Annotated in this window: 49 protein-coding genes, 4 tRNA genes and 1 pseudogene (1 of these 54 running past the window's edge); 20 read left to right on the top strand and 34 right to left on the bottom strand. The window is 55.3% G+C overall.

Features of this window, described 5'->3' with window-relative positions:
• The 8 genes from fliG to KO499_RS15585 form a co-directional block, all read right to left on the bottom strand.
• Positions 1 to 479, bottom strand: the 5' end (the start) of a protein-coding gene (fliG, locus tag KO499_RS15620) for a flagellar motor switch protein FliG (RefSeq protein ID WP_215984695.1). It extends 565 nt beyond the left edge of the window; 479 of the gene's 1,044 nt are visible here — the first part of the coding sequence; the start codon lies at positions 477 to 479; the stop codon falls past the left edge of the window.
• Complete coding sequence (fliF, locus tag KO499_RS15615; protein ID WP_215984694.1) at positions 472 to 2,175, bottom strand: flagellar basal-body MS-ring/collar protein FliF; 1,704 nt, start codon at positions 2,173 to 2,175, stop codon at positions 472 to 474. Before fliF ends, fliG begins: the two co-directional genes overlap by 8 nt.
• Positions 2,176 to 2,190: 15 nt before the next feature.
• Complete coding sequence (gene fliE, locus KO499_RS15610) at positions 2,191 to 2,559, bottom strand: flagellar hook-basal body complex protein FliE (protein ID WP_215984693.1); 369 nt, start codon at positions 2,557 to 2,559, stop codon at positions 2,191 to 2,193.
• Positions 2,560 to 2,810: 251 nt separating this feature from the next.
• On the bottom strand, positions 2,811 to 4,274 hold the full coding sequence (locus tag KO499_RS15605; protein ID WP_215984692.1) for a sigma-54-dependent transcriptional regulator: 1,464 nt from the start codon (positions 4,272 to 4,274) through the stop codon (positions 2,811 to 2,813).
• Between the two features lie 12 nt (positions 4,275 to 4,286).
• Positions 4,287 to 5,516, bottom strand: coding sequence for a sensor histidine kinase (locus KO499_RS15600; RefSeq protein WP_215984691.1), 1,230 nt, complete (start codon positions 5,514 to 5,516; stop codon positions 4,287 to 4,289).
• Between the two features lie 229 nt (positions 5,517 to 5,745).
• Complete coding sequence (locus KO499_RS15595; RefSeq protein ID WP_215984690.1) at positions 5,746 to 7,197, bottom strand: sigma-54 dependent transcriptional regulator; 1,452 nt, start codon at positions 7,195 to 7,197, stop codon at positions 5,746 to 5,748.
• A 70-nt stretch (positions 7,198 to 7,267) separates the two neighbouring features.
• Positions 7,268 to 7,597, bottom strand: a complete 330-nt coding sequence (locus KO499_RS15590) for an SOS cell division inhibitor (protein ID WP_215984689.1) — start codon at positions 7,595 to 7,597, stop codon at positions 7,268 to 7,270.
• A 17-nt stretch (positions 7,598 to 7,614) separates the two neighbouring features.
• Positions 7,615 to 8,973: a DUF1329 domain-containing protein gene (locus tag KO499_RS15585; RefSeq protein WP_215984688.1), complete on the bottom strand. Its 1,359-nt coding sequence runs from the start codon at positions 8,971 to 8,973 to the stop codon at positions 7,615 to 7,617.
• A 226-nt stretch (positions 8,974 to 9,199) separates the two neighbouring features.
• Here KO499_RS15585 and KO499_RS15580 point away from each other — a divergent pair, with 226 nt between their 5' ends.
• Together KO499_RS15580 and KO499_RS15575 are read left to right on the top strand one after the other, a co-directional pair.
• Positions 9,200 to 9,712, top strand: a complete 513-nt coding sequence (locus KO499_RS15580; protein WP_215984687.1) for a DUF6586 family protein — start codon at positions 9,200 to 9,202, stop codon at positions 9,710 to 9,712.
• A gap of 51 nt (positions 9,713 to 9,763) precedes the next feature.
• Positions 9,764 to 10,024 (top strand): hypothetical protein, encoded by a 261-nt coding sequence (locus KO499_RS15575; RefSeq protein ID WP_215984686.1) that lies wholly within the window; start codon positions 9,764 to 9,766, stop codon positions 10,022 to 10,024.
• A gap of 4 nt (positions 10,025 to 10,028) precedes the next feature.
• On the opposite strand, the gene KO499_RS15570 is transcribed toward KO499_RS15575, so the two are convergent.
• Positions 10,029 to 10,520 carry a cell division inhibitor SulA gene (locus KO499_RS15570; RefSeq protein WP_215984685.1) on the bottom strand — a complete coding sequence of 164 codons (492 nt, stop codon included), beginning with the start codon at positions 10,518 to 10,520 and terminating at the stop codon, positions 10,029 to 10,031.
• Between the two features lie 41 nt (positions 10,521 to 10,561).
• Positions 10,562 to 11,173, bottom strand: coding sequence for a transcriptional repressor LexA (gene lexA, locus KO499_RS15565; RefSeq protein ID WP_215984684.1), 612 nt, complete (start codon positions 11,171 to 11,173; stop codon positions 10,562 to 10,564).
• Between the two features lie 209 nt (positions 11,174 to 11,382).
• Here lexA and KO499_RS15560 point away from each other — a divergent pair, with 209 nt between their 5' ends.
• The 3 genes from KO499_RS15560 to KO499_RS15550 are packed head-to-tail and all read left to right on the top strand — an operon-like array spanning position 11,383 to position 13,828.
• The gene (locus KO499_RS15560; RefSeq protein WP_215984683.1) at positions 11,383 to 12,384 is read left to right on the top strand and encodes an amidoligase family protein; all 1,002 of its coding nucleotides are present in this window, start codon (positions 11,383 to 11,385) and stop codon (positions 12,382 to 12,384) included.
• Complete coding sequence (locus tag KO499_RS15555; RefSeq protein WP_215984682.1) at positions 12,377 to 13,111, top strand: gamma-glutamyl-gamma-aminobutyrate hydrolase family protein; 735 nt, start codon at positions 12,377 to 12,379, stop codon at positions 13,109 to 13,111. Before KO499_RS15560 ends, KO499_RS15555 begins: the two co-directional genes overlap by 8 nt.
• Before the next feature lie 30 nt (positions 13,112 to 13,141).
• The gene (locus KO499_RS15550) at positions 13,142 to 13,828 is read left to right on the top strand and encodes an SIMPL domain-containing protein (RefSeq protein ID WP_215984681.1); all 687 of its coding nucleotides are present in this window, start codon (positions 13,142 to 13,144) and stop codon (positions 13,826 to 13,828) included.
• Positions 13,829 to 13,830: 2 nt separating this feature from the next.
• Here the strand turns inward: KO499_RS15550 and KO499_RS15545 are convergent, their stop codons facing one another.
• Together KO499_RS15545 and KO499_RS15540 are read right to left on the bottom strand one after the other, a co-directional pair.
• Entirely contained in the window at positions 13,831 to 17,592 is a 3,762-nt protein-coding gene (locus KO499_RS15545) for a translocation/assembly module TamB domain-containing protein (RefSeq protein WP_228340013.1), read from the bottom strand.
• Positions 17,589 to 19,238 carry an autotransporter assembly complex protein TamA gene (locus KO499_RS15540; protein ID WP_228340012.1) on the bottom strand — a complete coding sequence of 550 codons (1,650 nt, stop codon included), beginning with the start codon at positions 19,236 to 19,238 and terminating at the stop codon, positions 17,589 to 17,591. The genes KO499_RS15545 and KO499_RS15540 overlap by 4 nt, the downstream gene beginning before the upstream one ends.
• A gap of 291 nt (positions 19,239 to 19,529) precedes the next feature.
• On the opposite strand from KO499_RS15540, the gene KO499_RS15535 reads away from it, so the two are divergent.
• The 4 genes from KO499_RS15535 (at position 19,530) to KO499_RS15520 (ending at position 25,303) form a co-directional block, all read left to right on the top strand.
• The gene (locus KO499_RS15535) at positions 19,530 to 20,537 is read left to right on the top strand and encodes a hypothetical protein (protein WP_215984679.1); all 1,008 of its coding nucleotides are present in this window, start codon (positions 19,530 to 19,532) and stop codon (positions 20,535 to 20,537) included.
• A gap of 201 nt (positions 20,538 to 20,738) precedes the next feature.
• Positions 20,739 to 21,194 carry a hypothetical protein gene (locus KO499_RS15530; RefSeq protein ID WP_215984678.1) on the top strand — a complete coding sequence of 152 codons (456 nt, stop codon included), beginning with the start codon at positions 20,739 to 20,741 and terminating at the stop codon, positions 21,192 to 21,194.
• Positions 21,191 to 22,441 carry a hypothetical protein gene (locus KO499_RS15525; protein WP_215984677.1) on the top strand — a complete coding sequence of 417 codons (1,251 nt, stop codon included), beginning with the start codon at positions 21,191 to 21,193 and terminating at the stop codon, positions 22,439 to 22,441. The genes KO499_RS15530 and KO499_RS15525 overlap by 4 nt, the downstream gene beginning before the upstream one ends.
• Before the next feature lie 18 nt (positions 22,442 to 22,459).
• Positions 22,460 to 25,303: an EAL domain-containing protein gene (locus KO499_RS15520; RefSeq protein ID WP_215984676.1), complete on the top strand. Its 2,844-nt coding sequence runs from the start codon at positions 22,460 to 22,462 to the stop codon at positions 25,301 to 25,303.
• 110 nt (positions 25,304 to 25,413) lie between these two features.
• Here the strand turns inward: KO499_RS15520 and KO499_RS15515 are convergent.
• Together KO499_RS15515 and KO499_RS15510 are read right to left on the bottom strand one after the other, a co-directional pair.
• Positions 25,414 to 25,490: transfer RNA gene (locus tag KO499_RS15515), tRNA-Met, on the bottom strand.
• A 101-nt stretch (positions 25,491 to 25,591) separates the two neighbouring features.
• The gene (locus KO499_RS15510; protein WP_323133359.1) at positions 25,592 to 26,929 is read right to left on the bottom strand and encodes an acetyl-CoA C-acetyltransferase; all 1,338 of its coding nucleotides are present in this window, start codon (positions 26,927 to 26,929) and stop codon (positions 25,592 to 25,594) included.
• A 163-nt stretch (positions 26,930 to 27,092) separates the two neighbouring features.
• Between KO499_RS15510 and KO499_RS15505 the strand changes: the two genes are divergently transcribed.
• Positions 27,093 to 28,499 (top strand): 3-oxoacyl-ACP reductase, encoded by a 1,407-nt coding sequence (locus tag KO499_RS15505; RefSeq protein ID WP_215984675.1) that lies wholly within the window; start codon positions 27,093 to 27,095, stop codon positions 28,497 to 28,499.
• Between the two features lie 41 nt (positions 28,500 to 28,540).
• Here the strand turns inward: KO499_RS15505 and KO499_RS15500 are convergent.
• The 6 genes from KO499_RS15500 to KO499_RS15475 all read right to left on the bottom strand — a co-directional run bounded on the left by KO499_RS15500 (position 28,541) and on the right by KO499_RS15475 (position 31,294).
• Positions 28,541 to 28,616, bottom strand: a tRNA-Val gene (locus tag KO499_RS15500).
• A gap of 10 nt (positions 28,617 to 28,626) precedes the next feature.
• A tRNA-Asp gene (locus KO499_RS15495) sits at positions 28,627 to 28,703 on the bottom strand.
• A 67-nt stretch (positions 28,704 to 28,770) separates the two neighbouring features.
• A tRNA-Val gene (locus KO499_RS15490) sits at positions 28,771 to 28,846 on the bottom strand.
• Positions 28,847 to 29,006: 160 nt separating this feature from the next.
• Positions 29,007 to 29,264 carry a hypothetical protein gene (locus KO499_RS15485; RefSeq protein ID WP_215984674.1) on the bottom strand — a complete coding sequence of 86 codons (258 nt, stop codon included), beginning with the start codon at positions 29,262 to 29,264 and terminating at the stop codon, positions 29,007 to 29,009.
• A gap of 49 nt (positions 29,265 to 29,313) precedes the next feature.
• Positions 29,314 to 30,183 (bottom strand): DUF2846 domain-containing protein, encoded by an 870-nt coding sequence (locus tag KO499_RS15480; RefSeq protein ID WP_215984673.1) that lies wholly within the window; start codon positions 30,181 to 30,183, stop codon positions 29,314 to 29,316.
• Between the two features lie 139 nt (positions 30,184 to 30,322).
• Positions 30,323 to 31,294 (bottom strand): hypothetical protein, encoded by a 972-nt coding sequence (locus KO499_RS15475; protein ID WP_215984672.1) that lies wholly within the window; start codon positions 31,292 to 31,294, stop codon positions 30,323 to 30,325.
• Positions 31,295 to 31,500: 206 nt separating this feature from the next.
• On the opposite strand from KO499_RS15475, the gene purE reads away from it, so the two are divergent.
• The 6 genes from purE to KO499_RS15445 all read left to right on the top strand — a co-directional run bounded on the left by purE (position 31,501) and on the right by KO499_RS15445 (position 38,788).
• Positions 31,501 to 31,992, top strand: a complete 492-nt coding sequence (gene purE, locus KO499_RS15470; protein WP_215984671.1) for a 5-(carboxyamino)imidazole ribonucleotide mutase — start codon at positions 31,501 to 31,503, stop codon at positions 31,990 to 31,992.
• Between the two features lie 85 nt (positions 31,993 to 32,077).
• Positions 32,078 to 33,196: a 5-(carboxyamino)imidazole ribonucleotide synthase gene (locus tag KO499_RS15465; protein ID WP_215984670.1), complete on the top strand. Its 1,119-nt coding sequence runs from the start codon at positions 32,078 to 32,080 to the stop codon at positions 33,194 to 33,196.
• A 71-nt stretch (positions 33,197 to 33,267) separates the two neighbouring features.
• Complete coding sequence (gene sodB, locus KO499_RS15460) at positions 33,268 to 33,846, top strand: superoxide dismutase [Fe] (RefSeq protein ID WP_215984669.1); 579 nt, start codon at positions 33,268 to 33,270, stop codon at positions 33,844 to 33,846.
• Between the two features lie 325 nt (positions 33,847 to 34,171).
• Entirely contained in the window at positions 34,172 to 36,169 is a 1,998-nt protein-coding gene (locus KO499_RS15455; protein ID WP_323133357.1) for a putative bifunctional diguanylate cyclase/phosphodiesterase, read from the top strand.
• Between the two features lie 22 nt (positions 36,170 to 36,191).
• A complete protein-coding gene (locus KO499_RS15450; protein WP_215984667.1) occupies positions 36,192 to 36,779 on the top strand; it encodes a LemA family protein in 588 nt (195 codons plus the stop codon).
• 11 nt (positions 36,780 to 36,790) lie between these two features.
• Positions 36,791 to 38,788 carry a M48 family metallopeptidase gene (locus tag KO499_RS15445; protein WP_215984666.1) on the top strand — a complete coding sequence of 666 codons (1,998 nt, stop codon included), beginning with the start codon at positions 36,791 to 36,793 and terminating at the stop codon, positions 38,786 to 38,788.
• Positions 38,789 to 38,792: 4 nt separating this feature from the next.
• Here KO499_RS15445 and gspD read toward each other — a convergent pair whose 3' ends face one another.
• From gspD to KO499_RS15415, 6 genes are all read right to left on the bottom strand, one after another.
• Positions 38,793 to 40,745 (bottom strand): type II secretion system secretin GspD, encoded by a 1,953-nt coding sequence (gspD, locus tag KO499_RS15440; RefSeq protein ID WP_215984665.1) that lies wholly within the window; start codon positions 40,743 to 40,745, stop codon positions 38,793 to 38,795.
• 32 nt (positions 40,746 to 40,777) lie between these two features.
• Positions 40,778 to 41,629 (bottom strand): type II secretion system protein N, encoded by an 852-nt coding sequence (locus KO499_RS15435; RefSeq protein ID WP_215984664.1) that lies wholly within the window; start codon positions 41,627 to 41,629, stop codon positions 40,778 to 40,780.
• 1 nt (position 41,630) lies between these two features.
• On the bottom strand, positions 41,631 to 42,422 hold the full coding sequence (gene gspN, locus KO499_RS15430) for a type II secretion system protein N (protein WP_215984663.1): 792 nt from the start codon (positions 42,420 to 42,422) through the stop codon (positions 41,631 to 41,633).
• Positions 42,423 to 42,586: 164 nt separating this feature from the next.
• Positions 42,587 to 44,239 carry a chaperonin GroEL gene (groL, locus tag KO499_RS15425; RefSeq protein ID WP_215984662.1) on the bottom strand — a complete coding sequence of 551 codons (1,653 nt, stop codon included), beginning with the start codon at positions 44,237 to 44,239 and terminating at the stop codon, positions 42,587 to 42,589.
• A 78-nt stretch (positions 44,240 to 44,317) separates the two neighbouring features.
• The gene (groES, locus tag KO499_RS15420) at positions 44,318 to 44,605 is read right to left on the bottom strand and encodes a co-chaperone GroES (protein ID WP_215984661.1); all 288 of its coding nucleotides are present in this window, start codon (positions 44,603 to 44,605) and stop codon (positions 44,318 to 44,320) included.
• A gap of 193 nt (positions 44,606 to 44,798) precedes the next feature.
• Positions 44,799 to 45,347: an FxsA family protein gene (locus KO499_RS15415; RefSeq protein ID WP_215984660.1), complete on the bottom strand. Its 549-nt coding sequence runs from the start codon at positions 45,345 to 45,347 to the stop codon at positions 44,799 to 44,801.
• 168 nt (positions 45,348 to 45,515) lie between these two features.
• Between KO499_RS15415 and KO499_RS15410 the strand changes: the two genes are divergently transcribed.
• Positions 45,516 to 46,277: an SDR family oxidoreductase gene (locus tag KO499_RS15410; RefSeq protein ID WP_215984659.1), complete on the top strand. Its 762-nt coding sequence runs from the start codon at positions 45,516 to 45,518 to the stop codon at positions 46,275 to 46,277.
• Positions 46,278 to 46,317: 40 nt separating this feature from the next.
• Here the strand turns inward: KO499_RS15410 and KO499_RS15405 are convergent, their stop codons facing one another.
• The 3 genes from KO499_RS15405 to KO499_RS15395 are packed head-to-tail and all read right to left on the bottom strand — an operon-like array spanning position 46,318 to position 48,552.
• Positions 46,318 to 46,623 (bottom strand): MGMT family protein, encoded by a 306-nt coding sequence (locus KO499_RS15405; RefSeq protein WP_215984658.1) that lies wholly within the window; start codon positions 46,621 to 46,623, stop codon positions 46,318 to 46,320.
• Positions 46,624 to 46,653: 30 nt separating this feature from the next.
• Complete coding sequence (locus tag KO499_RS15400; RefSeq protein WP_416240399.1) at positions 46,654 to 48,027, bottom strand: AmpG family muropeptide MFS transporter; 1,374 nt, start codon at positions 48,025 to 48,027, stop codon at positions 46,654 to 46,656.
• Positions 48,028 to 48,069: 42 nt separating this feature from the next.
• Complete coding sequence (locus tag KO499_RS15395; RefSeq protein ID WP_215984656.1) at positions 48,070 to 48,552, bottom strand: YajQ family cyclic di-GMP-binding protein; 483 nt, start codon at positions 48,550 to 48,552, stop codon at positions 48,070 to 48,072.
• A 111-nt stretch (positions 48,553 to 48,663) separates the two neighbouring features.
• Here KO499_RS15395 and KO499_RS15390 point away from each other — a divergent pair, with 111 nt between their 5' ends.
• Together KO499_RS15390 and KO499_RS15385 are read left to right on the top strand one after the other, a co-directional pair.
• Positions 48,664 to 49,635, top strand: a complete 972-nt coding sequence (locus tag KO499_RS15390; protein ID WP_215984655.1) for a response regulator — start codon at positions 48,664 to 48,666, stop codon at positions 49,633 to 49,635.
• Positions 49,636 to 49,981: 346 nt separating this feature from the next.
• A complete protein-coding gene (locus KO499_RS15385; protein ID WP_215984654.1) occupies positions 49,982 to 51,007 on the top strand; it encodes an AraC family transcriptional regulator in 1,026 nt (341 codons plus the stop codon).
• Here KO499_RS15385 and KO499_RS15380 read toward each other — a convergent pair.
• The 5 genes from KO499_RS15380 to KO499_RS15360 all read right to left on the bottom strand — a co-directional run bounded on the left by KO499_RS15380 (position 51,004) and on the right by KO499_RS15360 (position 56,967).
• Entirely contained in the window at positions 51,004 to 52,215 is a 1,212-nt protein-coding gene (locus KO499_RS15380; RefSeq protein WP_215984653.1) for an argininosuccinate synthase, read from the bottom strand. The two genes, KO499_RS15385 and KO499_RS15380, sit on opposite strands and share 4 nt — an antisense overlap.
• A gap of 129 nt (positions 52,216 to 52,344) precedes the next feature.
• Entirely contained in the window at positions 52,345 to 52,743 is a 399-nt protein-coding gene (fliS, locus tag KO499_RS15375; protein WP_215984652.1) for a flagellar export chaperone FliS, read from the bottom strand.
• Between the two features lie 54 nt (positions 52,744 to 52,797).
• A complete protein-coding gene (gene fliD, locus KO499_RS15370) occupies positions 52,798 to 54,780 on the bottom strand; it encodes a flagellar filament capping protein FliD (protein WP_215984651.1) in 1,983 nt (660 codons plus the stop codon).
• A 201-nt stretch (positions 54,781 to 54,981) separates the two neighbouring features.
• Entirely contained in the window at positions 54,982 to 55,419 is a 438-nt protein-coding gene (locus KO499_RS15365) for a flagellar protein FlaG (RefSeq protein WP_215984650.1), read from the bottom strand.
• A gap of 69 nt (positions 55,420 to 55,488) precedes the next feature.
• Positions 55,489 to 56,967: a flagellin gene (locus KO499_RS15360; RefSeq protein WP_215984649.1), complete on the bottom strand. Its 1,479-nt coding sequence runs from the start codon at positions 56,965 to 56,967 to the stop codon at positions 55,489 to 55,491.
• 390 nt (positions 56,968 to 57,357) lie between these two features.
• Here KO499_RS15360 and KO499_RS15355 point away from each other — a divergent pair.
• A pseudogene (locus tag KO499_RS15355) lies at positions 57,358 to 57,671 on the top strand (flagellin); the annotation flags it as partial.

Raw genomic sequence — 57,671 nt, 5'->3', positions numbered from 1 at the left:
ATTTCTGCGGCCTGATCCGGATCCAGATAGGAAATAACGATGGCCTGGATCTGCGGGTGCTCGTAGCGAATGATGTCGCCCACGGCCCTGGGCTCCATCCATTTGAGCGTATCCAGACCTGTGGTATTGCCACCAATCAGGATTCGGTCGATCAGGCTGGACGCCTTGTCATCCCCGAGAGCCTGGGTCAGCATCGTCCGGATGTATTCATCGTTGCCCACACCCAGACCAGTCTGGCCGCCAACGGCATCGACAAACTGATTCATCACATACGTCACTTCGTCCTTACTGACATCCTTCATCTGGGCCATGGCCATGCCTACACGCTGAACCTCCTTGGGGCCCATGTGTTTAAGGATTTCAGCGGCATCAGCCTCACCCAGCGACATCAGCAGAATCGCAGCCTGTTCCACGCGCGGGATTTTCCGCTGTGGTTTCGCCGGCTCGCTGCCACGCTGTTGATTGCCTTGCTCAATCATCGACATTCACCCACTGGCGCATTACCTGTGAGACCCGCGCCGGGTCTTCGGCAATCAGCCCTTTCAATGCATTCAGCTGCCTATCATAACCGTCCGTAGCACCCGGCAAAAGCAGATCGTCCTGGGTGGACATGGCCTTGCGCAATTCATCGCCACCCTCAATGCCGTCCAGGTCGCCGTATCCGCCGCCACTGGCGGAATCCAGATCGCGTTCACGCTGCCCCCCGCCAGACAGGCTCTTCAGTGTCGGGCGCAGCAGACCGAGCACCAGTACAAGAATAACCAGGCCTGCCAGTACTTGTTTCATCAGGTCCCAGAACCAGGGTTGTTCCCAGAAAGCCGGGGCCTCAAATTCAACGGTTTCTTCCGGCGCAAAGGCTGTATTCATTACCGTAACACTGTCACCCCGGACGGCAGAATAGCCCACTGCGTCTCGCACCAGCATGCTCAGACGTTGCAACTCCTGTTCCGGCCATGGCTCATAGCTGACTTCGCCGGTCTGGGGATCCACCACTTTCATATCATCTACCGCCAGGGCGACAGTCACCCGCTTGACCCGACCCAACTCCTGACGTCGGTAACTGACCGTGCGATCCATCTCATAGTTTCGCGTGGATTCACGACGTACATTGACCGGCGCCGGAGCGGCCTCCTCACCGTCGGTACCAGCCGCCTGCTCAGGCACCGTTGCATTGGCCGGAGGCTGATTCGCAAGCGCTCCAGGAATACCCCCCAATGCACCTGCAGCACGCTGTTCGGTAAGTTCGCGCTCACTGCGCACCGCCTGTTGTTCTGGGTTGAACAGTTCCTCCGCCTGCTCCACCGATGAGAAATCGAGATCCGCCGACACCTCTGCCCGATACCGGCCATCCCCGACGATCGGCCCGATCAGGGAAGCTACCCGGCGGGTCAGACGCTCCTCGACTTTGTCGGTATATTCATACTGATCCGCCATCTGATCAGCGTTGCTCTGGCTCTCCTTGCCGGTCAGAAGATTGCCGTTCTGATCAACAACCGTCACGTGTTCTTTGCTCATCATGGGAACACTGCCGGCCACGAGATTAACAATGGCATTGATCTGTTCCTGTTCCGGCCGGCGGCCAGCAAAGACTTCGAGAAAAACCGAAGCCGACGGATCGCGCGCATCGCGCACGAACACGGAACGCTCGGGAATCGCCAGATGCACCCTGGCGTTCCGGACACCGCGCATACTGGCAACAGTGCGCGCCAACTCGCCCTCCAGCCCACGACGGTATGAGACGGTTTCCATGAACTGCGACGTACCGAGACCACGCTCCTGATCCAGCAACTCGTAACCCATTGTTTTCTGGTCCGTAACACCTTCAGCTGCCAGTTTCAGGCGTGCGTTGTAAACCTGATCAGAGGGAACGAGAAGCGCACCGGTGCGCGGATCCATCTTGTAGTCGATGCCGTTGCTATCGAGAATGCTGGTAACGTCCTGCGGGTTGTAGGAGGACAGATCGCCAACAACCGGTTGGTAGTTCGGTTCCTGGGCCCAGAGCACAACCGCCAGCCCCAACGCCACGCTGGCGGCAAGCCCCACCATCAAGCCTATCTGGCGCAACAGGTTCAACCGGTTGAATCCCAGGAACAGGTCGCTGCGACTTTCTGACGCGTCTCCCTCCCGGGACACCGGCATATTTGAGGCGTTGGTTTCTGCAGGTACGCTGGCCATGACTCTGCTCCGTTATCAGATCGGCATGTTCATAATGTCTTCGTAGGCCCGAACCACCCGGTTACGTACCTGGGTCAGTGCTTCGAAGGAGACAGAGGATTTCTGGGCGGCAATCATGACGCGAGTGATATCCACGTTGGGATCGCCCATATCGTATGCTGTTCGCATTTCCCCCGCGGTTTTCTGGAGGTCATTTACGTTGTTCACAGCCTTGCCCAGCATATCACTGAAGCTGGGCGTCTCCTGGGTTTCCTGAACCTGGCGAGGGCCGTCTATGCGACCACGAACCGATTGATCCTGTTCGATCTGCTGGTTCTGCATCATCTGGGAACGCAGGGACCGGATATCGGACAAAACGCTGTTAATGTCGGCACGTTGAACCATAACTCTCTCCTGGCTCCGTCCTCCCGGGGACGGAATATCTCGTGAGGTGCTGTTAAATTTTATTAAGCAATTGGCAGGCCAAGGAGATATTTAAACTATATATCAATAGGTTAGATATTCCAGAACTGAGCGAAAAGAAGGTGATGACGGACTTTTGACGTCGGGTGGAAAGCCTGTTCAGACATCAGAAATAACGGATAAAAAAAAGGCACCCCGAGAGGTGCCATTGAAGGAGTTCGCAGTGCGGAGAGTCAAACCAAAGCCATTTCAGCGTCCAGATCGATACCGGCGTCACGCATCTGGGCCAATTTGTACCTGAGCGTCCTGGGACTGATTCCCAGTTGCTCTGCGGCCCGATTGCGACGCCCACGCTCCTTACGCAGGGTCTGGATAATGATACGGAATTCCTGCTGCCTCAGATCATCTCCCAGTGAAACCGCACTGTCCGGGTCGTCGGTCTGCGCCAGAGGCGGCTGATCAAGCCCGGAAACAGCATGATCTGTCATTCCCGTTTCGACCGCCCGGTTGGCAACAGATTGCGCTTGTGATGCGGGCTCCACGCAGTGAAGATCCGTTCGGCCGGTGATACCCAGCTCCAGACACAAATCGCCGGAGTGAATGACATTGCCTTGATGCAGTACCAGCGCTCGCTGAATGGCATTGTCCAGTTCCCTGACATTCCCCGGCCATTGATGGTTCACCAATGCGCTTTTCGCATCCTGGGCAAAGGTGATCCCGGTCAGCTTCATTTTTCGGCAATGTTTCTTGAGCAGCGAAACAGCCAGCGGCATGATATCCAGAGGACGCTCGCGAAGTGGTTGCCAGCGCATCGGAAACACAGTAAGACGATAATAAAGATCCTCCCGGAACTTGCCTTCGCGCACGTAGTCCGCAAGATCCCGGTTCGTGGTCGCCACAACCCGCACATCCAGGTTGATGGTCTTGCGACCGCCAACCCGTTCCACTTCCCGCTCCTGCAGCACCCGCAGCAGCTTGGACTGCAATCCCAGATCCATCTCTGAGATCTCATCCAGAAGAATGGTTCCACCATTGGCCTGCTCGAACTTGCCTGGCGAAGAGGCTACAGCCCCGGTAAAGGCGCCTTTCTCATGACCAAACAGGATCGCTTCCAGCATATTTTCGGGAATCGCCGCACAGTTGATCGCAACGAAAGGCTGATCGGCCCGCGGAGATTGCTGGTGAATATACCGGGCAAGAACTTCCTTGCCGGTTCCGCTTTCCCCGGAGATCATCACGGTGGAGTCGCTGCCAGCCACCTTGGCCGCCAACTGGAACATGCGTTTACTGATCGGATCCTCTGCCACTGGCTCATCGCTAGACTTCTCACGCCCGCCGCCAACAATCTTGCTGACCGCATCTACCAGAAACCGTGGTTCGAAGGGCTTCACAAGGTAATCGGTGGCGCCCGCCTGCATGGCTGACACCGCATCGCTGATCTGACCGTAGGCCGTTATCAGCATCATGGGCAGCCCTGGATACAGACGCTGAACCTCAGACAACAACTCGTGCCCTGACAGACCTGGCATGTTGACATCGCTGACCACCATATCCACGGGAGACTCCGCGAGACGCTCGAGGGCTTCGCTGGCATTTGATGCCTCCCGCACCCGGAATTTCGCCAGTTCAAGCGTGGTTACCAGCGCTTCCCGCAGGTCATGATCATCCTCAACAATCAGAATCTGGGCCTTGGCCATGGTTGCCTCCGATCAGTGTCTGTTACGTAATTGCGGCAATCGCAAGGTGGCAACAACACCACCCTGCTCCGCAGATTCAATGAAAAACTGCCCCTGGTGCGCCTTGATGACGGCTTGCACCACCGCCAGTCCCAGCCCTGTGCCATGGGACTTGGTCGTATAAAAGGCCTCGGTCAGACGTTCGGCGTTCGAAGCATCAAACCCCGGCCCGTTGTCCACAACCCGAATAACCAGCTCGCCGCTTTCCTCTGATACCTGAACGTCAACACTGGTCGCACCCGCCTCAAGGCTGTTGTTAACGAGATTGGTACAGGCGCCCACGAGAGCGTCACGGTTACACATTAGACGGCAGTCGCTGGAAACGTCGTTCTGAAGGCCGACCTGTGCCCCCGGAGCGGTTTTGAGGCCTTCAATTGCCGAAGCCAGGGCAGAAACCAGTTTGCTCGCCGACAACTCTTCTGCCAGACGGGTTTCGCCCCGGGCAAAGATCAGCATATCCCGCACCTGCTGCTCCAGATGAGTGAGGCGTGACATAAGACGGGAAGCACAGCGCTGACGCATTTCCTCATCGAGGTCTTCCTGACTCAAGTGGCCGCCATAGAGAATGGCCGCAGAAAGAGGCGTACGAATCTGATGAGCAAGTGATGCCACCATCTTGCCCATGGCAGACAAACGCTGGGCATGCGACAACTGTGCCTGGAGGTGTCGGGTTTCTGTGAGATCAGTCAGCAGTATCAGTTGGCCGGGCTGATTTTCCATGGTCCGGATCTCGATGCTGACCCTGCGACCATCTTTCAGAGACACTTCGTGACCATCATCCCGTCGGGGGGCAAAACAACGATGAATGACATCAACCCAACGGGCACCGTCCAAGGGCTCTCCCAGCAGCGCAATGGCTGCGGGATTGGTTTGCGTAACCACACCCTGGCTGTCCAGAACCACAACCCCGGCAGGCAACGCATTCAGCAAAGTAGATAACCGATCCGCCAGCTGTTCCTTTTCTTCAAGTTCCTGCTGGCGCTGAAGCGATTCCTGGTTCAGCTCGCCGGAGAGCTGATTGACCCGTGACTCAAGGGTTCGGTATGAATCGGTAATCTGTTGCGACATCCGGTTGAACAGTTCAAGGGCAGAATCCACCGCCTCATCATCCTGTTCCGGAAACAGAGCTGTAACCTTGTCGTTTACATCCGCCGCTGCGTTAGCTCTTGTGCCGGACTGAAGAACAAACTGTGCCTGACTCATAACCTGACTCCCCGATTGGCCCGTCGGTTCGGACCCTATAGTTCGGATACTTCGTTTGCAGGTTATTAAGCCAGCACCGTGCCAACTTGGATTTTTGCTTATATTTCAGAGGGAAGGCTAATCAGACAGGAAGGAGATGACAATTTTACGTCGCTCCAGAATCGGAGCGGCGTCTCAGGTTACGAACCTTTGACGCCCCTTAAAAGCTCGGGAAATCGTCGTATCCGGCTCAGGATTCCTCAGAGTCCTCTTCCCGCAACCCATACTTTCGAACCTTTTCCACAAGCGTTGTTCGGCGGATCCGGAGCTTTTCAGCAGCCCTGGCCACCACGCCACCTGCCTCATCAAGCGCCTGCTGAATCAGTTGTTTTTCGAGATTGGAGAGGTAGTCCTTCAGGTCGATGCCGTTCACCGGCAGCAAGGCCGGGGCGTCCAGCCCTACCAACCCCGGAATACCGGACGGCATCCCGGTATCCTCAACCGGGCGATTTTCATCATAGTCGTCCACGTAACGGAACTTCTTGGGTAACTCCTGTACACCAATCACCCCATAGGGATGCATGATCGACAGACGCTCAACCAGATTGGCCAGCTCACGCACGTTTCCCGGCCAATCATGTCGGCAAAGACTCATGATTGCCGCCGAATTCATCCGCAACGAACCCCGCTTCTCTTTTTCCATGCGAGAAATGAGTTCATTGATCAGCAGGGGAATGTCTTCCACCCGATCACGCAACGAAGGCATCTCAATGGGGAACACATTCAGACGGTAGTAGAGATCTTCCCGAAATTCCCCGGACTCGATCATGTCTTCCAGATGTTTATGAGTGGCAGCGATTACCCGGACATCCGCCGACTGGGTGCGATTGCTACCCACACGCTCGAAGGTACGCTCCTGCAAAACCCGAAGAATCTTTACCTGCATATTCAGCGGCATATCGCCGATTTCATCGAGAAACAGGGTACCGCCTTCTGCCAGCTCGAAGCGCCCTACCCGGGCCGTAATTGCACCGGTAAAGGCTCCTTTTTCATGACCAAACAGCTCGCTCTCCAGCAATTCTGCCGGAATAGCACCACAGTTTACGGGCACGAACGGTTTGTCACGACGGGAAGAATGGTAATGCAGGTTGCGGGCAACGACCTCCTTGCCAGTACCAGATTCGCCGGTAATCAATACACTGACGTCCTTGTCAGCCACCTGTTCCATTAACTGACGTACTTGCTGGACTTTCCGACTGGTACCCACAAGGCTTCGAAAAAGCTGAAGCCCGCGCTGTTGGCCACGTTCCCGTGAACGACTAAACTGATCCCTGTAGATCTGGGCCCGGTAAAGAGAATCAACGAACTTGGTATAGTTCAGCGGCCATTCCATCCGGGCGATAATGCGGGCTCCGGCATCATCGGACAGCCCTTTGAGCTCCGGTTGCCCAACCAGCAGCAACGGGACTCCCTGAACCGCGTTACACACGGCTTCAATGGTTTCTGCAATGCCGGCGTCCTCGCCGTTAACCACTGCGACCCCTATCTCTGAAAGGCTTGCCTCGTCGCCACAATTCAAAAGCACTCTGGCCTCATCGCCGGCAAGGACCTGTTCCTCGCCAATGAATTCAAGAATCGCGACCATATCGCGCAATCTCGAATCATCCTCACTCAGCACCAGCACTTTGTTCGTTTTAGACATTCAACCGAATCTCTTAAGGGATTTGTGCGGTATTTAAGACTGTAAGGACGACGTAGTCAATTTTATGACGCTATTTAGATCGATTCACAGAAACGTTCTGATAGGCCTTTACCGCACTCCGATTCCGGTTTATCCCTTTGAGGGCGTCTTGCGCTTCCTTGCGAGCATCACGGGCGGATTCATCCGCAGTGTCAATAAACTGCTGCAGCGCTTGCAAGCGGCGTCTCACCGGCTCCGCATCCACCTCTCCGGCTTCCAAAGCAATCATCAGGGGCTCAACCGCCGGTTTGACCTGTGCATTCAGACCCGCCAACGCTTCCCAGTCCTTGTCGGCCAGGGCATGCCCAAGATCAGCCATGAGCTGATCAAGGTTATCCAGGTGAGCTTGCGGGTCTGCCATGTTATTCTCCTTGAAAATCAGCGGCGAGCAGCACGGCGGGCCGCGGAGGCAGTAAACTCACTGCCGCGGAACCCGGGATCGAAATCATACGCCGGGAAGCCATCATCCAACCCGTCAATGTAGTAACGCTCTGCCTTCAGGTCGTAGGTCATCTCCATAGTAGTCCAGAACACAGGCTCACTGTAATAGCTGATGCTATGCGCCTCTGAAACACGCCACAAATTACCGTCTGCATCGTATTCCTCTGAGGCCAGGATCTGCCAGCTGTCCTCGTCGACATAGAATACGCGGCGGTCGTAAATGTGGCTGATACCGGTCCGGCGCTTTGCCTCCACAACCCAAACCCGGTGAAGCTCATATCGGGCCAGCTTTTGATTAATATGCCCCGGACGAATGACGTCATCAGCCTCTACCTCCGGCCCGTGAAGCTTGTAGGCATTGTAGGGCACAAAAAGCTCCCGTTTACCCTTCAGCTCCCAGTCGTACTGGTTAGGGGCACCGTTGTACATGTCCTTCTGGTCTACGGATCGCAATGACGAAGAGTTCGGCAAGTCGGTCTCGTAAGCGAGATTCGGTGACCTGCGAAGTCTCCGGGACCCAGAATCATACCGCCAGGCCAGCCTCGGCGATCGAACCTGGTCGAGTGTTTCGTGTACCAGGGTTATCGTGCCGGCCAGAGAAGACGGCGAAACCGTGTCCGTTTTCAGGTAGAAAATCTTGTTATCGATTTCCGTCAATTCCGCATCTTCCTGACTGTAAGCGAAAAAATAGTAGTAATCGTTAACGACAGGATTGTACGAACCGTCTTTCTGAGGGGTTGCGGACGCATTTCGCAGGGCGATTTGCTCACCCCGATACCGCAGAATATGATTCCAGATCACCTCCAGGCCATTGCTCGGAATCGGGAACGGACTGGTCATGATGGTGTCCCGGACGCCGTTACCATTATCCAGCAGCTCTGCCGTCAGCGCATTGTCACGAAACTTCTCGTAAACGTGCTCCGGAAACGCAGCCGTTCGGCGAGTCTGGTAAACCGGCATAAAATAATCAGAGCCATACTTTTCCAGCATGGCAATATGACCATCAGAAAGCTTGTCCCGATAAACCTCAAGATTGTCCGAGGTTATAACAAAGAGGGGCTTATCCTGAGGGAAAGGATTAATTTCGACCTGACCCTTTTGCCAGCCCTTGGGCGGGTTAACCAGACCTCCGGTCCACTCGGGAATGCTGCCTGAACGGTTACCGGCCTTCTCACCGCCGACCGGCGTGAGGTCCTCCCCCAACCGCTGCGCTTCAGACGCGGTAACTTTGGACAGGGCCTGCCCTGAAAAACCGAGAAAAACCAGGGCGATACCCGCAACAATGTGGCTTCGCATCCCTTACACCTCCTGACATTCATGCTATTGAGTAGCGGCAATGATCAGAACTTGCACAGCCGCGCGTCTTTTTCCCAAATTCAAACACTCGTTTCAAGTGAATGTTTGTGTTTTATTGTGAAATCTGCATGCGGAAACAGCCGGAAGAAATGTGTTTGCGGAAATGATATAATGTCCGATTACATTTTCAGGGTCCTACCCACGCTGGGGAGATTGAGGGTATTCCATGGCCTCGCAATGGCATTCGTTGGCTTCACAGAAACTCTTCCTCGCCCGCACTCTGCTTGGGCAACTCGATCAATCGACATCCGAGAGAGAAGGACAGCCTGCCGACCAGGCGCAACAAGCCGTGCGCCGTGAGGCCACAATTCAGGGAGCAATAGAGTTGCTCCTGAGGTCCAGGCAACTGTTACTGGTCATGGTTGCCCGGCTGTATCAAAAACAGTCAGAGGAGCCTGCGACCCTGAATGAACTGGCCGCTTTGATCGGGCCGGAACTCAATGAGACAGGCCGGCTCAGAGAACTGGAACAACGTGCGGGAAGCTGGTGGAACCATCTGGATCAATTGGAACGCTCGCAGAGCCAACCCCCAGCAACCAGAAAAACCGTCAGCGCGGAGAATATTATTGCGATCTCCGTCGACACCGGTCCGGATCGAACGGCGACCGCACTGTTGAAGACACTTGATGCCATCAAACAATTTATCGACGATCTGGAAGAGCAACACAGCGAGTGGTGAGCCGCTCAGACTGCCAGCTTTTCGGATCTGATTAACGTAAAGGTTTACTGAATGTCACCATCGTTTTTTGAAATCGTGCAACTCTCTAACGGCGACTATGCGTTACGCCGAATTGATGACGAGAGTGCGCCACTGGTCAAAATCTCTTTCTCAGAGGAAGCCCGGGAAATGATGGAGGACCGGGATATGTCGGTTGCCAAGGCGATGATTGCTGCCGGCATTGAAGCCGTCGGGAATGTTGCCCACGATATCGATTGGGAAGATGACGAACTGGACGACACCGACGCCCAGCCCTCCTACACGCTTCACTGAGTCACTACCGCTGCCTGAGAACCACCCCGTGGCTGCTGCCTTCTGCAGAGGCTCTTTGCAGGGACTCGAGGGCAGCACGTCCCAACTTGCGGGTCCACATCACCACTGCATGGCAGGTTCCGGCACTGAGAGCCCTTTCGGCCAGTTCCTGTGCGGGATAATCTGGCGTTGATCGAAGCACCAGCAATTCGCCGGCAACGATCCCGTGCATTTTCTGCCACTTACTCACCAGCGCCTGTGGCGGATCAATCCAGGCAAGCCAGCGCTTCTCCTGGTTCAACTGAGTCAGCATCGGAAGCAGCAACTGAAAGTTCTCTACCTGACCTTGCGGCAATATTATCTCCGTTACGTTCCCCGAGACCTGATCTTCGGCCAGTTCCGGAGAACGTCGGGCGCGAATGACGGAACGTCGCTCGCGGGCGGCAGTTGCCGGCACTGAACAGGACAGAGCATTGGGATTGTAGGCCAGATTTTGATTAAAGCTCATTTGTTCCATAATTCACCCGTTTTCAAGCTGTCTGAGACTATCCGGACCGATCAGTGCAAATCGGAGCGACGGATAACGCCGACTCCCAGTCCCTCGATGAACAAATCCTGTTCGGTCAGGTCCACCTCGATCGGAGCGAACTCTTCGTTCTCGGCAATCAGATAGACCTTCGAGCCATCTTTGCGAAAACGCTTTACCGTCACTTCATCGCCAACCCGGGCGACAACCACCTGACCATTGTGAACATCCTGGGTACTGTGCACCGCAAGCAAATCGCCATCGAGAATGCCGATATCCTTCATGCTCATGCCCCGAACCCGAAGCAGATAGTCTGCCGAGGGCGAAAAGAATTCAGGGCGCAGCGTGCAATGATCTTCTATATGCTCTTGGGCAAGTATCGGGCTACCGGCCGCAACCTGCCCAATCACCGGTAACCCCAGATCTTCTTCTGCTTCTGGCAAACGGATACCCCGACTGGCCCCCGGCACCATTTCAATGGCACCTTTGCGCGCCAATGCCCGGAGGTGTTCTTCCGCAGCGTTGGCCGAACGAAAGCCCAATTCGGCCGCGATCTCAGCTCGAGTTGGCGGATATCCGGTCTCATCGACGTAACGGCGTATGATATCCAGTACCTGTGACTGCCTTGCTGTCAGCTTCATCAAGCTACTCCGCTCTATCGGGGCCAGGCCAGCGCTTCGCTCTTGGAAGCAGCTCTTCGAGCACCCTGTTTTTTTATACAGTAAACTGACTATATACAGTGTTTTATCCAGTGTAAAGTCAGACCCGTTAATTTGTTGCAGGCGCTTAACAATGATGATGAACATCGGTGTGATATGGTTAGAACATGGTTCATCAAACATCAGGAAGTAACATGCCCCACGCCAGTGCCTGCAGGATGCCTGACGTCCTGAAGACAAGCGAAGGTAAAGAGCGCCGCGTTGGCGTCGAGATCGAATTGTCGGGACTGGCCTATGATGAGCTGGTCAGCCTGGTGGCCAGGCTTCTGGAGGGCACGCCGGCACTCCAGTCACGCTACGTCACAACGCTCCAGACCGAACTGGGCGAGTTCACCGTAGAACTTGACTCTGACCCCATCAAGGATCTTGACCTGGCAGATGAACGGCTCCCGGAATCGATCCGTGAACTGGGTGGCCAGGCGATGGGTGTCATTGATGCCGCAGCCGAGCGTGTGGTGCCACTGGAGATCATCAGTCCGCCCCTGGCCTTTTCCAACCTGGAGGTAATAGAAACCCTTGGAAACAAGCTTAGGCAAGCCGGCGCGCTGGGAAGCCGGGATGCCATTTATTTCGCATTTGGCCTGCAGCTGAACCCGGAGCTGCCCGATCTTGAACCGGATACACTTGTTCGTTACTTCCAGGCATTTGCAGTGCTTTACGACTGGCTCAAGCACAGGCATCAACTGGATATCAGCCGCAAATTTACCACCTACATTGAACCCTGGCACAGTCGTTACACCGAACTGCTGATGGAGGATGATTATCACCCTGACATCGGCAAGCTGATGGACGATTATCTGGAGCTCAATCCGACGCGCAACCGGGCACTTGACCTGCTACCACTGTTTGCACATCTGGACAAGGAACGGCTGGAGCGTCATGTTCGGGACCCAAGAATCAAGAGCCGGCCAACCCTGCACTACCGTTTGCCGGATTGCGACATCGATAACCCGGAGTGGCGGTTTTCAACAGTATGGAACGATTGGGTCGTTCTGGAGCAACTGGCCAACAACCCGGAAGATCTGGCCGACATACGCCGGTTGTTCCGGGAACGACGCAAATTCAACCTGCACAATCTGACCCATAGCTGGCAGGAAACCACTGACGACTGGTTAGTCGAAAACAGGTATGTCTGAACAGTATTCCGAACAGGAACGAGAGGTTCCCGGTCTGACCATAGGCATCAGTGGTCCCGCACGCAAAAGCCTGGCCCATCGCCTGATCAGCTTTGGGCTGCGCCTTCAAGGTGCCAGAACCCACTACATCCGGCCAGGTTCCCGGGTTGCAGTCCCGCTGCTTGATGGACTGGTTCTGTCTGGAGGTACTCACGTTCATCCCGAGCGTTACAATCAGCAGCCACAGGTGACCGCGAGCTATGACCGCAAGCGGGATGCAACCGATCAAGCGCTGCTCGAACAGGCGGAGGCTATTGGTATCCCCGTGCTCGGTATATGTCGCGGTGCGCAGTTCATCAATGTCTTTCATGGCGGATCCTTGTGCCAGAACGTCACTCCGCTCAGGGAAAATACCCGGCATCGGCCTCTGCTACTGCCACTGCAAACCGTTAAACTGGTTAATGGCAGCCGGCTTCAGCAGGCAATGCGTTCGCCGGTCATTGGCGCCAACCGTATCCACAGCCAGGCGATCAAACGCCTTGGCCGCAACCTGCGCGTGACCGCTCTGGACAATGATCTGTTCGTACAGGCCATCGAAAGCACCCGGGGCCAATGGCTAACGGGTATTCAGTGGCACCCCGAATATCTTCTCTATCATGGCGGGCACCGACGCATCTTTGGCCAATTCGTAGATGCCGCCCGCCGATTCAAACTGGCCCGCCTGGATCCAGACGCCGGCGCTGCCTGACATCTCGAATGTACCCAAAGGAGGAAAACCATGAACGGACGGAACCGGAAATCCCGTTTGCTTCTTTCCCTGGCTCTCACGGCCCCAATCCTGGCAATGGCAGGTGAGGTTACTCTTACCGGCGAAGGCCGTGTCCTGTATCAGCCGGACAGCGCCAGGCTCCAGTTTACAGCCAGTGCCGAACATGAATTGCCCCAGAAGGCCACGGATCGTGTGGCGGTACTGATGCAGCAGTGGCGCCAGGGCATTACCGACTATCGGGATCGCCTGGACCACTATTCGGATGCCACCGTAAACCTCTATACCCGCACCCTGCCGGCTGCGGATCGAAACGAAGAACCGAAAACACGGGCCGTAGCGTCACAGACCATCAGTTTCAGTATCAGTGACCTTGAATTGCTGAATCCCCTGCTGCAGCAGGCCCAGTCCATAGGCCTTGATTACCGCCTGGGCCCACAACAGCTCTTTCACTCGGATGAGACTGGTATGGAACAGGAAGCGCTGGCAAGGGCTATCGAGGACGCCCGGAGCCGATGCCGGTTTGTCGCCAGCCAACTCGACCAGAGCTGCGGCGATGTGGTCACCATCAACATCAATGGCGGGCACAGCCCAATGCCAATGATGATGGCGGAAGCCAAATCAATGTCAGACACAGTCTCCAGCATCGGAGAGCGGGAAATCCGTGCCTCGGTGAGCGCGACGTTCGAGCTCGACTAGGTTCAGAAATCCCGGGTGTAGAAAATATCCAGGGAAGCTGCCAGCCCACTGGCAGCTTCCAGATAAAAGTAACGGCCCAGGTCGTAACGCAGAGCCACAGACGTTATCGGCTCGAAAATGCCGATCCCATAGCGGACACTCAATTCGTCAGTCAGATAACCACTCGCAACCACCGACGTCTGATCACCGGAACCTTCGGCTTCGAGTGTCAGCTGACGAATGCCGAATTCCTCGCCAATCTGTCCAGTCACCTTATTTGCCTGAGTCAGTCCCAGAGACAGCGCAGCACGACTCATCTGGCCCTCATCACTCTGGCTTTGGGGGGCCCTGCCAAGGATCACATAGGACAATGCGTCAGTCTGCGGCATATCAGGGCTGGAAAACACCTCGGTCTCCGGTGAGTCTACCGGGCCACTCAGACGAATACCGGCAACCACCGTGTCCACCTCGCGTACAGCTTCAATATCCAGATAAGGCTGAGCAAGATTGCCGACAAACAACACCCTGGCACGCCGGAGTTCGAGCTCCTGGCCATAGGCCTCGTATTGACCGTTGACGAGCTGCAGTGTCCCCCGTGCATCCATATCGTTGCTGATCCTCAGGGAACCCTCTAGATCACCAGTCAAACCGAAGGCTTCGAACGTGACCTGATCTTCCCCGACCAAAACATTCACATCCATATTGAGAGACCGGACGACAGACTCCTGCTTCTCAACACCAACAACAATCTCATCTTCAGACACCGACACGGCCTGCGCAGGCAACCCCTGTATCTCGATACTGCCTCTCGGGACAGCAACCTGCCCCGCGATTTCCAGGGTTCCGTCCTGAAAAACCAGCGTCAGATCAGGCTCTACTTCAAGCTGCGCATAAGGCTCCAGATTAAACGGCACGCGCTCGCCGGAAACTGACACACTTCCCTGCAGCGCTTGCTGCCAGTCAATCTCGCCATCGACAATGATCTGGCTCCGGGCGTTACTCTGGATTTTGCCGCTGATCTGCGCTGAGTAACCAGAAAACCGAAGGCTTGCCATCATTTCTTCGATGGGCATGGGCAATCGGGAATCCAAAACCCGACCGTCCACCAGGTTCAACTCCCCGGTTACAGCCGGCTTCATCAAGGGTCCGGAGATCTGACCCTGACCGTCCACCCGACCTGCAACTTCATCAAGCCCGGAGAATAGCCCGGCAAGTGCGACATCCAGGCCCGTCAGACTAAAGGAACCCTCGACGTTCCGGGTGTCTGTATCGGGATCCAGACCCATGTCCAGGGTAAATGCGCCCAACTCTGGCCCTGACAAACGGATTGCAGCATCCACTCGCTGAGGTTTCAGAGCAATATCGGCAGTGAAGGCGTCATAGGCCACGGCTTCCCATTCGCCGTCTGTCAGTAGCTGAAAATCACCATCACCAGCATCAAGAAAGACTCGCCCATCCGGACCGTCAGCCCTGGCGGTGAACCTGATCTCCCCATTCAACCACGCGCTCCAGCGCATGGTTTCAGGCAATAATGGAGCGAGGGCCTTCGTTGGAAACCGGTCAATCCGATAAGAGATATCAGGCTCAGGCATCAATGTCTGGTCAGCCGCACATACGGTGCTCTGTTGCCAGCGCCAGCAATGATTGCCAAAGGTCAGCTCACCACTGTTGTTATAAGCGAGCCTGGCAGGCGACTCCAGTTCCCAACTCTGGGACTGCTCAGTAAGAGTCATCAAACCCTGTGAGAGCTCGCCCTTCCAGGTTGCCCATTCAGAACCAATGGCACCTTCAAATGCCAGCTCCAGCTCAGCGTCGGAATGATTAGCAACGACACTGAGCAGGTGCCGGTCCTGCGTTCCATCAGCTTCGAGCGTGAACATTTCCAGCTCCTGGCCGAACCCCTGGAGATCTTGCGCCTGTATACGGCTGACCAGGCGAAGCCCGTCTTGCAGGTCTGCCTCGAGGGTCAGAGCTCCAATCGTCAGTTGGTCCTGCCAGGCGAGGTCTCGGGCACTCGCCTTCACCTGCCCCACCGGGCGCTCTGGCGTCCCCTCTGTCCTGAGGGTTGCTTCCAGGGTACCAGTCAGGCCGGGCAAAATGATCTCGGGAGCGGGCAGGTCAAGGGCCAGATCCCCACGCACAATCTCACCCCAGGTTCCGCGTCCTTTTACCTGGTTGTCGCCTATCGCCAGCCTCAGTCCCGATAGCTCCCAGCTGCCGGATCCGGTATCAAGTTGACCTTCAAGTGAAGCAGGATTGGAGCGCCAGTCACCCGCCAAACTCCAGTTGGCACTCATGACCGGTACCGGGCCGTCCCCAAGTTGCCCTTCGGTACTGACGTCGCCACTCAGACTGGCCTCGAGAGCCGGCAGCCAGTAACCCGGGTTGAAATCCTCCAGCTTCAGGGCTGCCCTCCAGGAGAGTGGCCCGGCAAAGTTCACCGATCCATTTCCGGTCAGAGATCCAGCGTCAGTGCGAACGCTCAAAGCCGTCAATGTGGTCTGTTCAGTATCACCATCCACTGTGGTTGACAGCTCGGCGCTGCCCTGAGGACCATCGACGCCAGCGTCAAACTCCGCATGGTAGCTTCCCGCTTGCCAGGACACGGTGCCATCCAGTGACTGCAGGGTTACCAGCGGTGGTTCAAGGTCCGGGATCAGGGTGTACCAGGGAAAACCGCGCAAACGCACATCGGCGCTGGCATCCAGTTCCTCGCTCCAGGCAACACTGCCGCTGGCCGCTACGGAGCCTCGAGCGCCGCCATCAGGGCCCTCAGCGGTCAGTTCAATACGGACGGTCTCGGCCGCTGTCGTGGTCACCAGAGCTTCCAGATCCAGCTGCACCGGCCCCGTTGTGCCCGGCAACCGAGCCTTGCTGCGAGTCCGGAAGCCGTCTTTCAGACTGCCACCGGCCTCAACAACCCAATCATTGAGGACCAGAGTATCCGGCAGCGCCTCCGCTGCCCTGAACTGATCCGAAGTCACCCGAAGCTGCGCCGGCAGGGCCGGATCCAGTGGCTGCACTTCCCCTGCCAGCCGGGCATTTAGGTAACCCTGGCTGGTGGCAGCGACCATCAGATCCCGAACGCTGCCGGACAGTGTGGCGTCCAGTATCCACTCTTCACCATAAGGTGGTGGAATCTCTGCCCTGACCTCCAGATTGACCGCCCAGTCCCGCCGGGTTTCGATTCGGCCGGCGGCAGACACTTGATAATCGCCCAGCTGATACCACAGGCGCTCAATATTCCAGTCAGCACCAGACCCGCCGGCGTCCAGCTCAAGCCGGTCCCAGATCCTGTTGCCATTGAACGTGAACGTTCCCATCCGGACGCCACTGATACTCAGCGCCAAAGGCAAATCCAGAGCCGGCAGCGTCACTGCGCCGCCATCTTCGGACTGGCTCTCCTGGGATAATTGAGTGACCTGGAGTGTCTGTGCTTGCAGACGTTCAACACAAACCTCCTTTTTGAACAGGCAAGAAGGCGACCAGTCCACCAGAGGTGATCGAACGCTGATTTCGACACCGTAGCCCCGCCATTGCAGATGATCGGCGCGCCATTGGCCGAACAGCGAACCGCCGTCATTCTCGGCCTGCAGCCCCGGAATCTGATCAATAACCCAGGCTGTCCCGCTCTCTGAGCGCAGAATCAGTAACGTCGCCGCCAGTAACAATACGGGCAGAAGAATCAGAATCCCCAGACATACAAGCAACCAGAACCGGAATCGCCGACGGCGAGCCGGCCGCACCTGATTCCTGTCTTCTGATGTTTCCGGTGTCTGCGTCAAAGCTCAGGCCCCATGGAAAAGTGAATTCGCCAGTCTCCGCCAAACTCCCGATCCAGCCCTTTGGCAATGTCCAGTCGCAGCGGACCGACCGGGCTGATCCATCGCACACCAATACCGGCACCCGTTGCCAGAGGATCATTAAGATCGTTGATGGCGTTGCCGTGATCGACGAAAACCGCTGCACGCCACTGGTCGGCAAACTGGTATTGATACTCACCGCTTCCACCTATCAGAAAACGGCCACCCACCGGCACACCATTGTCATTTTCCGGTGAGAGAGTTTCATAACCATAACCCCGCACGCTTTGATCACCACCCGCAAAGAAACGGAGGGATGGAGGCACATCTGAAAACCGGTTCGTGGCAATCGCCCCGGCCTGAAGCCGGCCCACAAAGCGGTGTTTGCCGGCAAGGGTAAACAAGCCCTTAACCAGCGCATTGACCTGCAGGATATCCACGTCCGAAAGCACGGCCCGGTGGGAGCCCGTGACATCCAGCTGTAAACGGTAACCGCGTGAAGGGTCGAGTGGTGAATCCGCCTGAATTTTCGAGTAGCTGGCGCCCGGGAGAAGCAGAGTGCTTGTCCCTTTCTCGTCGTCGCCGATATTAAAACGTTCCCCTTCCCATCGTAACGACAAAACCTGAAGCCAGCCGTCCTCCAACTGATGCTGCCACTGCTGACCCAGGGTCAGAAGCTCCGATTCAACATTCTCAATATCCTCCCGCTGATACCCGGCAGTAAGCCGAATCAGATCTGTCATGGGTGGATCCAACGGTAACTCGTACCAGGTACTCAGATTCTGCCGGGGCGCAGACAGCTCCGTTTCCGCCCCTCGTTTATGCCCCATGGTATTGATCCAGTGTTCCCGCCAGGTACCCCGGAATCTGGGACCGACATCGGTCGAGAAACCAACACCCCCCGCTACCGAACGCGCCTCACGTCGCGCCAGATCAACGCGAACCGGAATAATGCCGTTCTCGGCGTCCTCTGGTGAAATGTTGATATCTACGTTACTGAAGTAGCCGCTGTTCAGCAGATCCCTGTTCAGCTGCGCAATTTCGTCGGAGTGGTAGGGTGTTCCAGGCTCAAAGGTGACAAACTCCCTCAGAAGATCCGTTTCGAACCAGTGCCCTTCCTCAAAGATGACGTCTCCAAGTTGATAGCGCCTGCCGCTATCGTATATCAGCGTAATATCGGCACTGTGGTTTGTAGGATCCACTTTCAGCGTTCGGGTGAGAAACCTGCCGTTGAAATAACCCCGTTGGCGAGCACGGGACTGAATGGTGCTTCTCAAGCTGGCGTACTCGCCGTGATCAAGAACATCGCCTTCCGCCGGATGCGCCGGCAAATCAGAGGTCAGCCCTGCGTCAGATGCAGCCGCTCCTCTGATCTCGACGAGGCGGGACCTGACTCTTACCGGTTCTCCGGGCGTAACGGACAGCATGAGCAAGGCCGTGGTATCGGAATCACCCTCTTCAACTCGCCAGTCAATGACCGGCTCGTAATACCCCAACGCCCGCAATGCTTCCCTGGTCTGATCGACAGCCGTCGCGGCATAGCGCCTCAGATTCCCGGCGTTTCGATCTGCAACTTCACCAATATAAGCCTCGGCGTTTGCCTTCAGCCCTGGATAGTCTCCTTCCATATTCACGACCACCTGTTGCGCACAGGCCCAGGCGGGCAGACAACAGAGCAAGGCAGTCAAAAGCCGGACCCGGCCCGAATTCAAACACTGGAAGATTGGTCGCATCCGCCTATTTCAATATTGGTGGTAACAAGAAAGATTTCGGTTCAAGCGTGGGAGTTTAATGGCAGACGGTCAAGTTAATCCATGGCTGGCCAACCGGCCTGCATCAACTGGTCCAGGAGCGAGTCGTTTGTAGCGACGAAATAAGCTAACCTGTCAGATACTTAGCAACAGACCGGACCTTGGCGAATGCTGAAGATAAATCGAGAAAACCTGAAATCCAGCCACCAGCTTGTCTGGTTCATCATTGATTTTCTGATGCTGGGCCTGTTGATCATCAATCTGTCGTTCATTATCTGGGACTCGATTTATAATTTTGTCGCCGTTCAGAATCTTCTGAAAGACTATGCGCCGGCCATCCAGTCCGCCTACCACCCTATCCACGAACGCTTCATTTTCTATGATCTGATTTTCGTCAGCATCTTCCTGACCGAGTTCTTCGTTCGCTGGGGTTACGCCATCAGGGCCAGGGTGTATGACCGCTGGTATTTTTACCCATTTATTCACTGGTATGACGTGGTGGGCTGCATCCCTGTCGGCAGCCTGCGCTTCCTCCGAATCCTGCGGGTGATTTCCATCATCTACCGCCTGCACCAGTACAAGATCATCGATATCACGAGCACCCGCGTCTATCGCTTCGTGAATTTCTATTACGAAGCCTTTCTGGAAGAGCTTTCCGACCGGATCGTGCTCAAGGTGCTCAGTGGAGTGCAGCAGGAAGTCAGGCTGGGCTCTCCTCTGTTCGACAAAATCCAGAAAGATATCCTCTACCCAAGGCGCGACATGCTCTCGGACTGGATCTCAAAACGGATTGCCGAGTCGGCTCAGGAAGGCTACGTACCCAATCGGGGCGCTCTCAGGAGCTATCTTGAGGACAGGGTGGATAATGCCCTCAAACAGAACCTGGAACTGTCACGACTGAAATTTCTGCCGGTCGTCGGGCCTACCATCCAGGAGACTCTGGAAGAGGCCGTGGGCGACATCGTAGCCCACGTCATACACCAGATTCTCGAAGACCTGGCCTCCGCCTCCAATCACGCATTCATTGAAGACATCGTGAATGTTTTCCTGCCCAATCCCGATGACGTGAAGACCGATGAGGCCCAGAATGAGGCGCTGATCAACCTGATTATCGAAATCATCGATGCAATCAAGGGCCAGGTAAACGTAAAACACTGGCGCTCCGAATTGCCCTGACGCGCGAGGAATAAACCCGACAGCATGGATGTTCCTGCAGCTACATCAGGGTGTCGGGTTGGCAAAATCCTGTCGAACGGCTATTTTCAGCTGATCAGTTCGTACAAAATGTTGCAGAAATCGTATAGCGTCAATGGACTCTCTGGATGAGACTAGGCCCTTGAACACTGAAGTATTATCAGCCCGGCGATTGGATTGCTAATGAAAATACAACTGCTGCCAGCAGGAAATAAACAAAAAACCTTCATTCTATTCGTCATATTCTGGTTTTTGACTGCGCCGCCCGCATTCGGTGAGCAAAAGATCATCGTCAACGAGACGGTGACGATCACCGAGCCCGACTGGATCTACCTCAACCAGATCTTCGCAATGCAAATCAGAAGATGGCCCGACAGCAGCGCCATTCAGGTTTTCACTTTACCCAGCACATCAGACCTACACCGGGAATTTGCGGTAAAAAAGCTCAAGATTCAGGCTCATCAACTTGATCGCATCTGGAATCGTATGCTGTTTACCGGCACCGGCAAGGCACCCACCGTTGTTGATTCAGAGACAAAAATGCTGGAAATGATCCAGTCGACGCCTGGGGCCATCGGCTATGTATCCCGAGACTTTCCGGTCAGTGAGGTAAGAATTTTGACAGGAGCACAACTATGACAATGCGCCTTGCTGGCCTTCTGCCCCTGATGCTGTCTTTTGGTTCTCCGGTGGATGCGCTTGAGCTGCCTTATAACTCGGAGCTACACGGTTTTGTTAGCCAGTCCTACCTGATAAGCCCTGATAACCCCTACGTAGGAACAAGTTCAGATGATGGCTCGTTCAAGTTCCGTGAAATTGGCATTAACGGTTTTACGGAGTTTTCTACGGAGTTCAGGGTCGCCGGTCAGGTACTCAGCCGCTACCGTGATCAAGCCGACGACGGGGACCTCCGGGTTGACTTCCTTCTGGCCGATTATCAGTTTTTTACAAACCAATACTCGGCGGCAGGCGTGCGAGTGGGCCGCGTTAAAAACAGTATCGGTTTTTATAATGCGACCAGAGACATACCCTCTGCCCGCCCCAGCTTTAATGTGCCCGAATCCATCTATTTTGAAGCACTCCGGGACACGTTACTTTCAACAGACGGAATAGACCTCTATGGGTCAGCACTAATAAGCGGAAATCAAATCAACTGGGAGCTTACCGCGGGCCGAAAAACCGTGGACAGTGAGAACTTCGAGTACTACGCCTTTGCCAAACCGGTCCCGGGAACAGACAAAGCCGACGTGGCTCTGAGGTTGTTTCATGTGAATGTTATTCCGTCTTTTCAGAAGGATTTGCGACTGGGTTTGAGCATTGTAGACGTCGACCTTGATTTGAAAGATCCGCTCTCCCTGCAAGAAGCCCAGATGGCATTGGTGTCAGCGCCGCCAGGTGACCTCCTTCTGAATCCCCAGAACTATGTGACCGGCGCCGGTATTGACGGCTTTCTCACACTCCTGTCTGCCCAGTACAGTTACAGAAACTGGGTAATCACAGCAGAGTATTTTAACCTCAAGAACGAATTTGACGGTGAATTTGTCGGAAACGCAGCGTCCTCGAGTGCGACCACCGAAGCCTACTTTCTTCAGACCGAATGGTTTCCGTCCCCAACAACGTCAGTGTTTGCCCGATACGAAGAGCTTTACCTGAGAAGGAACGATCGTTCCGGTGATCAGACTGCCGCAGATTACAATCCGTATCGCGGCTTTGGCCGTGGATGGACACTTGGAAGCAAGTGGTCGTTCCGCGAGAACTGGTCCGTATCCGGTCAGGCCAGCTTCAACGAAGGCACGGCCTGGTTACCCAATTTCAAAGGCATAGAAAACCAGGATATCAAGAAGCACTGGAACTACTACGTTTTTTCACTTAACTATCAGTTTTGATTCGACGGACTCTTCGACATGCTTCTCAGCCTGAAGTGGAAAGCCGTTGTTTTTCTTAGTCTGGTTCTGATCCTGATCACCGGGATCTGGGTTATTCAGCAAGTTAACCGAACCGTAGCCAGCTATGAAGATCGGGTGGCAGAGGACCAAACCCGCCAGCAACTCATTATTGACCAGTTGCTCAACGACAATTACCTCCGCCTTTCCCAGCTTGCTCAGTTAATTACCGAAATTCCGGAAATTCAGCGGGCGACAGACCTCGCGGCGCTGTCTGGATTACCACAACGCCTTGATGACCAATGGGTCGTTCTCAATATCAGCACCGGAATCGACTACATTGCTTTGTATTCCATAGCGGGCGAGCCTATGGGCAACGCGCTTAACCAGACTCTCTTCAATAGTCCGGAAACGGTACAAAACGCTGTCACGGATGTCATGCAGGCAAGCAACGTCGCAGGGCCGCAGTCATTCATCTATTGCAGCTCGGGTTGCTCTCAGTTCGTTATCGAACCATTCGTTCTGGAAGACGGCACAGAGGCTCTGATCGTTGTTGCACAGAGCATTGCCGATGTCATCCAGCGATTCCAGCAATTGTCCGGTGACGATCTCGCCGTTCTACTGCCTCCAACACAGGACACTGCTCAAGCATCCCTGGATGATCGAACCTTCGAAATCTGGGGCATGAGGTTGTGGGCTGCAAGCCACTTTCAGCAAACCCTCGCGGTACTGACTCATGCCGGAGAATCGGTCGAACTCGACCAACTCGACTCTGAGGAGGCCCTGGCGTTCAGGAGTTCAAGGCTTTCCTTCCACTCCCTGGACCTCAACCACAGACGCTCCGGGGGGTTCGATCCCAAACTGATTACGGTGAGTGACGAGACCCGGCAGTACAACACTATGGTTGACTCATTGAAAACAAGCCTTTTTACAGGCCTGCTTGCCCTGCTCCTCTCCGAAATCGCACTCCTTTTGCTGATGCTCGGTCCTATCAAACGCCTGATTTCAGTCGTCAATGCCCTGAAGCTCCTGCCTCAACACCAGTACGGGAAAGCCCTGAGCCAGATCCAGCCGGATTCCTCACGCCTGTTTCCGGATGAGCTTTCACTGCTGGAAAAAAGTACGGAGTTCGTAACCCGTGAACTGCAGGCACTTCACGTTGAGGTTGAAGATAAAAATCGTTCTTTACACGATCAAATCGCGGTTATTTCCCGGTCGAGAGGGTTTCTGGAACGCCTGATCGACAGCTCCCAGCTGTTTATCGTGATTCAAACCTTCGATGGCAAAATCCTGAGCAGGAACGCAAGTTTCAAAAAAGACTTCAGTCGCCCTCTTCGAGACTTTAACGAGTTATTCAACTCCAGAACCAGCCTTGATCAATACCGCAGCAAGCTCAGTGAACTCAAGAGCGGCACCCGGGGTGTCATGCAGTTCGATTCCGAGTTCACCAGTGACCAGGGTCTAACCATATACATCGACTGGACGTGTTGCATCGTTGAAGACGAGCGGGGGGATAGCGTCATTCTCACCACGGGCATTGACCTGACCCAACGCAAACGAGACGAGGAAGCACTGGAGTGGCTTGCCAACAATGACCCACTGACAGGCATAGGAAACCGTCGTGGTTTCCAGAGCCACCTCAACAAAGTACTGGATCTTGAGTGTCAGGGTGCCCTGATTTTTATCGACGTAGATCGATTCAAGCAGATCAACGATCTCTACGGTCACAACATAGGTGACCAGGTGTTGATCCAGATCGCGAACTCGCTCAAAACCAGTGTGCGCTCAAGCGATTCAATCAGCCGACTCGCGGGGGATGAATTCACGATTATTCTGCCCGAGATACAGCACGACCAGCTACTCGGTTTCCTTGCCAACCTCTCGCGCCAACTCAATGGCCAGCTTGTCATTCCTACAAGGGGCCGGACCCTGGATTATAACGTGAGCATCGGTGCCGCACTGATCCCAGAACATGGGCGGACCGAACAGGAACTCATCGTGCATGCAGACATGGCCATGTACCAGACCAAGAAAAACGGGGGGGGACACTGGCAAATCTTCGACCCCTCAAGCAATGATCTTGCGGATCTGCGCCGAGACCATGATCTATCATCCCTGCTCCGTCAGGCTCTGAGCAGCGACGATCTCTTCGAACTGAATTTCCAGCCAATTCTGTCCATCAAGCATCAGAGCGTCAGTCATTATGAAGTGCTCCTCCGTTTGCGGGACACTAACGGTGTGGCCGTATTTCCAAATGACTTCATACCGGCCGCTGAGCGGATGGGGCTCATTCAGCTGATTGATCATTGGGTTATGGAAAAGGCAATTCAGAGGCTGGCCAACGATCGGCAGGCGGGGCACCAGTACAGTCTGTCAGTGAATGTTTCGGCACCTACTCTGCAGTCACTGGACTTTCCTGCAAAAGTAAACGAACTGCTACAAAACTATTCTCTGGACCCCTCGCTTCTTATCATTGAGCTCACCGAGACCGCCTACATCGAGAACTTCCAGATGGCCCTCAACAATCTTGAAAGCCTGAGCGATACCGGGGTTCTGGTTGCACTGGATGACTTCGGCGTCGGATTCTCATCGTTCAGCTATCTGAAAAAGTTGCCACTGAGCTATGTAAAACTGGATGGTTCCTACATCCAGGGTTTGCCAGATAATCCTGACAATCAGATCTTCGTCGAGAGCCTCACACGAATGGTCAGTGCTTTCGGGATGAAAACCATTGCAGAATTTGTTGAAGACGCCCAGACACTGGCAAAGCTTGAAGAGCTGGGGGTCGCCTACGCCCAGGGGTATTTCATCGGCAAACCGACCCCCGACCTGGAAAAAATGGTGAAGAGAAGCGAATTCATTTAAGCGCAAATGGCGCGCATAATGGCGGCTGACGATGGGAATGGTCAGGGGTCTTCCAGTTTATGGAGCACAAAAAAAAGCAGATCAGTTATTCACTGATCTGCTTTTATATATGGTAGCGGGGGCAGGATTCGAACCTACGACCTTCGGGTTATGAGCCCGACGAGCTACCAGACTGCTCCACCCCGCATCAAAACTGGCCGTTTTGTCAGGAAACCCCTGATCAACGTGGCGCGCATGATAAGGGGTGAGCCTGCCACTGTCAAAGGAAAATTGTGATATTCCGAAAACTTACCTCTCAAGAATGGCCGTAACCCCTTGCCCGCCAGCGGCACAGATGGAGATCAGGCCGCGACCACTGCCCTTTTCCTCGAGCAACTTGGCCAGCGTCGCCACGATGCGGGCACCGGTCGCGGCAAATGGGTGACCCGTGGCCAGGCTACTGCCTTTTACATTGAGCTTGTTCCGGTCAATGCTGCCAAGGGGACTGTCCAGCCCCAGCCGTTCCTTGCAGAAAAAGGGATCTTCCCAGGCTTTCAGAGTGCTCAACACCTGGGCAGCGAAAGCTTCGTGGATCTCATAAAAATCAAAGTCCTGGAGCGTCAGCCCGGCTTTATCCAGCATCCGGGGCACCGCGTAGGCTGGCGCCATCAGCAGGCCTTCTTTTTTATCGACGAAATCCACCGCTGCTACTTCTGAGAAGGAGAGCCAGGCCTTAACCTCATGGTTATTCGCCTTCGCCCATTCCTCACTGGCCAGCAACACGCAAGAGGCACCATCCGTCAACGCTGTACTGTTGGCCGCTGTCATCGTACCGTTTTCACGATCAAACACCGGCTTGAGCGCTGCCAGCTTCTCCATCGTGGTATCCGGCCGAAGGATATTGTCTTTCTCTAACCCGGCCATCGGTGTCAGCAGATCTGAGAAGAAATTTTCCTCATAGGCCTTGGCCAGTTTCTGATGACTGTCCCAGGCCAGCCTGTCCTGGTCCTCCCTGGCAATATCCCACTCCTCTGCCGTTACCTGGGCATGCTCGCCCATCGACATACCTGTTCGAGGTTCACCGTTTTCAGGAAATTCCGGCTTCAGATGCCCGGGCCGGAAACGTCCCAGGATCTTAAGCCGTTCTCCGGTGGTCCTGGCCCGATTCAGATCCAGGAGAATTTCCCGAAGACCCTCACCGACACCAATCGGCGCATCGGAAGTGGTATCCGCTCCACCGGCGATGCCGCATTCAATTTGCCCAAGTGCGATTTTGTTGGCCACCAGAATCGCCGCCTCCAGTCCTGTGCCACAGGCCTGCTGAATATCGTAAGCCGGCGTTTCTGGAGCAAACCCGCAGCTCATGGCAGCTTCGCGGGTCAGGTTGAAATCCCGTGAATGCTTTATAACCGCCCCGGCAACCACGTCACCCAAGCGCTGCCCCTGAAGACCGTACCGATCCACAAGCCCCCGCAGAGCCGACGTCAGCAACTCCTGGTTGCTGATTTTGCTATACGCCGTATTGGAACGGGCGAACGGGATCCGATTGCCACCCAGTACGGCTACGCGGCGAATACCCGAAGGGGCGGAACCAGCCATCTTGGCCGTGGTAGTTTTCTTTTGAGTCGTATTTGGTGCCTGTGCCATGATCAGTCCACTCCTCTTTACGAGATAAGCGAGAACGTCCAGTGCCTTATTGGCACCACTGACAACACCCTACAGGTATTGAGTCAATCCAAAAACTGTCCGATTCTTTAACCTTCAGGACGATTCGCTTTGAGCATTTGTATGCCAACACAAGGAAGCCTCCATGTCTGACCTCTATTTGAGAATAGTAAACACCCCGGTCGGTAAAACCGCCGCTCAATCTCTGGGCCTCCCTGCTCCAGTGCCTCTTGAACGCCTCAAGCGCACAGACCAGCCATTTATAGAAGGAAACGTCCTTGTCGGCGCCGCCGACGGTGGCAAGGCCATAGCCGCGCTCGGCAACACTCTTGGCGCCAGTGCCGCCGTCCTGCATCACGCCAGTGGCAACAGCAGCCTGAGTGACTCTTCGAAAGCCGGTAACAAGGCCCGCCCTCTGGATCTCAGCGCTGAGAACAGCGAAACCTTCTCCGCCCTGGTGTTCGACGCCACTGGACTCAAAGGCCCGGGAGAGCTCCGGGCCCTGTACGACTTTTTTCATCCCACCATTAAAAAACTGGGCCGCAATGCCCGCGTCCTGATCATCGGCCAGACTCCCTCCAGTTGCCGCAGACCTCCCCAGGCCGCTGCTCAACAAGCACTTGAAGGCTTCGTTCGCAGCGTTGGCAAAGAGATCGGAAAAAAAGGCGCTACGGCAAACCTGCTGTGGATGTCTCCAGGCGCTGAGGAGCAACTCGAGTCCAGTGTTCGGTTCTTCCTGTCCCCCCGCTCCGCTTACGTGTCCGGACAGGTCGTGAGGATCGGCAAGAGCGCTGCGTCTCCCACAATCAATCCCGTCGCTCCACTGACCGGAAAAATCGCCCTGGTAACCGGTGCCTCCCGGGGCATAGGCGCCGCTATTGCAGAGACACTTGCACGGGACGGCGCTACCGTTATCGGGCTGGATTTCCCGTCAACCATGGCAGAGCTGGAAAAGGTAACGACCGCCATCAATGGCAAGCCCCTGGCGTGTGACATTACCGACGCAGACGCTCCGGGAATGATCGCTGACTTTATCGAGGAGCATTTCGGCGGCGTCGACCTGGTCATTCACAATGCAGGAATCACCCGTGACAAAACCCTTGGCAATATGCCCGAACACTTCTGGGAAATGACAATCGCGGTCAACCTGACCGCTGAGGAATTAATCGACGAGAAGCTAATACAGCGGGAACTCATAAACGAGAACGGACGAATTGTCTGTATATCCTCTATTAGCGGCATCGCCGGAAACTTCGGGCAAACCAATTACTCGGCCGCCAAGTGCGGGGTGATCGGGTACGTCGAAGCCATGGCCCGGCAAATGAAAAACGGCATGACCATCAACGCCATTGCACCAGGATTCATTGAAACACAGATGACCGCCGCCATGCCGATTACCATCCGCGAAGCAGGCCGTCGCATGAACAGTCTGTCACAGGGTGGGCAGCCCGTGGATGTTGCAGAGGCCATTGCCTGGTATTGCAATCCTGCCTCAAACGGAGTGAATGGCAATGTCGTGCGGGTTTGTGGGCAATCTTTGATCGGGAAATAAAAAAAGGGCCGATCCATCAGGATCGGCCCTTTTCAGAATTCTGGTGGGTGGTACTGGGATCGAACCAGTGACCCTCGCCTTGTAAGGGCGATGCTCTCCCAGCTGAGCTAACCACCCGGGAATAAAATGGCGGAGCGGACGGGACTCGAACCCGCGACCCCCGGCGTGACAGGCCGGTATTCTAACCAACTGAACTACCGCTCCGCATCAATTCTGGCCCTAAGGCCTGAACCTGAAACCGGATGGGGTGATCCGGTGATGCTTTTGAAAGTGGTGGGTGGTACTGGGATCGAACCAGTGACCCTCGCCTTGTAAGGGCGATGCTCTCCCAGCTGAGCTAACCACCCACTTCCAAGCCTTCCAAAGGCGCTCACTTGCTGGCCAGCAATGCTGTCTCAATCAAGTGAGAGGCGCATTTTAAGCATTTGGCTGGCAGTGTCAAATGTTTTCCGGAAATTTTACAAAAAAACTTGCAAGCCATTAAAAACGTACAGTTTTTGAGCAAATTCACTTTGAGTGCGCAGCCCGCCCCTTTGCCCTTTCAGGACGCACAGTCTGACGATCCTGGCCTGCCTGGTACGCCTTTTCCTGAAGAGACAACTCACTGACACGGCTTCGCCTCTCCTCCGGAACCGCCCGATTGGCCAGGGAACAGTTCAGGTCGTCAAACCGTTTCTGCAGCTTCCCCCAGCTTTCAAGCAGTTGAGGGACGACATCATCCGCGAGTCGTTCATATCTGAGTCGAAGAGAATCCTTGAAAGCCATTACTGTTCGATTTCCCGAGTCTTGCACTTGCTGTCAGTGTAGTCAGTCGTCAGAAAATCCACCAGCCGCCGGATTCTGCATTTTCCTTTCGCTCCCGCTCCAATTCCAGCTCCGCGTATTCCTGCTCCAACCTCTCAATCTCTCGATCAGTCTCCAGTGGAACGGTGGGGCCTCCGCCAAAGGGCCAGAACCAGGAAGCTGATTCATATTTCCCCTCGGCCTTAAGGCGCTCAATCTCAAGCTCCCGCTCTTCTTTCAGATGCCCAAGCTGCCGCTCGTAGTCCACATCTTCATTCACGTGCACAATGGAAGTCGCCGCATGATTCGGCGCCAACAGGTCACTGTTCAGAAACCGGGTGGACACAATCTCCCCTGCTTGCATGGCATAGTCCCTTGCCACCAATTGCAAATCACCCTGAGCCAGGGAGTGATCCGGGTCCAGTTCAGGGTGCCTCTGGCCTGGCTCCGAAAGCTCGTTATAACGCAGGTAATAGATCTGGCCAGGCTCAACATTCAACACGCCATCGGCAATCAGGCTCAGGCTGAAGGAGTTCATTCCCTCCAGCCCCAGCAAGGGGCGGCGAATTGCGATATGGCGCTCCCCCGGGCTAACTTCCAGCCAGGTGAAGCTGTCGTTGCGAATGTTGAAATAATGAGTATCGTCGACATAGACACTGGGAGCCTCTATCTCGTCGGCCGCCCACTGAGAGTGCGTCCGGTAGAAATACAGAACCGCGTTGCGCCGGTCCCAGCTGTCGTTATCAATGTGAACAAAATCATGGCCGGAAACCGGGTGCAGGAACGAACCAACACTTTTGCCAATGGACTGGTAAACCTTACACCCCGACAATGCCAACAACAGTGATACCGCCGCCAGCAGTTGAAGAAGGGAAGACACAGAAGACTCTCGGGCTTTCATTATTGTTAACTCTTCATCCTGATTGCGAGTCACCTGATCATAGCAACTGCCAAACACCAGAAATGAGAGCTACCGCAAGGGATGGCTACAAACCGTTACAAAGCCCGAGAGGTCAGGACCGAACGACCCCGCAGGCCGGCTACTGCCCGCTGACCTGACTCCGTAACTGGTTCACCTCCTCGGACAACCGAACCAAACGCGAGGTCAGTTGTGAGCGGGAGGCGTCGATAGACTCAACGGTTTGCTGCAAGCTTTCTACTTCATTCCGAAGTGCCCCTACCCGGCCATCTCCTGCAAGCTCTCCGGTTTTCCGCTCGAGCGCCGAAATTCGCCCTTCCATGCCACTGACACCCAGTTTCTGTTCCTGCTCGAATCGCCGAATACGGCTCTCAATGACCTGATCCACCTCTGCCAGCTGTTGACTGAGCCTGGTCAGCTGATCCGTCGCCTGACGATTAGCATCCTGTAGCGCAGCGATCGACGTTTCGGTTTGCTGCTTCAACGCTGCGACATCGGATGACATCGACGAGCGAACCTTGCTCACCGACGCTTCGATAGCGCTAATGGACTGCGCGCCCTCTGCGACGCCGGATTCAAGCGCAGCGATCCGCCCCTGCTGGTCATCCAGACGCTTTTTGTTGCGTTCGTTGGCAATGACCCACAGCTTCCGGATCTCGCTATCCGCCGTATCCAGCCGTTTTTCGTGCGCCGCCAACTGGTCCTCTAAAGACGCGCCCCGTTCCTGCAGATTCTCACCGGTCTCCGAGAGCTCACCCTCAAACCGCGCCAACGCCAGCTTACTCTGGCGAGCCCAGTAATCCGCCTCCTCCAGCTGCCCTTCCAGGGCCTGCACCCGCTGTTCCTGGGAGTACCAGCCCGCCCCGGCGGCAACCGCCACCGCAATCAACAGCAGCCATAACATCGCTGAACTGCCGCGACCATTCCCGCAATTATCGTCCTTGCCACCTTTGGGAGGTTTCGCCGGCGTCGACGGCTCGTTCTTCCCACCGGACGATGATCCGGACTTTCTCTCCGCCGGCTTTTTCGGCTCAGCACTCCCGATCGGTCGTTCAGCCCTCAGCTCATCGTTATCTGGACGGATGGATTCCATTACATCTCCTGACTATGGACGGTTAAAACAATAAGTGTCGATAATACCTCTACTTACTCCCAGGTAAAAATGAAGCCTTGCCAATACATACTCTTACGCAAAGCACTGAGCTCTCCATCCCAACCTGCTCCAGGTCCATAAGTTTGCATGGTAAGTAGCCAAAACATACAATGGCCGGCTTTCCAATTATCACAGGACTGGTGCATATGCAGCCGCTTGTAGGTCTCATCATGGGCTCCAAATCCGACTGGCCCACCATGGAACACGCCGCCAACATGCTCGAAAAACTTGGCGTGGCCTATGAAACCAAAGTCGTCTCGGCCCACCGCACCCCGGATCTGCTGTTTGACTATGCCAAAACTGCGGCAGATCGTGGCCTGAAAGTCATTATCGCCGGCGCTGGCGGCGCTGCCCACCTGCCGGGCATGGTTGCCTCACAAACCGCCCTGCCTGTGCTGGGCGTACCGGTTCAGTCCAAAACCCTGAACGGACTGGATTCGTTGCTGTCCATTGTCCAGATGCCCGGGGGTATAGCCGTTGGCACCCTGGCTATCGGCAAGGCCGGCGCCACGAACGCGGGCCTGCTGGCAGCGCAGATTATCGGCACAGCCGATAACACTATCCGGGAAGCCGTGGAACAGTTCCGGACAACACAGACTGAAACGATTCTGGACAACCCTGACCCACGGGACCAGTAACGCAACATTCGGAGTAAGAAGCGGGCAAGGCCTTGTCCGCTTCCCGAGCATTTGAGCAATGCCTGGAACAGGCAGGAGAACACAAATGAGAATTGGTGTACTGGGCGCCGGCCAACTGGGAAGAATGCTGGCACTGGCCGGATATCCACTGGCCAAGACCTTTGTTTTCTATGACATGTCCGGCAACCCCAGTGCCGGACTGGGCGAAGTCATCATCGACCGCGAAAGCGAATATCTCGATGACTTCCTCTCCCGGGTTGACCGTGTTACCTACGAGTTCGAACACCTGCCGGTCGACGTAGCCGAGAAAATCGCTGCTCTCAAACCTGTTCACCCGTGCCCCAGAGCCCTTCAGGTGTGCCAGAACCGGGAAGCAGAGAAAACTCTGTTCGGGCAACTGGGTATCCCGACACCCGAATGGAAAATTGCCGATAGCGCCGCCTCATTGCAAGCCGCTGCCGAAGAGCTTGGCTGTCCGGTGGTGGCGAAATCCAACACCGAAGGTTATGACGGCAAAGGGCAGGCGGTACTCAGGAGCCCCGAAGATGCGGAAGCAGCCTGGGACTCCATTGGCCACCCCCGGCTGATCGTGGAAAAGTTTGTTGATTTCCACCGGGAAGTGTCGATTATCGCGGTACGCGCCGAGGACGGTGAAGTAGCTTTTTATCCGATAGCTGAAAACACCCACCACGAAGGTATTTTACGCTACTCGATTGCCCCTGCTCCAAAGCTCGGGAAACATGTTCAACAGGATGCCGAGCGTTATATCAAGGCTCTGCTGAACGATCTGGATTATGTTGGCGTCTTAACGCTTGAGCTGTTTGAGACGGCCGATGGCCTGGTGGCCAACGAGATGGCTCCCAGAGTCCACAACTCGGGGCACTGGACCATTGAAGGCTCAATGACCAGCCAGTTCGAAAATCATATCCGTGCCGTAAGCGGCCACCCTTTGGGTAACGTGGCGCCTCGCGGGCTGAGCTGCATGATTAACATTATTGGCGAGCATGGCGACATCGAACGCATCCTTGAACTGCCCTATGCGCATGTTCACCTTTACAACAAAGGTGAGCGGCCGGGCCGCAAGCTCGGCCATGTCAATATTCTGGCGGACAGCTACGAGGAACTCGTCTGGCGAGTAAAGAACTGTGCGCAGTTCCTGCCAGGCAGCCCGGACTTTAAAAGTTCCTTAACGGCAAAGGGTTGATCTGACTCAAATCGACCTTATATTGGGTTTCTGTACATCCACATAAACAGAGAGACAGGGAGAACGACCTCATGGCATTTGAACTTCCCGCACTGCCTTACGAAAAGAACGCACTTGAACCACACATCTCTCAGGAAACCCTTGAGTACCATTACGGCAAACATCACAACACATACGTCACCAAGCTCAACGGCCTGGTTGAAGGTACCGACAACGCCAACAAATCTCTTGAAGACATCATCAAGAGCGCCAGCGGCCCTCTGTTCAACAACGCCGCACAGGTCTGGAACCATACCTTCTACTGGCATTGTCTGAGCCCGAACGGCGGCGGCGAGCCGACCGGTGCTGCCAAGGAAGCCATCGAGAAGGCTTTCGGTTCTTTCGAGGACTTCAAGAAAGAATTCAACGACAAGGCCGCCAACAACTTTGGTTCAGGCTGGACCTGGCTGGTGAAAAAGGCTGACGGCAGTGTTGCGATTGCCAATACCAGCAACGCGGAAACCCCGCTGACCGGCGCCGACAAGCCGGTGCTGACCGTCGACGTGTGGGAACATGCGTACTACATCGACTACCGCAATTCCCGTCCGAACTACCTGGAAGCCTTCTGGAATCTGGTCAACTGGGATTTCGTGAACGAAAACCTGGCCTGATTCAGACCCGGTAGTTATGCAGCCGAAATCGGCTTCATTGAAGCGCCCGCCGAAAGGCGGGTGTTTTTTTTGTTTCTGTCATAAGAAAACACTTACAATTTGATACAAGCACACTCTGAAATCTTCAAAAGAATCGTCGATACTCATAGGAATGTGCCGAACCTGAGTCATGCCGGCGAAGACTATTGAGTATGACGCCCTGACAACCTTGGCCCAAGCTCATCACCATTGCCATGTAGACACCGGAATAAAACAGGCCTGAATGCAAAACTCTTTCGAACCTGAACACCGTCTGGGCTATCGGATCTTACGATGGACTCTTGCTGTGGCCCTTCTCAGCGGTGTCATCGTCAGCACGGCACAGGTCATTCTGGATGCCCAACGAGTATCCAGCGGTCTGGACAGCGATGCTGTACAAACCATCGCCATGGTCAAGGACGCCGCAACTCAGGCGGTGTTCAGCATTGATGCAGAACTGGCCCAACAAGTGGTTGACGGCCTTTTTGCGAAGGAACCCGTGCACCTGGCCCGGATCACACACCCGGACGGCGACCCTCTCGGAAATCGCGTCCGCCCGATAGAAGACACACCTTTTCGCCCCGTGACCGATCCGATCTTCGACGAAGAGCGCATCTACCGGGAACCGCTGTTCCGGGAGGACACCCCGGAGAACATCTACGGTTTCCTTGAAGTTCACTATGACACCGCAGCAGCAGCCCGAACCTGGCTGGACCGAGCTGCCGTCACCTTCGCTTCCGGCATAGCCACCGCCCTCATTCTCGGGATGGTTCTGTTCTACGTGTTCCACCTGCTTCTCACACGGCCTCTGCTCAGGATAGTCAATTCGGTAAAACAGGTGGATCCGGCCCACCCGGATGACCGCCTGGTCACCACGCCATCAGGTCATCAGAGCGACGAGCTTGGCCTCTGGGTAAACGCTACCAACAACCTGCTGGTGGCCATTGGCGACAGCCAGAAACGCCATCGCGAGGCAGAGGATCGCGTCAACCGTCTGTCCCGTTACGATCAGCTTACGGGTTTGCCCAGCCGGGATTCCTTTATGGAATTATTGGTACGGGATATCGAAGATGCCAGTCGACGCAACGCACAACTGTCCCTGATCGTTTGCGGCATTGACGACTTCAAGTCAATCAACGAACAGTGCGGTTTCCGCTCCGGCGATCTGATTCTTCAGACGGTCGCCGACCGTCTGACCAACAAACTGAATAACGCACGGTTCACTATTGCCCGCCTGGGAAGTGACCAGTTCGTGATTGTCCAGAAAGGACTTCGCGACGGGTTTCAGGCAGCAGACACCGCAGAAAGGGTGCTCGCTTGCATCAGCGCTCCCATGCTGGTGGAGGGACAGAAAATCTCGATGACTGCCACCCTGGGCATTGCACTGTACCCATCGGACACCAATCAGGCCGATCGCCTTCTGCAGAGTGCTGAGCAGACCATGACCCTGGCCAAGCAAAATGGCCACAATCACTTCCAGTTCTATGTTGCCAGCATTGACCAGGAAATCCGGGACCGGAAGCAACTGGAAAAAGACTTGTCCCAGGCTATCCCGGCTGATCAGTTGCACCTGGTTTACCAGCCCCAGATCAGCCTTGAGAGCAAGCGTGTAATTGGCGCCGAAGCTCTGCTGCGCTGGGAGCACCCCACCCGCGGCATGGTCCCCCCGGACTTTTTCATTCCTGTCGCTGAAGCCAATGGTTCCATCGTTGAAATCGGTCAATGGGTACTTGACCAGGCCTGCAAGCAGGCAGCGCACTGGGCGTCAGAAGGCTCTCCGTTGCGCATTGCCGTCAACCTCTCAGCCGTTCAGCTACGCCAGGAAACCATCGTTGACGACATTCTCGACACCCTTCGACGACACAAGATTCCCGCCGGACGACTGGAACTTGAAGTCACCGAAACCAGTTTCATGACCAATCTTTCAGATGCTGTGGCCAAACTCCACAGGCTGAACAATGCGGGAATCAGTATCGCAGTCGATGACTTCGGCACCGGCTACTCCTCCCTCACGTATCTGAAACAAATGCCTGTCCAGCATCTCAAGATCGACAAGCAGTTTATCTGCGACCTGCTGATCAATGAGGAAGACACGCGAATCGCCAATACCATTATCGATCTGGGCAAGAGTCTGAACCTGTCAGTGGTTGCCGAGGGTGTCGAAACAGCAGAACAGGAATACTACCTGAGTCAGCGGGGCTGCAAGCTCGCCCAGGGTTATTTCTTCAGCAAGCCGTTGCCACCGCGTGAATTTGAGATCTTTGTAAAAGGCTTCCACGAGAAAATTGTGGAAAATAACCTCTGACCCATCACCTTGAGGAGTTTCCATGGGAACCACCGTTATCGGCCTGATTGTTATTGCCGTCGTTGTTTTCTACCTGGTCTTTATCTACAACCGCCTGGTTGCCCTGCGCAATCAGTTTAAAAACGGCTTTGCCCAGATTGATGTGCAGTTACAACGCCGTCATGACCTGATTCCCAATCTGGTGGAAGCAGCAAAGGCTTATCTGAGCCACGAGAAAAGCACCCTCACCCAAGTTATGGAAGCCCGTAACAATGCGGTAAGCGCCCAGAAAGATGCGGCCAAAGATCCCGGCGACGGAACCAAGATTCAGCGCCTGGGCAGTGCCGAAAACCTGCTGACCAAAGCCCTTGCAAATTTCTACGCCGTGGCAGAAAACTACCCGGACCTGAAGGCCAACGAAACCATCCAGCAACTGATGGAAGAGCTATCCAGCACCGAGAACCGCGTTGCCTTTGCTCGCCAGGCCTACAACGACGGCGTAATGACCTACAACATATTCCGGGAGCAGTTCCCCAACAACATTATTGCCGGCATGTTTGCCTTCAAGGAAACAGCGCAACTGGAACTGGAAACGCCGGAAGCCCGCAAGGCACCGAAAGTGGCCTTCTGAGGCCCTGAGACATGGCTCATCCAGGTTTCTTTCAGCGCCAGGCCCTTGCCCGGCGCAACACCAGCTTGCTGGTTTTCCTGTTCCTGACGGCGGTTGCGCTCATTACGCTCGCCGTCTGTCTGGTGGGGTATTTTGTCACCCGCAGCGAATCGTCCAGTCTTGCCTTCCACCATTGGCTACTGTCGAATCACGGCCTGCTAACCGCCTTTACCGTTATCGCATTGATTGTTCTGGGCTCCCTGCTCCGCTGGGCTGATCTGTCCGGCGGTGGCGCCAGGGTTGCCAAGATGGTTGGTGCACGACCGATTGATCCGGATACCCGGGACAGTGATGAACGCAAATTGCGTAACATTGTTGAAGAAATGGCCATTGCCAGCGGTGTTTCGGTACCAGAACTCTATGTAATGGATCAGGAAACCGGCATCAATGCGTTCGTGGCCGGCTATACACCCGGTGAAGCGGTCATGGTTGTTACCCACGGCGCCATTACCCAATTGTCGCGGGACGAGCTCCAGGGCGTTGTCGCTCACGAGTTCAGTCACATTTTCAACGGGGACATGCGCCTGAACGTCCGGCTTATCGCCCTGCTAGCCGGTATCCTGATGATTGGTCAAATTGGCGGCTTTCTGCTTCGGGCCTCTTTCTATCGGGGGCATCGTTCAGGACGCTCCCGGGACGGACGGGCACAAGCGGCTATGGGGATCATTGGTCTGGCGCTGTTTGTGATTGGCTATCTCGGGGTCTTTTTCGGGCGCCTCATCCAGGCAGCCGTGTCCAGGCAACGAGAGATGCTGGCAGACGCTTCCTCTGTCCAATTCACCCGCAACCCGGAAGGCATCGCGGGCGCCCTGTTCAAGATCGGGATGAAGGGCGGCTATCTCGACACCACCAGTCATGCCAGCGACATGAATCATATGTGTTTTGGCGAAAGTGCCCGGATGAAATTCACTTCCCTGCTGGCCTCCCACCCGCCCATCGACGAGCGCATCAACGCGATTCAGCCGGGCATGCTGGCCCGATTGCGCAGCCGGCTTCGTGATACCGAAACAGGCGCCGATCTTTATCGTCGGAGCACGCCGACACCAGAAACCGGAGCCTCGGCATTCTCGGGTGCGGCAAACGATGTCCTCGGGCCGCTCACCGGCAAGACAGGGAGAACATCCCCGGTCGCCTTGAGCCCGGAGAGGCCGGTAAAGCCGTCGGGTAAGTTTTCCGACCAGGTCGGAACCATCAACCGGAAAAGTGAAGACTTTGCCATGCGTTTTCTCACCCGGCTCCCGGCTACCTTCCGCAACCTGCTGTACACCCGGGCCGGCGCAGCCCAGCTCTGTTATGCCATGCTGATCAGCGAACTGCCACGCCCACAACAAACAGAACGGCTGAACCTTCTACCGGCCCATCCGGTCCTGGGCAGCCAGCCCGAACTGCTGGAGAAGCTGCTACCGGCGCTCAAAACTATCGGTGATGGCGTCCGCTTCCCTGCCCTGGAACTGGCCATGCCGGCGCTGCGCAAGCTCGATCCGGAAGAACGGGAAATGCTGATCACCAATGTCCAGAAGCTGGTAGCAGCGGATAACCGGGTTACGCTGTTCGAGTTGGCGCTGACAAGCTTCCTGTCCCGTCATCTGGGCGATGAGGCAGCAAGCGTGGTCCCGGTTCGCTTCCGGAGCTATAAACCCATCATGCCAGCCCTTCAGCGACTTCTGAGCCTGCTCGCGCGGGCAGGATCAACCTCGCGGGCTGATGCCGAGGCCCTCTACCGGGAGGCTATGGCAGGTTTTATCAGTACTCGGGGCGATGCTGAGCCAGTTCTGGAGAAAGTCACCATGCGCCAGCTGCGGGAGTCACTGACCGCGTTGAACGGCCTGTCACCCCTGCTTAAACCGGCAATCATTGACGCCTGCGGGCACTGCATTACCCGCGATGGCAAAGTGGAGACGAAAGAGTACGAACTGATGCGACTCGTGGCGGATCAGATGGACTGTCCGATGCCGCCACTGACCGTCTGAGACCTTACTGAAGCGGAGCCTTGTCTTTCCCGAACAGCATATCCACGTTCGGACGCTGCTCGGGGGAAGGAATCCCCAGCTTCTCGCGGACGCTCAGGTCGACATCCCAAAGCTGGTTAAACTTCTCGGTTGTGGCAGCAATAGCCTCTTCTTTACCCAGCATGATCTTGGGCCGGAGAAATACCAGGAGGTTGCGCTTCACCCGAGTCTCTGATTCCGAGGAAAACAGGCGTCCGATAAAGGGAATATCGCCCAACAGGGGCACCTTGCTTTTGTTGACCAGATAGTCATCCCGGATCAACCCGCCCAGAACGATAGTTTCGCCATCGTCCGCCAGGACCGTCGTCTTGATCTCGCGCTTGTTGGTGACAATGTCAGAGGCGTTCTCAATACTATCCGCGACACTCTCGGTCGTCTGCTCCACGACCAGACGCACCAGTCCATCAGCACTGATGGTCGGGGTGACTTTTAGGGTCAGGCCAATATCACGGCGCTCAATCGTGGTAAACGGGTTGGTGGTGCCATCGCCGGTGACTGTCGATTCACCCGTCCGGAAGGGGACGTTCTGGCCAACGATAATCTCCGATTCCTGATTATCCAGCGTGATGATACTCGGTGTGGACAGCAGGTTCGCCGCGGCTGAAGTCGACAGAGCCTGCAACAGAACTCCCCAGCTGACACCATTCTCGTTTCTCTGACCGGCGCCAATCGTAATGCCGCCGGTGGAAGGCGTGATGACAGACTCGGTGAGTATTGCACTCAAAACATCCCCGAGGCTCCGGCCGACGTTACTGAAGCTGGTACCGGCCACCGGCGTAGAGGAACCCGATTCGTCACCAAGCGCAACCTGAACGCCCAGATCCTGCCCGAGCTCATCGCTGATTTCCACAATCGCCGCCTCAATCAACACCTGGGCACGGCGCACATCCAGAGCTGCCACAATCTGCTCTGCTTCCTGCATCAGTGACGGCTCGCCGCGAACGACCAGAGCATTGAGCCCTTCATCTGCAAACACCGCGAAATTGCTTTGCGGCTTGCTGCTTCCCGTGCCGCCCGCTGAACCAGTGCCTTCTTTGACCAGTTCACCCATAACACCGGTGAGGATTTCAGTGAGATTCTTGGCATCGGCGTGCTTCAACCTCAGTACCTTGGTAGCACCCCCCGTGGCCGAAGGCTGATCCAGTTGCCGGATCAAACCGCGCATCTTGTCACGGAACGTCTCATCGCCACGCAAAATCAGTCGGTTGCTGCGCTCATCCGCAGTGACACTGTACTTTCTGGCGGCGCTGTCAGCACCGGTTCGGCCGAGTTCGTCAGGAGCCAGCTCCTGCAGCAAAGTAACCATATCTCCAACCCAGGCTTCCTCAAGCTGGATAACCTCTACTTCGTACTTTGACGGACTATCCAGCTCCCGGACGATCTGCGCGATACGCTCTATGTTCGAGGAATGATCACTGATGATGAGTGCGTTGGCGGCGGCAACGCCGGCAAGGTGGCCATACTTGGCAACCAGGGGACGGAGAATCGGCACAAGCTCAAGCGCGTTGGCGTTGTCGATCTGGATAACCCGGGTGATCAGCTGCTCAGAGGGTGTCGAGGGGAACCGTTCAAGGGACTCCGCCGACTGTTTGGCATCAACCTGCTGTACCACCTTGATCACTTCTTCGCCGGCAATCGCGGTAAACCCGTGAACATTCAGGACCGCCAGGAACAGATCGTAAATCTCGTTCTTGTTCATCGGGGCGCTGGATAACACGGTCACCTTGCCCTTGACCCTCGGGTCCACCACAAAACTGTAGCCGGTGATATCGGCCACCTGGGTTACAAACGCCCGAATGTCGGCGTCTTTGAGATTCAGCCGCCAGGTCTCAACTTCCTGTCCCTGTGCGATGGACATAAAGGGAAGCAGAACAAGCAGGACAACAGCCCGCAAAACATTGATCTTGTGGTTATACATCTGGCGATTTCGTCCTGTTTCGATGAACCCGATCAGCGCCACTGCTCGGGTATGGCATAACTGATGGTGAGGATGGATCCGTCACGCTCTATTTCTATATCCAGCTGAGCCTGGCCGCGCCAGTTCTCGAGCAGGACCTTGTCCTGGCTGATATCACCCAACCGCTGACCATTAATGGCGGTTATGACGTCACCAGCGCGCAGGTTGACAGCATTCAACATGGCATTAGAGCCATCGTAGACGTAGCCGGACATGCCGCTGTCATCTACCGGTCTCAACCCGAAAGGCGCCAGTGCGGCAAGCCCCTGGGTGTCAATCTGTTCGCGGGCGTTGGCCAGGAACCTCTCTGGTGATGATTCTGCCGGCTTGGTGGTCACTTCTGCAACCAGTTCAGATGGCGCATCTTCAAAGGCCAGGGATTCGTATCGCCCATCCCGACGAATAAGGATACGCCCCGGTTCCACTTCCGCCAGCTCCGCATTCCCTGGCAAGACTTCTCCCACCCGGTAATACGCCGTTTCACCATTGCTTCCAGCCACTATAGCACCGGAGTTCTCCGGGCGCTGCGCTACCAGTACCCCTTCCAACCGAAGTCGAAGCCGGGTTTCCGGAGCTGAACGCCGAACAACCTCCGCGACTTCAACCGGCCTCTCAGACCGACCGAAGAAATCGTATGCTGCCATAGACGTTGTCAAACGGCTGTTACCCGGCAAGCCACCGGCATCCCCCACTACCGGAGCCATCGGCACCGGCCTGTCGTCCCAGGCAAATAACCAGGTCATCCGGGCGAGCATGACGGCCAGATACACGACCAGCACCAGTAACAACAGATTTGCCAGGATCCGGGAGATCCTGTCCTGGGCCCGTGAACTCAATCGAGCCATACTATCGCGCTCCCGGGACGAGAGGCTGGCGCACCCTGAAAATCACATCACCGGGGCTGGCAGATTCCGACCAGGGCTGACCGGCAAGATCCACCATTCGCTTGTAGACACGCAGTTCCATCATACCGTTCCACAGGATCAACCCATCCGCAGCCGGACCCTGTCCGCCCTGCTCGGAAACCGTGAGAGACACCCCACCCTGGGTGGTATCCATGATGGCCTGCATGGGCGGAAATTCTGCCTGGCCGCGCTGCGACCCCATGGGCCAGGTCACCTGGCCACCATCCCAACGCCCCGAACCTTCGGCCCGGGTAATACGGTTATCGGCCCAGACCACATTAACCTGGTCAATGGCAACCTCACCTTCGATCATTGCGCCGCCGCTATCCCGGATCAGGTCTTCAAACTCGGCCACCGTAACCCGCCCATTCGCATCCAGCTGAACACTTGTGGGCCAGCCGATCGTAACATTGCCGTTGAGCGAAGATCGTGACGATTGCACGGAAATTCTCACCGGCCACTCAAGACCGGACACGGAGGGCGTATTCAGTTGCCAGTCAAGGCGCAAGGGGAAGCCCGCCACAACAATTCCTGCTTCGCCGTCCCAGAGAGTACCGGCCACCTGCCGTACCTTGACCTGAGCTGGCAGAGACACATGGGAGGAGGCCTGCTGCCATACCCACCCTGCTGGAACGAAAAATACCAGCGACAGCAAATAAACCAGTGCACCCAGCAACAGGAGCAGAAAGACCTTGCCGGGGCGAAGAAAAGGTTTTGGTTCAGCGTCACTCATTCAGCGTTGCACAGATAATGGACCGGAAGCCGAGTCTAGCAAAGGCATGAGGCAAGTTCATGACAAAAAAACAAAAACCCCGCGCCAGTATGAACCGACGCAGGGTTTTGTCGTAAAGCGGACCACACTCCTGTTCCGGAGCGCGGTGAGGCTTCAGGCAGGCATTACATCATGCCGCCCATGCCTCCCATGCCGCCCATGCCGCCCATATCCGGCATACCGCCGCCAGCAGCTTCTTCCTGCGGCTCATCCGCAACCATCGCCTCGGTGGTGATGATCAGGGAAGCAACAGACGCAGCAGCCTGCAACGCGGAACGGGTTACCTTGGCAGGATCCAGGATGCCCATTTCCAGCATGTCGCCGTAAGCTTCGGTAGCGGCGTTATAGCCGAAGGAACCTTCGCCTTCGCGAACCTTGGCAACCACAACAGAAGACTCGCCACCTGCGTTGTAAACGATCTGACGCAGCGGAGCTTCCATCGCGCGACGCAGAATGTTCACACCGGCTCGTTGCTCTTCGTTGATGGCGTCGACCTTCTCCAGAGCCGCGATAGCACGGATCAGGGTAACACCGCCGCCCGGCACGATGCCCTCTTCAACCGCAGCGCGGGTAGAGTGCAGCGCGTCTTCAACGCGGGCCTTCTTCTCTTTCATTTCCACTTCGGAACCGGCGCCAACCTTGATAACGGCAACACCGCCAGCCAGTTTGGCAACACGTTCCTGCAGCTTTTCCTTGTCGTAATCGGAGGAGCTGTCTTCGATCTGCTTACGGATCTGCTCAACACGGGCTTCAATGTCCGACTGTGCACCGGCACCACCGATGATGGTGGTATTTTCCTTGGTGACGTTAACACGCTTGGCAGTGCCCAGGTCGTCCAGAGTGGTGTTCTCAAGAGTCAGACCAACTTCTTCGGAAATCACAGTACCACCGGAGAGAATGGCGATGTCCTGCAGCATTTCCTTACGACGGTCACCAAAGCCAGGCGCCTTCACAGCGTTGACCTTCACAATGCCACGCATGTTGTTGACAACCAGAGTGGCAAGCGCTTCGCCTTCGATATCTTCAGCGATGATCTGCAGCGGCTTACCAGCCTTGGCCACAGATTCCAGCACCGGCAACAGTTCGCGGATGTTGGAGATCTTCTTGTCTACCAGCAGGATGAACGGATCTTCCAGCTCGGCGGACATGTTGTCCTGGTTGTTGATGAAGTACGGGGACAGGAAGCCACGATCGAACTGCATGCCTTCGACCACATCCAGCTCGTCTTCAAGGCCACGGCCTTCTTCAACAGTGATGACGCCTTCCTTGCCAACTTTTTCCATCGCATCCGCAATGATCTTGCCGATGGTGTCGTCGCCGTTGGCAGAGATGGTACCAACCTGGGCAATCATCTTGCTGTCGTCGCAGGGCTTGGCCATGTCACGAATCGCCTTCACGGCTTCCGTGGTGGCCTTGTCGATGCCACGCTTCAGATCCATCGGGTTCATGCCGGCAGTAACCGCCTTCACACCCTCGTTAACGATGGCCTGAGCCAATACAGTGGCAGTGGTTGTGCCGTCACCCGCAGTGTCGTTGGCCTGGGAAGCCACTTCTTTCACCATTTGGGCGCCCATGTTCTCGAACTTGTCGTTGAGTTCGATTTCCTTGGCCACGGAAACACCATCTTTAGTGATGGTCGGTGCGCCAAAGGATTTTTCCAGAACCACGTTACGGCCTTTCGGGCCAAGGGTCACTTTAACCGCGTCTGCCAGAACGTTGACGCCTGCGACCATGCGCTTGCGTGCGCTATCACCGAATTTAACGTCTTTTGCTGCCATGTTTTCTATTCCTGTTCGTTAAACCGAAGTTATTCAATCAATCGGATTAATGAGAGTTCGTGCGATTCGCCTCAGCGATCACTCAAGCACGCCGTAGATGTCGCTTTCGCTCATGATGAGCAGCTCTTCACCATCGACTTTGACGGTGTTACCGGCATACTGGCCGAAGACCACGGTGTCACCCACCTTGACCGCCAGTGAGCGGGTTTCGCCATTTTCCAGGATGCGACCGTTACCAACGGCAATCACCTCGCCCTGGGAAGGCTTCTCTTTGGCGTTACCCGGCAGCACGATGCCACCCGCAGTTTTCTCTTCTTCTTCCTTACGGCGCACGACAACACGATCGTGTAGCGGACGAATTTTCATTGCTCGGTTTCTCCAATAGTCAGATTAATGTGGCAATGACATTGTTGATGAAGGTCGAATCAGCAAAGCCCGATCCGACAAATTGCCCGGCTTGATAACCAACTGTTTTCAGTGGAAATCAGCCCGCAGCGAACTTGTGCTTTCTATCTGGGGTAGCAGGTAGGTATTTTCAACACCCAACAGAGAAAATTTTTCAGTTTTTTTCGATCCGATCCCGATCAGATTCCGTCTCATCCCTGTACTCACCTTCAATGATGTCGCCGTTACCATCCCGGTCGAACGGCCGCTGCTGCCCGAAGCCATTATCCCGTCCCCCGAATGGCCCTTGCCCGAAAGGGTTAGAGCCGCCACTGGCGCGGAAGTAGAAGCCCTGGCTTCGGCTTTTACCAGCCACCACCATGCGCTTGAGCGCCTGCGCTGCAAGCCAGTGTCGGGGCCCCGGTATCAGGCAGAGAAAGCCGACCGTATCGGTGATAAAACCAGGCGTCAGCAACAAGGCGCCGCCGACGGCCAGAATCAGCCCCTCAGCAACCTCTTTTGCAGGCAACTCACCGCTGTTCAGCCGCTGATTGGCCCTGAGCAACGTTGCCAGACCCTGCTGCCGGAGTAGCCACGCACCTATTACCGCAGTCAGAAACACCAGCCCGACGGTATTGAGCACGCCAATCATGCCACCCACCTGGATCAATACCGCCATTTCTGCAATCGGCAGGATAATGAATAAAAAAAGAAAAACAGACATCAGGACCTCTGGGTCTGAACAGGAATTTCAGAAGGTCTGGTATACTCACCCACCTTCGGTTTTAACAAGAAGCCACTCCAAATGGCTCGTCGCACCAAGCCAGACGGCAAAGGTGAGCAAGACGCACAGCAACTGTAAACCACCTGATAACAGTAGTTAGGGCAAAACATGAAACTTCAAGATTCCGTGATTGCAATTACCGGCGGCGGACAAGGGCTTGGCCGCGCCATGGGCGAATACCTGGCCTCAAAAGGGGCAAAGATAGCGCTCATCGATTTGATGCCGGAAAAACTGGATGACGCCGTCGCCGCCTGCGAAGCAGCAGGCTCAGAAGCCAGAAGTTACGTATGCAACGTCGCCAAAGAAGAAGACGTCGAAAGGACCTTTAGCGCCATTGTTAACGATTTCGGCCACCTCAATGGCCTGGTGAATAACGCCGGAATCCTCCGGGACGGCCTGATGGTCAAGGTGAAGGATGGCAATGTTGAGCGCCGCATGGAGCTGTCTCAATGGCAGGCCGTTATTGACGTTAACCTCACCGGCGTTTTCCTTTGTGGCCGCGAAGCCGCCACGCAAATGATCAAGAACGGCGACCAGGGTGCGATTATCAACATCGCCTCCATCTCCCGGGCCGGTAACATGGGCCAGAGCAACTACTCTGCCGCCAAAGCCGGCGTCTCTGCCCTGGTTCCCGTCTGGGCCAAAGAACTGGCTCGTTATGGCATCCGGTGTGCCGGCATTGCCCCCGGTTTCATTGAAACAGAGATGACGGCCTCCATGAAGCCCGAAGCACTGGAAAAAATGGCGGCCGGTATTCCGCTGAAACGGATGGGCAAACCCGAAGAGATCGCTTCAGCAGCGGCGTTCATCTTTGAAAACGATTACGTGTCCGGACGGATGATTGAAGTGGATGGGGCTCTGCGGCTCTGATCGATCGAAGGTAAAACAATGGGGCGCCTTGGCGCCCCATTTACCACCGAAACCGCGACATTGAAACTCTTCCGTTAACAACCTCCACGCCCTCTGCAGAAAGCCGGCTTACCTGCTCCCGATAGTGGTCGGAGCCTTCCGGAAAAGCAATCTGGCCGTTGCTGCGGATCACCCGATACCAGGGCACGGCGTGTCCGGCAGGTAATTTTCCCAACGCCTTTCCGATGTATCTTGCCTGACGGCCCAATCCGGCCATAGCAGCTACCTGACCATAACTGACGACTCTTCCTTCAGGTACCGCCATCACGACTTGCCAGATTTTCTGGTCTTTGGTTGGTTCAGACATCAAAACCTCTCGCCTCTGACCGGGCTGAATTCAAGATCTGGCCGCTTCAGCATCGGGGCCGGCTTCATTTTTCGGTGCCAATGCATCCAGACGGCTGCCGTGGCGGATCATGAAGATTGCCAACAGAATTGCAGGTACGCCCATCATGCCGGCAATCAGGAAGAACTCGGCATAGCCAAAGCCGGCCACAACAACGCCGGAGAAGCCACCCAGAAACTTTCCTGGCAAGGTCATCAGCGAGCTGAACAATGCGTACTGCGTTGCGGTGAACGAGGCGCTGGTCATACTCGAAAGCCAGGCGATCAGGGCAACATTGGCAATACCTCCGCTGAGGTTATCGGCACTGACCACTGCAGCGAGGGTGACAATATTCGGGGGGTACTGCGCCAGAACGACGAACAGCAGGTTCGTAGCGGCTGTCATCACAGCGCCCAGCAGGAGAATCCGGCGAACACCATAACGAACCACCATGACACCCCCCATCAGCGAGCCGGCAATGGTCATGAAAAAGCCGAAGATCTTGGTCACGTCCGCTACCTGGGTTTTGCTGAAGCCCATAAAATCCAGATAAAACGGATTGGCCATTACCCCCATGGCAATGTCCGAAATCCGATAAACAGCAACCATGAGCAATATAATCAGGGCCAGCTCCCTGTATCGGCGGAAAAAATCGAGGAATGGGCCGGCAACGGCGGCGTAAAACCAGCCAGCCAGTCTCGCCAGACGCGGATTGAGATGGCTGCGTTTGCCCGCCTCCTGCTGGATCCGGAGGGCAATATCCTGGGCCGCGGCAAAATGGTTCACGACGGGTTCGCGAACCATCAGAACCGTCAACGCCCCAACCCCGACCAGGGCAGCCATCACTTCATAGGAGACTTGCCAGGACCAGTATTCCGCGAGGTACAGGGCACCAGCACCGGCCACCAGAAGCGCCAGCCGGTACCCAAAGATGTACGTTGCGGCCAGGGCTGCCTGCAACCGCTCCTCGGCAATTTCGATACGGTAGGCGTCAATCGCCACATCCTGTGTGGCAGAGGAAAATGCCACCAGCAGACCGCAAAACGCCATCATTTCCGGGGCAACAGTGGGATCCACATGAGCCATCAGATAGAGCCCCGTGGCAATGCCCGCCTGCGCGAAAATGATCCAGCTTCGTCGCTTGCCCAATAGTCGGTCAAGAAGTGGCAATTTCAACCGGTCCACTACGGGTGCCCAGAACACCTTGATGGAATAGGTGATACCGAGCCAACTGAAGAACCCGATGGTGGCGGTTTCCACCCCCACATCCGCAAGCCGGGCATTCAGGGTGGAAAACACCAACAAAAACGGCAAACCGGCGGAGAAACCCAGGAACAACAGGGCGATTACCTGCCAACGAGTGTAGGTATAGAGCGTGTCCCGGATCAGGGCAAGACGGGTGCCGGTGAAAATGTTATAGCCTCCGGATCAGTCTCGGAAATTATTGAATTGCAGAGGAATATCCAGCTCAGCCTCGCGCAGCATGGCCATGGCAGCCTGAAGATCATCCCGCTTCTTGCCAGTTACCCGAACCTTATCGCCCTGGATGCTGGCCTGCACCTTGAGCTTGCCATCCTTGATCATCTTCACGATCTTCTTGGCCATATCGGTTTCAATGCCCTGCTTCAGCAGCAAATGCTGTTTTACCAGCTTACCGGATTTGCTTTCACCGTCTTCGGACAACGCGCGTGCGTCTATTTTTCGCTTGGCAAAGGCCATCCTGAGCATATCCATCAGCTGTTCCAGCTGAAATTCCTGTTCCGCGCTAATGGTTATACCTTTGTCATCATGCTCGATAGTCGCTTCCACGTTCTTGAAGTCCCAGCGGGTTGCCAGATCTTTCTTTGCCTGATCCACCGCGTTGGTCACTTCGTGCATATCGATTTCCGAAACAATGTCAAAAGAAGGCATGGTCGTTATTCTCCAGCGTGGTAAGAGGGTATACTTGTCCGATTTGCCGGGGATGATACCAACCCGCGGCAACTCCCGCACCTGACATCGAACTGCTAAAAGTAGATAACAATGCCAAACCTGGACCTTCCCATCCTTGTAGTAGACGACGCGAAATTCAGCAGTATGGTGGTTGGCCGCACACTACGAAATGCCGGGTATCGCGACGTACGGATCGTAAATAATGCGCCGGAAGCCCTGAAACTGATGGAGCAGCGCCCGGTCAGCGTGCTGATCGCAGACTGGCTGATGCCCGAGATGGATGGCCTGGAACTGGCCGACCAGGTGCGCCAACAGGACGAGCAGAAGAATCACTATACCTACGTTATCCTGCTCACCGCCCGGGAAGGTGTAGAGGCTCTCTCCGAAGCTTTCGACCGGGGCGTAGACGACTTCATCTACAAGTCTGACATGACCAAGCAACTGATCCCCAGAATCTTTGCGGCAGATCGCATGGCCGACCGGCAAAACACCCTGCTCCGGGCCAACTCCCTGTTAATCGAAAACAACCGGGAACTGGAATCGACCAACATCATTGATCTGGAGACGGGCCTCTGCAACACCAAATACGGTCGTGAACGCCTGTCCAAAATACTGCGCCACGCCGAGTCGCGCGGTGGTTGCTCGGCCTATGTACTGTGTGGCATCAGAAACTGGCAAGAGCTCAAGCGCAAACATCCGCCGGCAGTAATGAGTGAAATGGCCATTGGAATCGCCCGCCGGCTAAGCACCCTGATTCGCCCTATCGATGCTCTGTGCCGGGTTGGCGACAATCAGTTCGCCATTATTGCTTACTTCCCCAACAGCGATCACTGCACCACCACCGCCTTCCGGCGAGTGTTCGACGGCATCAACCACAAGGCACTGAAGACCACGGCCGGCTATATTTCGGTCGAAGCGGGCATGGTGCTGTGTAAAGCCGACGCGCAGAATGGTACGCCGTCACCGCAGGAAATGGAGCGGGCAGCGGTTCAGGGCCTGATGGATGCCTACGAAACCAGACGGTTCACTGAAACTGCGCCAGACGTGAGCGCAACCGCATAGGAGCCTTGCCGGATCCGCCTTGCCTCATCCGGCAACTCAATCCGGCTTTGGTTACACACTCGGTAACACTGAGACACACTTCACAAACAGACAGGAAAGCCCGAAAGACTTATTCTGCAATTGTGGATTCAAGCAGTATCCCCCATGGTGGAGGAGCCGAGTAGTACCTCCGCCGCCATATGGGAAACGGAATCCATCGGATTAACGAATTTTTCAGGCACTTTCGTTCTTTCCTTGTATGTTTAGGCCAGCTATTTAGCTGGCCTTTTTGTTTTCTGCGCCAGACGTTTCCTTACCAGTTCCGTTATACTTCAGCCATAACGACTCCAAAAACAGTGCTGTAGCCATGAAGACCCTCGGAACCGCCTCTGTCGCCGCCCTGCGCCAATACGTTCGTGCTGCCGAATCTGCCAGCATCGACATCAGCGCTCTATTCGACAAAACCGACCTGAACCAGAACATCCTCCACACCGACGACGGCCGCATCAACGGCGAGCAGTTCCAGTATTTTATCCGCTTGTTGTGCGAAAAGACCGGCAACCCGGTTCTGGGCCTGGAGACCGGAGATTTCGTGCAGCCAGGCTCCTACAGCGTACTTGGCTACATCACCATGAGCTGCGCCACTCTCGGCGAGGCAGTGGCACGCATTGCACCCTTCGAAAAACTGGTTGGCGATATGGGCACCACCAGCCTTGCCATGAAAGGCGAAAACATCAAACTGACCTGGAACTGCAACTACACCGACCCCCTGGTGCGACCACAGCTGGTGGATAACGTGTTTGCTTCATGGGTGAACTACGCGCGCTGGCTTGCAGACAATCACGAGGCGTCACCAAGCTCGGTAAAACTTCGCCGCAGCTCTCCAGGAACAGCGCTTGAAAACGCCTATCAAGAGCGCTGGCATTGCCCGGTTACCTTTTCAGCCGATGAGGACAGCCTTACCCTCAAGAAAACCCTGCTGGAAACCCGCTTGAGACAACCAGACCCCCTGCTTCGCAAAACCCTGGAAGCCCACGCCCTGAACCAGCTGGCCTCTCTGGATACCGGCACCGACCTCGTTTCCAGCGTACGACACAGCATTCAGCAGCAGCTGATGCAAGGCATTACCCGGCAGGACATGGTGGCAGAGGCTCTTGGAATGACCCGCCGGACACTGCAGCGGAAGCTGGGCCAGGAAGGTGTGTCGTATCAGAAACTGTTAGATGACGTGCGGCAGACTATGGCCGAGGACTATCTGCGCAACAGCGAACTGTCCATACCGGATATTGCGCTGCGATTGGGGTACAGTGAAACCACATCGTTTCACAGGAAGTTCAAAGCGGTAACGGGAAAGACGCCCGGAGAGTTCCGGGCGCCTGAAGAGCCTGATTAAAGCTTGCGACCTTTACCAGCCGCAATGCGCAGGCGAAGCGCGTTCAGCTTGATAAAGCCTTCCGCGTCCTTCTGATCATACGCACCCTGATCTTCCTCAAAGGTGGCAATCTTTTCGTCGAACAGTGAATCCGAAGACTTACGGCCAACCACGTCCACATTGCCCTTATAGAGCTTCAGACGCACAGTGCCGTTCACATAGGTCTGGGTCTGGTCGATCAACGCCTGCAGCGCCTCACGCTCAGGGGACCACCAGTAGCCGTTGTAGATCACCTCGGCGTAGCGGGGCATGATGCTGTCTTTCAGGTGCGCCACTTCACGGTCCAGGGTGATGGACTCAATGGCACGGTGGGCACGCAGCATGATGGTGCCACCCGGAGTTTCATAGCAGCCACGGGATTTCATACCCACGTAGCGATTCTCTACGATGTCCAGACGACCAATGCCGTTGGCACCCGCCAGCTTGTTCAGGGTTTCCAGAACCACATGAGCCTTCATTTCCTGACCGTCGATGGCAACGATGTCGCCCTTCTCGTACGTCAGCTCAACATAGGTTGGCTCATTCGGCGCGGCTTCCGGCGACACACTCCAACGCCACATATCTTCCTCGGCTTCCGCCCAGGGATCTTCCAGGTTCATACCTTCGTAAGAGATGTGCAGCAGGTTGGCGTCCATGGAGTAAGGGCTCTTGCCCTTCTTCATCTCAACCGGAATGTCACGCTCTTCACAGTACTTCAGCAACTTCTCGCGGGAATTCAGATCCCACTCACGCCAGGGTGCAATCACCTGCACGCCCGGCTTCAGCGCATAGGCACCAAGCTCGAAACGAACCTGATCGTTACCCTTGCCGGTTGCACCGTGGGAAATCGCATCGGCACCCGTCTCATTGGCAATATCGATCAGACGCTTGGCAATCAGAGGACGGGCAATGGATGTACCCAGCAGGTACTCACCTTCGTAGATGGTGTTCGCGCGGAACATCGGGAACACGTAGTCACGCACAAACTCTTCGCGCAGGTCCTCAATGTAGATTTCCTTAACACCCAACGCCTCGGCTTTCGCCCGCGCGGGTTCAACTTCCTCGCCCTGACCGATGTCGGCGGTGAAGGTCACCACCTCACAGTTATAGGTATCCTGCAACCAACGAACGATCACGGAAGTATCCAGGCCACCGGAATAGGCCAGCACCACCTTTTTGATATCAGACATGCCCTTGCTCCAGACTGAACAGAATGGATGTGTTGAAAAGAAGGCCAGTATTGTACGGCAGAGCGGGGGGAATGGCTATAAAGCCCCTATCTGCTGAAGAGACAGGGGCCGAAGACACAGGGCAGTCAGTTAGCCTGCGGCTTGTTGACCAACGGTCTCCTCGCGAATGCCGTCCCAACCCTCTTTAACAGAGCGAAGCAGATTCAGCACCTCGTCCAGCTTGGCCATATCATTCCTGGCACTCGCTTCCAAAAGCGTTCGCTCCATGTAGTCATAAAGCGCTTCAAGACGCGCTGCCAGATCACCACCCTGCTCAAAATCCAGGAAGGAACGAAGGCCACCAATTATTTCAATGGCCTTGTTGATCAACTGAGCCTTACCGGAGTAATCCTTAGCCTGGATCCGGGACTTGGCCATATTGATGCGTTCAATCGCACCGTTGTATAGAAGCTGGATCAGCTTATGAGGATCCGCATCGGTGATGCTGGTTTGCGCGTTTACTCGTTGATAGGCCTGTAAACCATTCATAATTCGCCCCTTATTTCACTGGTCAAGCCAGTTCTGTCAGATGTTACCCGGTTATCAATCACTATTACTTGAGAGCAGTGCTTCAAACTGCTGAGCAACATAATCCTGAGTACTATTTAGCTGTGAAATCAATGAGTCCGCAGCAGTAAACTGGCTCACCAGACGTTCCCGATAGGCCTCGATTCGTATTTCCAGCTCAGCCTGGCTTTCTGCGATATCTTCCAACTGTTGATTCAGACTGACGGTCCGGGAGTCAAGAGCGCCACCCTCTCCAACAAGACTGGTTACCAGATCTGCCGTGCGCTCTGCGATCCCTTCTATAAAGGTAATGGAACCACGACTACCCGTCTGATCTCCCAGAATGCGAACCTGGAGCCCGGATGCTCCTCCGGAGCCGCCGTCCAGATATAGTACCTGACCGTCACCTTCAGCGACCTGGCCTCCAATGGTACCGGCCACATCCAAACCTGCCGTGCCCGTTTTGGCGGAAATACCAAGATCATTACCGCCTTCCGCCCATACAAGGTTCACATTCGAATCACTACCATAACTGCCGGATGTAAATCGGAGCGCACCACTTTCATCCAGGTCTACCTTGACTGACTGGCCAGCGGCGCTGAGTGGCGCACTGCTGTTAATCTGGCTCTGTATCTCGGCAACCAGATCCTCTGCCGTTGCATAGGTCTGCTGGGTTAGCTGGATCGAAAAATTCGTAGACTCATCAACCATAAACTCGATTGAGTCATTCGTACCGTCAATAACAACACCGTCCGCAAGCGCGGTATCACCGGCCACACTGCCTTGTGTTGCGGCCTGGGTGACATTGATCGCATAGGTTCCTGGCTCGGTGTCCAGACCACTACGCACAAACTCAACCTGGCTGTCTGTCGTCCGGCCCTGCTCTGCAAACAGGGCCGTTACATCGTCCGGGTTAGCCTGGAGCTGGGCAATGAAAGTCTCCCGATCAAAATCCAGGCCACCGGTTTCAAAGTTTGTGGTAACCCCCACATCCGCAAGGCTTCTCACGTTGGAGTTTTCCAGGCCGGGAACTACCCGAGTCAGCACCTCTCGAAGCTGATTCTGAATAGAGCGGACAGTACTGTCGCCCGTAAGCAAACCGCCAACGCCGGCATCGGCGTTGTATCCGGCCAGACTATCAATGGTTGTCTGCAAGGCATTGAACTGATCCACAAAGCCCTGGACACGGTCCGCTACCGATTCATAATCCTGTTCAACCTTGATGACAGATGAACCGGTTTCAGCAATGTCGAAACTCAGACCGTCTATAACGTTTTCAAAACTGTTGCTGGAACGGGTAATCTCTACGCCGTTAATAGACATCACAGCATCAGTCGCAGCGATGGTCTCTTGCAGGCCGGAGTCCGTGTCCATCCCGGTATTGAAGGCGAATCGGGACAGTCCCAGATTATCCGTCTCTGTGCCCTCGGAATCCCCTGAAACCGAAATGCTCACCGCATTGGCTGTACCACTTTCATCCGCAGAAAACACCAACTGAAATCCGTTACCGGTATCAATGACGCCTGCAGATACACCTGCATCCGCGTCATTAATGGCATTGGCCAACCCTTGCAAGGTGTCGTTGCTGTCATCAATGACAATATCAGTGGTTTTGCTGCCTACGGACAAGGTGAGTGTTCCCTGGCCAACGCTGGTACTGTCGCGATCAGCAAATACATCGCGGGATGCCAAAGCCTGAGCACTTGCCAGACTCGTCACTTCAACGCTGTAGGTGCCGCGACTGGCCGTGGCGCTATCAACGGTCACGCCAATGTCCTGATTGGAGGAGCTGGCAGAAAAAGCCGTCAGATTTTCCTGTGAACTCAGCATCTGCATCGGCAAGCGCAACTCAGTCACTGCGCTGCGAAGGGACCCATAGGCCGATATCAACGCCTCGGCTTCTTCCGTTTTCTGGGCAAGACGAGTATCGGTCGGTGCCCGCTCCGCCTCCACCAGCTGATCCACCAGATCAGACGTCAGAACACCAGAGCCTATTCCCAGTGATGAAATGCTTGCCATAACCATGCCTCCAAAAGGGGCGAATCTCTTCGTTGCTCAGTTTATCGGCAGAAGACGGCAAAACTTTGCCTCTTTCTTCATGCGACTTGTAACAATCTGTTAAAACAAAGCTTAGCCCAAAACGCAAAGCACCGCCGGGCCCTCTCAGGCGCGGCGGTGCTGAAATACCGTTGCCAACCTCAAATCAAAAACGGCAAGCGTTCAGACTTCAATGTTAAACAACGTCAGCGGTTCATCCTGATGCAATTTTTCTGCCAACCTTAATGCCACTTCATCAGGCATCTGCCGGACAACCTCCTGGGTTTGCTGATCCACCACACGAACGATGGTCTGCCCCAGTTCGTTATCCACTTCAAACTGCAGATCCCTCTGTACGCTCTGAACATAATCGTTCAGTTGCGACACGGCCGAATCCAGTTCTTTCCGCTGCGCTTCATTCTGCTCCTTTAGCTGTTCGGCCTTAGAAGCATCCTGAACGCGGGAAACCACCGTAACCGGTGTCGCTGATCCAGAAGATGAAGCATCAAGCCCGGAGGCACTCCTGCCTTCGGCCTGAGATGACGACAGTGCCTTGGCCGGTGCCTGGGCGTCAGAGCGCACCAATTTCAGATCCGGACTGCTCAGGTTAACGTCATTCATAGCTTACCTCTCTATCCTTGGACGGTTAAAAACCGGAACCCGAAGGTTCCGGCTGTTACCGCTGGCTCCTTACTGCAGGAGAGACAGAACCTGCTGCGGACGGGCGTTAGCCTGTGCCAGAACAGAGATACCGGCCTGCTGCAGCACCTGGGATTTGGCCAGGTTGGCCGTTTCTGCCGCGAAGTCAGCGTCCAGAATACGGCTGTTGGAGGCACTGAGGTTCTCTACCGAGGTACTCAGGTTCGCAATGGTGGATTCAAAGCGGTTCTGGATCGCACCCAGCTCACCGCGCAGGCTGTTTACTGAGGTAAGGGCAGCATCTACACGGGCAATCGCTTCATTAGCACCATCAACGTTGCTGATATCGATATCTTCAATAAATCCATCAGCACTAACATTTTGAGCAGCGCCGACAGAGGCAACATCAGTTCCGGCAACTACAACCGAGTCTTCCGCCGTAAAGCTCACTGTGCCAGAGAAGTTCGTTTCGGTACCATATCCAGCAGAACCAGTGGAGTCGAGAAGACCTTCTGCATCCAAGTCTGTAATGGTTGCGGATCCAGTAACAGCAGCAGCCTCCTGGATGGTGAAGTTTTCACCATCAGCTTGAGCGATTACCAAATCGCCGCCATCCACGGTTGCCGAGATTCCTGAATCAGCAAGAACGGAATTACTGTTAATCGCATCCCTGACATCTTCAACGGTAACCGTACTGGCACCATCCGCTTCCGGACTGTTAAACGCCAGATCAACACTCTCATCACCCACACCCACCGTAATGGTGTAGCTTTCTGTATCCGCTCCGGTAGCTGCAGTCGTTAAAGTTACATCAGCAAAGTCAATTGTTTGTGAATTCTCCGCAGTGACACTCGAAGCTCCCCCAACCGTAGAGCGAATAGTATCCGCAATGCTAGCCGCACTGCTACCCGCTTCAATGTCGACCGTTTGAACCTCTCCAGTTCCTACACGAAGTGTGAACGACTGACCATCAGCAATGGCTTCTCCATCAACATCAAGATCAACCTGCGCAATCGAACCAATTTGGGAAGCTCGTGTCCCTTGAGTCAGGTTAATACCGATCGTCTCACCGGCATTCGCGCCTACTTGAAAGTCCTGCTGACCAAACGAACCGTCCAACACCCTAAGTCCGTTAAAGGCTGTCTGAGAAGAAATTCGATCAATTTCTTCCAGTCGCTGCTGAACTTCATCGTTCAATGCCGCACGATCAGAGTCACTGTTCGTTGCGTTGGCAGACTGAACGGCCAGTTCACGAATCCGCTGCAGGTTATTGGTGATCTCGTCCAACGCACCTTCTGTAGTCTGAGCTAGAGAAATACCATCGTTAGCGTTTCTGGTTGCTACGTTCAGACCAGAGATCTGGGACTGAAACCGGGTAGAGATAGCCAGACCAGCCGCATCATCTTTGGCAGAATTGATGCGCAGGCCAGATGATAAACGCTGAAGTGCCTGGTCGTTCAGGCTTTGAGATTTACCAAGCTGGTTCTGAGCGTTCAATGAAGCGACGTTAGTATTAATTCCGAGAGCCATAATGCTTCCCCTTCGACAGATGTCGTTATTTCATGGAAAAGGTCTGGCGTCCGCTTTTTTGGTTTGGGAGCGCCGCCCTGTTATTTCACTTAACGGCACTTCAAACGGTTGCTTTAGAAAAAAATCAGCGCTTTTTGTAAAGGAATGTAAAACCGGCAAGCAGTTTCCCTTGCCAGCGGCAGTACTTTGGCGTACTGACTGACCTTCAACCGGCCCTTTCACATAAATTTAATCCTAAAAACATGCGCTTAGGCCTGATTTCGGAAAACTGGCACAGCCTTCGCTTATTACCTTGCAAAACGGCAATTTAACGAGTTTCAGCCGGCAAGGGTTCCCGTTCAAGACTGGGCACCAAGTTTCCGGCACCTTTATAAAGCAGGGAGAATTGATATGCCTCAGGTCATAAATACCAACATCGCATCGCTTAACGCACAACGGAACCTGAACGCTTCCCAGGGACAGGCAAACGTAGCTCTGGAGCGCCTGTCTTCCGGCCTGCGCATCAATTCTGCCAAAGATGATGCGGCCGGCCTTGCCATTTCCGAACGATTCCAGTCACAGATCTCCGGCCTCAACCAGGCGCAACGGAACGCTAACGATGGTATTTCACTGGCGCAAACGGCTGAAGGCGCCATGGACGAGATCACCAATAACCTGCAGCGGATTCGTGAACTGGCCGTTCAGTCTGCCAACGCAACGAACAG

The sequence above is a fragment of the Marinobacter sp. F3R08 genome (genome assembly GCF_018860425.1).
Taxonomy (GTDB): domain Bacteria; phylum Pseudomonadota; class Gammaproteobacteria; order Pseudomonadales; family Oleiphilaceae; genus Marinobacter.
This window is presented reverse-complemented; position numbering and strand designations above follow the sequence as displayed.

Coding starts and splice junctions, on each gene's coding strand:
- fliF (WP_215984694.1), bottom strand. CDS start 2,175: ATGGCCAGCGTACCTGCAGAAACCAACGCCTCAAATATGCCGGTGTCC.
- fliE (WP_215984693.1), bottom strand. CDS start 2,559: ATGGTTCAACGTGCCGACATTAACAGCGTTTTGTCCGATATCCGGTCC.
- KO499_RS15605 (WP_215984692.1), bottom strand. CDS start 4,274: ATGGCCAAGGCCCAGATTCTGATTGTTGAGGATGATCATGACCTGCGG.
- KO499_RS15600 (WP_215984691.1), bottom strand. CDS start 5,516: ATGAGTCAGGCACAGTTTGTTCTTCAGTCCGGCACAAGAGCTAACGCA.
- KO499_RS15595 (WP_215984690.1), bottom strand. CDS start 7,197: ATGTCTAAAACGAACAAAGTGCTGGTGCTGAGTGAGGATGATTCGAGA.
- KO499_RS15590 (WP_215984689.1), bottom strand. CDS start 7,597: ATGGCAGACCCGCAAGCTCACCTGGATAACCTTGATCAGCTCATGGCT.
- KO499_RS15585 (WP_215984688.1), bottom strand. CDS start 8,973: ATGCGAAGCCACATTGTTGCGGGTATCGCCCTGGTTTTTCTCGGTTTT.
- KO499_RS15580 (WP_215984687.1), top strand. CDS start 9,200: ATGGCCTCGCAATGGCATTCGTTGGCTTCACAGAAACTCTTCCTCGCC.
- KO499_RS15575 (WP_215984686.1), top strand. CDS start 9,764: ATGTCACCATCGTTTTTTGAAATCGTGCAACTCTCTAACGGCGACTAT.
- KO499_RS15570 (WP_215984685.1), bottom strand. CDS start 10,520: ATGGAACAAATGAGCTTTAATCAAAATCTGGCCTACAATCCCAATGCT.
- KO499_RS15560 (WP_215984683.1), top strand. CDS start 11,383: ATGCCCCACGCCAGTGCCTGCAGGATGCCTGACGTCCTGAAGACAAGC.
- KO499_RS15555 (WP_215984682.1), top strand. CDS start 12,377: ATGTCTGAACAGTATTCCGAACAGGAACGAGAGGTTCCCGGTCTGACC.
- KO499_RS15550 (WP_215984681.1), top strand. CDS start 13,142: ATGAACGGACGGAACCGGAAATCCCGTTTGCTTCTTTCCCTGGCTCTC.
- KO499_RS15540 (WP_228340012.1), bottom strand. CDS start 19,238: ATGGAAGGAGACTATCCAGGGCTGAAGGCAAACGCCGAGGCTTATATT.
- KO499_RS15535 (WP_215984679.1), top strand. CDS start 19,530: ATGCTGAAGATAAATCGAGAAAACCTGAAATCCAGCCACCAGCTTGTC.
- KO499_RS15530 (WP_215984678.1), top strand. CDS start 20,739: ATGAAAATACAACTGCTGCCAGCAGGAAATAAACAAAAAACCTTCATT.
- KO499_RS15525 (WP_215984677.1), top strand. CDS start 21,191: ATGACAATGCGCCTTGCTGGCCTTCTGCCCCTGATGCTGTCTTTTGGT.
- KO499_RS15520 (WP_215984676.1), top strand. CDS start 22,460: ATGCTTCTCAGCCTGAAGTGGAAAGCCGTTGTTTTTCTTAGTCTGGTT.
- KO499_RS15510 (WP_323133359.1), bottom strand. CDS start 26,929: ATGGCACAGGCACCAAATACGACTCAAAAGAAAACTACCACGGCCAAG.
- KO499_RS15505 (WP_215984675.1), top strand. CDS start 27,093: ATGTCTGACCTCTATTTGAGAATAGTAAACACCCCGGTCGGTAAAACC.
- KO499_RS15485 (WP_215984674.1), bottom strand. CDS start 29,264: ATGGCTTTCAAGGATTCTCTTCGACTCAGATATGAACGACTCGCGGAT.
- KO499_RS15480 (WP_215984673.1), bottom strand. CDS start 30,183: ATGAAAGCCCGAGAGTCTTCTGTGTCTTCCCTTCTTCAACTGCTGGCG.
- KO499_RS15475 (WP_215984672.1), bottom strand. CDS start 31,294: ATGGAATCCATCCGTCCAGATAACGATGAGCTGAGGGCTGAACGACCG.
- purE (WP_215984671.1), top strand. CDS start 31,501: ATGCAGCCGCTTGTAGGTCTCATCATGGGCTCCAAATCCGACTGGCCC.
- KO499_RS15465 (WP_215984670.1), top strand. CDS start 32,078: ATGAGAATTGGTGTACTGGGCGCCGGCCAACTGGGAAGAATGCTGGCA.
- sodB (WP_215984669.1), top strand. CDS start 33,268: ATGGCATTTGAACTTCCCGCACTGCCTTACGAAAAGAACGCACTTGAA.
- KO499_RS15450 (WP_215984667.1), top strand. CDS start 36,192: ATGGGAACCACCGTTATCGGCCTGATTGTTATTGCCGTCGTTGTTTTC.
- KO499_RS15445 (WP_215984666.1), top strand. CDS start 36,791: ATGGCTCATCCAGGTTTCTTTCAGCGCCAGGCCCTTGCCCGGCGCAAC.
- gspD (WP_215984665.1), bottom strand. CDS start 40,745: ATGTATAACCACAAGATCAATGTTTTGCGGGCTGTTGTCCTGCTTGTT.
- KO499_RS15435 (WP_215984664.1), bottom strand. CDS start 41,629: ATGGCTCGATTGAGTTCACGGGCCCAGGACAGGATCTCCCGGATCCTG.
- gspN (WP_215984663.1), bottom strand. CDS start 42,422: ATGAGTGACGCTGAACCAAAACCTTTTCTTCGCCCCGGCAAGGTCTTT.
- groL (WP_215984662.1), bottom strand. CDS start 44,239: ATGGCAGCAAAAGACGTTAAATTCGGTGATAGCGCACGCAAGCGCATG.
- groES (WP_215984661.1), bottom strand. CDS start 44,605: ATGAAAATTCGTCCGCTACACGATCGTGTTGTCGTGCGCCGTAAGGAA.
- KO499_RS15415 (WP_215984660.1), bottom strand. CDS start 45,347: ATGTCTGTTTTTCTTTTTTTATTCATTATCCTGCCGATTGCAGAAATG.
- KO499_RS15410 (WP_215984659.1), top strand. CDS start 45,516: ATGAAACTTCAAGATTCCGTGATTGCAATTACCGGCGGCGGACAAGGG.
- KO499_RS15405 (WP_215984658.1), bottom strand. CDS start 46,623: ATGTCTGAACCAACCAAAGACCAGAAAATCTGGCAAGTCGTGATGGCG.
- KO499_RS15395 (WP_215984656.1), bottom strand. CDS start 48,552: ATGCCTTCTTTTGACATTGTTTCGGAAATCGATATGCACGAAGTGACC.
- KO499_RS15390 (WP_215984655.1), top strand. CDS start 48,664: ATGCCAAACCTGGACCTTCCCATCCTTGTAGTAGACGACGCGAAATTC.
- KO499_RS15385 (WP_215984654.1), top strand. CDS start 49,982: ATGAAGACCCTCGGAACCGCCTCTGTCGCCGCCCTGCGCCAATACGTT.
- KO499_RS15380 (WP_215984653.1), bottom strand. CDS start 52,215: ATGTCTGATATCAAAAAGGTGGTGCTGGCCTATTCCGGTGGCCTGGAT.
- fliS (WP_215984652.1), bottom strand. CDS start 52,743: ATGAATGGTTTACAGGCCTATCAACGAGTAAACGCGCAAACCAGCATC.
- fliD (WP_215984651.1), bottom strand. CDS start 54,780: ATGGCAAGCATTTCATCACTGGGAATAGGCTCTGGTGTTCTGACGTCT.
- KO499_RS15365 (WP_215984650.1), bottom strand. CDS start 55,419: ATGAATGACGTTAACCTGAGCAGTCCGGATCTGAAATTGGTGCGCTCT.
- KO499_RS15360 (WP_215984649.1), bottom strand. CDS start 56,967: ATGGCTCTCGGAATTAATACTAACGTCGCTTCATTGAACGCTCAGAAC.